Raw genomic sequence first — 55,810 nt, 5'->3', positions numbered from 1 at the left:
TCACGAAACCGAAGCGTTTACGCGCCTCCGCCTCGATCTGCGCGGGGTCGCTCAGCTCGGCCTTGCGACCTTCCAGCTGGGCGACGCTCCGCTGCAGCTCGGACTGCAGCTGCTGCTGCTCGGTCACCTCGGACTTCTGACTGAGGTACGTGCGCAGCGGGACGGCGATGGTGAACGCGAGCGCGCACACCACGATCGCCACCACCGCGGCCCGGCGGGTGGTGGACATGCCGAGCACCTTCGCGGCACCCGATGCCCGTTTCGCCGCCAGGCTGCGGCGCAGCCGGGTTCGGGCGCGGACCTCCGTCGTCGTCGTACGGCGGGCGCGCTCCGGACGGCGGCCCCTGCCGGAGCCACCGCCTTCCGCGCGCCCGTTACGACGGGTCCGCGCCCTCCCCCGGTCCGCCATAGCTCGTTATCCCTCGGCGCTGAACCGGGGAAATGCCAGGTCGCCGGCGTAGCGCGCCGCGTCGGCGAGGGTTTCCTCGATCCGGAGCAGCTGGTTGTACTTGGCGATCCGCTCGCCGCGCGCCGGGGCGCCGGTCTTGATCTGGCCGACACCGGTCGCGACGGCGAGGTCCGCGATGAAGGTGTCCTCGGTCTCGCCGGACCGGTGGCTCATCATCGACTTGTAGCCGTACGAGGTGGCCAGCGAGATCGCGTCGAGGGTCTCCGACAGCGTGCCGATCTGGTTGACCTTCACCAGCAGCGCGTTGGCGGCGCGGCGGGTGATGCCCTCTTCGAGGCGGTCCGGGTTGGTGACGAACAGGTCGTCGCCGACGATCTGGACCTTCTCGCCGACCTCGGCGGTCAGCTGGACCCAGCCGTCCCAGTCGTCCTCGCTCAGCGGGTCCTCGATGGACACGAGCGGGTAGTCGCGCAGCAGTTCGGCGTAGTAGGCCGACATCTGCTCGGCGCTCTTCTTCGCGCCTTCGAAGGTGTACGCGCCGTCGGAGTAGAACTCCGTCGCGGCGACGTCGAGCGCGAGCGCCACGTCGCGGCCCGGGGCGTAACCGGCCTTCTCGATCGCCTGAAGGATCAGGTCGAGCGCCTCGCGGTTGTTCTTCAGGCTGGGCGCGAAGCCGCCTTCGTCGCCGAGGCCGGTCGCCAGGCCGCGGCCCTTCAGGACCGACTTCAGCGAGTGGTAGACCTCGGTGCCCCAGCGCAGGGCCTCGCGGAACGACTCGGCGCCGATCGGCGCGATCATGAACTCCTGGATGTCCACATCGGTGTCGGCATGCGCGCCACCGTTGAGGATGTTCAGCATCGGCACCGGCAGAACGTGCGCGTTCGGCCCGCCGAGGTAGCGGAACAGTTCCAATTCGGCCGAATCGGCGGCGGCCTTCGCGACGGCGAGCGAAACGCCGAGGATGGCGTTCGCGCCGAGGCGGCCCTTGTCCGGGGTGCCGTCGAGATCGACCAGCTTCTGGTCGACGATGCGCTGGTCCACGGCGTCGGTGCCGACCAGGTCCGGGCCGATTTCGTCCAGGACGGCCGCGACCGCGCGCTCGACACCCTTGCCGTTGTACCGGCCGGTGTCGCCGTCACGCAGCTCGACGGCTTCGTGTTCGCCGGTGGACGCACCCGAGGGGACCGCGGCCCGCGCCAGCGTGCCGTCGTCGAGAGCCACCTCCACTTCGACCGTCGGGTTGCCTCGCGAGTCAAGAATCTCGCGAGCGCCTACCTGCTCGATGAGCGCCACGCCATGCTCCTCATGTGGGTTGTGCCTGCGGTGACCGGCCCCAGCCTAGCCGTCGGCGTCGTTCACCCGTTGGAGGCACGCGCCACACAGGACCTACTCGGCGACTGGTTCACCTGCGCGGACTTCCCGCCAGCCCGACGGGAGCTCGACGGTGTCGGAGAACTGCTGCCAGAACGTCCAGCTGTTGCCGCCGATGTCGGAGACGGTGAACACGCGGGCGCCGTAGGGCTGATCCTGCGGCGCGTCGAGGTCGGCGTCGTCGCCGAGGGCGGCGCGAATCCGCTCGTACTGCGCGTCGGCGTCGGCGACGTAGATGATGTTCAGCTGGCCGACCGGGCCGTCGACACCCTTGCCGTCCCAGTATTCGGGTCCGACCCCGGCCAGCTGGATCTTCGCCGGACCGGCGCACAGGGTGGCCTGGAACACCTCGCCGGAGGCGTCGGCGAAGCGCACCTCCTCGGTGAACCCGAACACTCTGACCAGCCACGCGACAGCTTCGGTCGCGTCGGCGTAGTAGAGGTACGGCGCGAGACCGAGGTATTCGGGCCTGTCCTCTTCGGCACTGCTCATGGCAAGACAGTCCACCATGACCGTTTCAGCTCCTCGTGAACGGCCCTGCCCAGGGGTATCGTGGAGCGGACCATGATGGATGCCGAACCCGCCCCAGAACCTGGTCCGGACTCGTCCGGCGAATCGCGGTTCCGCGCCTTCCGACAGGCGGAGGCCCTGGTCGAAAGCCGCAGGCCGCTCGATGCCCTCAAGGCCCTCCAACCGTTGCTGGAGGAGGAAACCGACAAACCGAGCGTGCAACTGCTGGCGGGCCGCGCGTACTTCCACTCCGCACAGTTGCGGCGGGCCGAGCGCGCCTTCAACCGGGTGCTGGAGCTGGACCCCACCGATCATTACGCCCGGTTCGTGCTGGGGCGGACCCTCCAGCGCCTCGGCCGGTTGACCGAGGCGCTCGCGCAGATGCGGATCGCGTCGGCGATGCACCCGATCCCGGAGTACCTGGAGGCGATCAGCGAGGTCAGCGCGCGGATCGCGTTGCGCGACTGACGCCGGTTCTCAGGTGGACTTGGCCCGCAGGTGGGCCCGCTCACCCTGCTTGCCGAACAGCACCAGCAGTTCCACCGGCCCCGGCCCCGCGCTTCCGAACCAATGCGGCACCCGCGTGTCGAATTCGGCGGCCTCGCCCGGCCCCATCGTGAAGTCACGGTCACCGAGCACCGCCCGCAACCGTCCACTGAGGACGTACATCCACTCGTAGCCCTCGTGTGTCCGTTGCACCGGTTCGATGTTCTCGACCGGGATCAGCAGTTTGAACGCCTGCGGCTGACCGGGCTGCGCACTCAGCGACCAGGCGGTGAACCTGCCGAACTTCTGCGGTTTCATCCGGACCCGCGGATCGGACGGCTCGGGTTCGCCGACGAGTTCGTCGAGCGGGACCTTGTGTGCCTCCGACAACGTCAGCAGCAGCTCCAGGGTGGCCTTCCGGGTGCCCGATTCGAGCCGCGAAAGCGTACTGGCGGAGATCCCCGTCGCCTCCGAGAGCGCGGAGAGGGTGGTGCCGCGTTCCTTGCGGAGCCGCTTGAGCTTCGGGCCGACCTCGGCGAGCCGCCGTTCGATGTCCTGCATGCCCCCAGTTTGCCAAACCGGCAATGAACTTTGCCAGATCTCGACGGAAGTCGGATGCTCGGGACCATGAGCAACGAATTCGACGTGGTGATCATCGGCGGTGGTGTCGCGGGCCTCAGCGCGGCCTTGGTACTGGGCAGGGCGCGGCGGAAGGTCGCCGTGATCGACGGCGGGACGCCGCGCAACGCGCCCGCCGCGCACGCGCAAGGTTTCCTGACCAGGGACGGCATCCCGCCCAAAGAACTCCTGGCGATAGGCCGTGACGAAGTGCGCGGATACGGCGTGGAGCTCATCGACGACGTCGTCCACCGGCTGCGGCACGACAAAGCGGTGGAACTGGCGAGCGGCCGGGTCGTCAGCGGGCGCCGGATCGTGATGACCACCGGGCTGGCCGACGAACTGCCGGACGTCCCCGGTGTCGCGGAGCGGTTCGGCACCGACGTGCTGCACTGCCCGTACTGCCACGGCTGGGAGGTGCGCGATCAGCGCTTCGGCGTGCTCGCCACCTCCGAGAAGTCGGTCCACCAGGCGCTGATCGTCTGGCAGTGGAGCAAGGACCTGACGTTCTTCACCCATACCCAGGAGATCTCGGCGGACGACCGGGTGAAGCTGACCGGGCTGGGCATCCGGATCGTCGACGGGAAGGTCTCCGAGCTCGCCGTCGAAAACGACCGGCTGGCCGGGGTCCGGCTGGTGGACGGCGAACTCGTCGAACGCGACGTCGTGTTCGTCGGCCCGAAGTTCGTCCCGCACGACCGGCTGCTCGCCCAGCTCGGCTGCGCGCGCACCGAAGACGGTTTCGTCGCCGTGGACGCGCAGGGCCGAACGAACGTGGACGGCGTCTGGGCGGCGGGGAACGTCGTCGATCCGATGGCGCAGCTGGTCGTCGCGGCGGGCGACGCCTACCGGATGGCGGCCGCGCTCAACTTCGACCTGGTGCTCGAGGATCAGGGCGCGACGCTGGCGTCCGCGTAGGCGTCGGCCGCGCTGAAGACCTCCTGGGCGTACGGAACGGCGGGGTTGAACATCCGCATCGACTTCCACCATCCCTCCGGGGTGGCGACGTCGTCGCCGGCGGCGCACAGGTAGCGGGCGGTGGCGAAGGCGGCGTCATCGAGGTTCTTCGGATCCGGCGGCTTCCCGTCACTGGTGGCCCGGACAGCGTGCTTGGCCCAGATGTCGGGCGTGAGCGTGATCGGGCCGGGCCTGCCCTGCGCCGTCTCGACGTGGGAAACACCGGCGAGGGTCGCCCAAGAGAGGTGACAGCCCGGTTTCTGCCGCCGAAGCCACATCTCCGCCCGGCCGTAAGCGGACAGGTCGGTGGCGGACAGCCGCGTCTTCGCGGCCACCCGGTTCGCCCAGATTTCGAGTTCGGCCGCGTCGGAAACGGTGGGCCGGTCGGGCGGCGCGGCGAGCCCGGCTCGCGGCGTCGCCACCCCAGGCTGCGGTTTCTGGTCGGGAACCGCGAGCGCGGGCTGCGGCTCCGCCGGCGGGGGCGGCTCGTCCCCACCCGGCCGGTTCATCCCGACGGTCATGATCAGCACCACACCGGTCAGCACGAGCCCGCCCGCGAAAGCGAGCCTGGGGACGTACGGCGGCAGAGGGCGCGCTGGGTGCTCCGGGGCGTCGATGCTCGACTGGGTGGTTTCGGCCACCCGGTCAGGTTACTTCGCCACACTGCCGGGGGATGACCCATTCGGAGGAGCAGGTCAGCGGACGGTAAACCGGCGGTCGTGGTGCCGATTCGTTATGTGATCCGCGCGGTGCACGCTGACCTGCGGATGCTTTCCGAGCGCCCGTCCGATCAAGGCCCGTTCAAGCGGTTCGTCCACATTCGCCACCGCCCGGCTGAGCTGGACTTTCAGGCAAGGCTTACCTAAAACCTGGAGGTTCAGTCAGACGACCAGGGAGAACGACGTGTGGTTCGCGAGTGCGCTCATCGGCCTGCGTGAAGGCCTGGAAGCCGCCCTCGTCGTCAGCATCCTCGTCGCGTTCCTGGTCAAGACCGGCCGGAAGCACGCGCTGCGCTGGGTGTGGCTCGGTGTCGGCGTCGCCGTCCTGCTGTCGGTCGGGATCGGCGCGATCCTTACCTACTCCACCGCTCAGCTGTCCTTCGAGCAGCAGGAACTGCTCGGCGGCACCCTGTCGATCGTCGCGGTCGGTTTCGTGACGGCGATGATCTTCTGGATGCGCAAGGCGTCGAGGACGATCGCCGCCGAGCTGCGCGGGAAGCTGGACGAAGCGCTCGACGTGGGCCCGGTCGCCGTCCTCGTCCTGTCGTTCTTCGCCGTCGGCCGCGAAGGCCTGGAAACGGCGGTGTTCTTCTACTCGACCGTGCAGACCGCCCAAGGCGGGACGACCGAACCACTGATCGGTTTCACCGCGGGCATCCTCACCGCGGTCGTGCTGGCGTATCTGATCTACCGCGGCGCCGTCCGGTTCGACCTCGGCAGGTTCTTCACGATCACCGGTGTGCTCTTGGTGTTCGTCGCGGCGGGCGTGCTCGGCTACGGCCTGCACGACCTGCAGGAGGCCGCCTTCCTGCCCGGTCTGAACACACTCGCGTTCGACGCGTCGAACGTGCTGCCGGAGACCAGCTGGTACGGCGCGCTGCTCAAGGGGATCTTCAACTATTCGCAGCAGACGACGGTCCTGCAGGCCGTCGCGTGGGTCGCGTACGTGGCGATCGTGCTGCCGCTTTTCCTCAGACCCAAGAAGATGGCCGCGACGGTTCCCGTCGCGGCCGCGGTTAAGGAGTGACCACCGTGTCCCGTCGATTCCCGCTCGCCGCTCTCGCCGGCGTCGGCGCCCTGGTGCTCACCGCCTGCGGTGGTGGCGAGGAAACCCCCGCTGCGGCTGGCGGCCCGATCAAGGTCGAGGCCTCGGACAGCGCGTGCGCCGTCTCGGTGAACACCGCGAGCGCGGGCAACGTGACCTTCGAAATCACCAACAAGGGCAGCAAGGTCACCGAGTTCTACCTCTACGCCGAGGGTGACCGGATCATGGGCGAGGTCGAGAACATCGCGCCCGGGCTGAACCGGCGGCTCATCGTCGAGGTCGCCGAAGCGGGCAAGTACCAGACAGCGTGCAAGCCGGGGATGACCGGCAACGGCCTCCGCGGCGACTTCACCGTCACGGGCGGCGGCGCTAAACAGACCGACCCGAACTCGCAGAAGGCGCAGGCGGTCAAGAGCTACGCGGAGTACGTCGCGAACAACACCAAGGCGCTCGACGAGGAGACCACCAAGTTCGTCGCGCTCGTGAAGGCGAACAAGGTCGACGAAGCGAAGGCCGCGTACGCCCGCACCCGCGTCTACTTCGAGCGGGTCGAGCCGGTGGCCGAGAAGTTCGGCGACCTCGACCCGAAGATCGACGCGCGCGAGGCCGACCTCGAACCGGGCCAGAAGTTCACCGGGTTCCATCGGCTGGAGAAGGACCTTTGGGTGACCGGGCTGCAGCCCGACGCGCCCCAGGTCGCCGACCAGCTGCTCGCCGACGTCAAGGAACTCGTCACCAAGTCGGCCGCGCTCGAACTGAACGCGCTCGACCTGGCCAACGGCGCCAAGGAACTGCTCGACGAGATCGCCACCGGCAAGATCACCGGCGAAGAGGAGGCGTTCTCGCACACCGACCTCTCGGACTTCCAGGGCAACCTCGACGGTTCGAAGGCCGCGATCGCCTCGCTGCGCCCGCTCCTGCAGGCGAAAGACCCGGCCCTGGTGTCCACTTTGGACAAGGAGTTCGGCAGCGTGCAGGCGTTGCTGGACAAGCAGCGCGAAGGCGACGGCTTCAAGCTGTACACCGCGCTGAGCCAGGACCAGATCAAGGAATTCGCGTCGGCGGTCGACGCGCTGAGCGAACCCCTGAGCAAGGTCGCGGAGGTCGCGGCGCAATGACCGGGACGGAGGACACCCAGGTCTCCCGCCGGAAGCTGTTCGGCATGGCGGGAGCGGGTGCCGCTCTCGTCGGAACGGGCGCGGCCGCCGGATTCGGGGCGAACCGGCTGCTCGGCGGGGACAGCCCGGCACAGGCCGCGCAGAGCGTCGTCGAGTTCCATGGCGAGCACCAGGCCGGGATCGTGACGCCGGTCCAGGAGAACCTGCATTTCGTCGCGCTGGACGTGACGACGAAGGATCGCGAAAAGCTGGTCAAGCTGCTGCGCACGTGGACGGACGCGGCCCGGCGGATGACCGCGGGCCGGGAGGTCGGAACGGGCGGCGCCGTCGGTGGCGCCCCCGCCGCCCCTCCGAGTGACACCGGCGAGGCCCTCGATCTCGCGGCGTCGTCGCTGACGCTGACGATCGGTTTCGGCCCTTCGCTGTTCGACGACCGGTTCGGGCTCGCCTCGAAACGGCCCGCCGCGCTGATCGATCTCCCCCTGTTCCCGGCGGACAAACTCGACCCCGCCCGCAGCGGCGGTGACGTCTGTATCCAGGCGTGCGCGGACGATCCGCAGGTCGCGGTGCACGCGATCCGGAACCTGGTGCGGCTGGGCTTCGGCGTCACCGCGGTGCGCTGGTCGCAACTCGGATTCGGCCGCAGTTCGTCGACGTCGCGGGCACAGTCCACGCCGCGGAACCTGTTCGGGTTCAAGGATGGGACGCGCAACGTCAAGGCCGAGGAGGCCGACGTCCTGCGTGACCAGGTGTGGGCGACGGCCGAAGACGGGCAGCCGTGGATGGCGGGCGGGTCGTTCCTGGTGGCCCGCCGGATCCGGATGCACATCGAGACCTGGGACCGGGAATCGTTGCGGGGGCAGGAAGGCATCGTCGGCCGGTCGAAGGGCGCGGGTGCGCCGCTGGGACAGGCCGCCGAGTTCGACGAGCCCGACTTCAACGTCGGCGGCGCGGGCGGCGAGAAACTGATCCCGGAGGATTCGCACGTCCGGCTCGCCTCGCACGAGAACCTGAACGGGGCGCGGATCCTGCGGCGTGGCTACAACTTCGTCGACGGTTCCGACGGTGTCGGGCACCTCGACGCGGGGCTGTTCTTCCTCGCTTTCAACCGGGACACCCGCAAGCAGTTCGTGCCGATGCAGCAAGCGCTGTCTTCGAAGGACGCGATGATGGAGTACCTCCAGCACACCGGATCCGCTCATTTCGCCGTGCCACCGGGCGTACGTGAAGGCGGTTTCTGGGGCGAGGGCCTGTTCTCTTGACCTCCAGTTAAGTAGAGGTCGCACACTGGGATCCATGTTCAGTGAAGCGGAACTCGACTATCTCGCCACCCAGGGACTCGGACGACTCGCGACGGCTCAGCCGGACGGGACGCTGCAGGTCAGCCCGGTCGGCTATGCCTACAACACCGAGACCAGGACGATCGACATCACCGGCTACGAACTGGCGAAGAGCAAGAAGTTCCGGAACGTGGCCGCCAACGGGCAGGCCGCGTTCGTGGTGGACGACATGCCGTCGCAGGACCCGCCGAGGATCCGCTGCCTCGAGATCCGCGGCCGGGCCGAGGCACTGACGGGCGCCCGCACGGCCGACGGCCATTTCGACGGCGCGGTGATCCGGATCCACCCCTCGCGGATCATCAGCCTCGGCGTCGACGACCCGGACCACGACCCGCTCGATCTCGTCCCGCACAACCGGAACGTCTGACCAGCGGATGTCATGAAAGGGGCTTTCCTGACGGAATTCGTCAGGAAAGCCCCTTTCATGACACTTCAGCGGCGATTACCGAAGACCGCGTAGGTCCCCAGGCCCGCCACACCGAGCACCACGGCGGTCCACGTGGCCGCGGCCACGTCGCTGGGCTGGAAAAGCCAGGTGATCACCACGTTCGCGGTGTCCGTGCCCGACGTGGTGGCCCAGACCACGAGCGAGACGGCGAACACGAACAGCGGCAACGTCCACCCGAAGGCCCCGCCGAACAGCACCGCGGAGATCCCCGCGAGGCCGAGAAGTCCGCCCGCGTTCCGCGTGACGATCTCCACCGGCACCTGCTCCGCCTCCCACAGCCGGGGCAGGAGCGCGGCGCCGGAACCGAGGCCACCGATCAGGAGGAGATGCAGGCCTCGACGAGGAATCCACCGGATCGCGGCGGTCCGGTCGAGATCGGCGTCCTGTCCGCTCAGCCCGGTGGCCATCACCGCGACCGCGGCCGTGAGCGCCAGGGATACCGGGATCATCGACCAGTGGTCACGGGCCAGGAACCAGATCACGGCCATGGTCACCACCAGCGCCGCGAACGACGCGGGCAGGCTTCGCGACCGCGCGTACAGCACCGCCCACCTCATCGGGCGCCTCCGAGCAGGATGTCGAGCTGGTTACCCTGGCAGGTCAGGCCCGCCTGTCGCACCGCGATGATCCGCTCTCGCTGCACGTCGGCCGGGAGGGCACGGAAGGTCTCCTGCTTCTGGAGGACCTCGTTCTTCGCCTCGTCGCTCCAGTAACCGCTCAGCATCTTCCACTCGCCGAGGAACCAGTTCGAGGTGATCGATCGCGCGGCGAGTTCGTCCATAAAGGACTTATCGATGTCACGTGGGGAGTAGCAGGTCGGCGTCCCGGCGCCGGCGACCAGCGCCCGCGTCACGTCGTCCGGGACCAAGAGCGAACGAACGGACCAATCAAGCAGGTCCATGTAGACGGTGTCGGCGGCACGCGGCGGCACCTCGTCGTAGCCCAGCCGCCGGTCCTGTACCGCGACCTTGACCGGCGCGTCCGGCAGTGTTCCCAGCAGCCGCAACGCCTCCTTGCCCGGCCCGGAGAGACGAGGTAGCTGGGACTCGAGCATGCGGGGGGCGCAGACCGGGCCGTCGCAGACCATTGCCGTCGCGTGCGGGTCGACGATCTTGCCTTCGGCCGTGCTGCCGGGAAGAACGGGCAAGGCGATCCCGGCCGCCACCAGCGCGGGGACGACGGCGAGTGCCTTCGCCCGGTTGGAGCGAACCGCCAGCAGGAGGAACCCTGTCGCGGCCAGTCCGGCGAGCCAGATCACCTGCCCGAGATCCATCCGGCCCGAGGTGGTGTTGAACGGATCGTCGATGACGTCCATCGCGGGAGAGAGCAGCGAGACCCGGAACGGCACCAACCCGGACAGCGCGCTGCCCTCCCCCGCGGCGATCTGGAACAGGATCGCGGCCGCGAACGCGGCGACGGCCACCGCGGGCGCGGTCAGCGGATGCGGCAGCAACCGGCCGATCCCGAGCCCGATCCAGGCGCCCGCGAGCATCCCGAGTACACCGACCACGACGATCGGCAGCCAGCCGAAGGTGAAGAACCCGCCGTTGAAGATCGCCTGGACGGCGCCGACGGCGAAGATCAGCAGGTAGCCCAGCACCAGCAGGCCACCCAGCGCGCCGGCGAGTTTCGCGGCCCGCTGCCAGCCGGGCCGCGGCATGGTGGTCATGAGTTCGGCCGTGCCGGACCGGCCGTCCCGCATCCCCTGGATGACACCGGCGCCGATCGCGATCGGCCACAGGAACACCAGCAGGAACCGGCTCCATTCCGCGGCGGGCACCCAGTGTTCGTTCCAGGCGGTCGGTGTTCTCGTCCACGGGCCGGAGAACGAGTACAGGAATCCGAGCGCGACGACGAGGATCGCGAGCGTGGCCCAGGGGGCGATGGAACGGCGGAGTTCGATCCGCAGAATCCGCGTGTTCACCAGTTCCCCCTCCCCTGCTCGTGCCCGAGCAGCGCCGAATAGCCGCGCTCGATCGGGCTGTCGCCGACGTACTCCGCGGTCCCGGCGGCGGCCATTTCGTCCGGCGTCCCCTGGAAGACGAGTTTGCCGTTTTCGAACAGGACGACGTCGGTGCACGCCGTGGCGACGTCCTCGACAAGGTGCGTCGAGATGACCACGCAGGCGTCACGCCCCATTTCCTGCATGAGTTCCCGGAACCGCACGCGCTGCGCAGGGTCGAGTCCGGCGGTCGGCTCGTCCAGCAGGAGGACGTCGGGGTCGTTCACGATCGCCTGGGCGATCCCGACCCGCCGCACCATGCCGCCGGAGAGCGTCTTCATCTTGTCGTCGGCGCGATCGGCGAGGCCGACCCGTTCGATCGAACGCTGCACCGCTCCCGGAATGTCCTCTTTGGACATTTCCTTGAGCCACGCGATGTACTCGACGAACTCGCGGACGGTAAAGCGCTTGTAGTAGCCGAAATTCTGCGGCAGATAGCCGATCCGGCGGCGCAGGCGGCGCTGATCGGTGAGCCCCCCGACGGATTCACCGAGCAGCGCCAGCCCTCCCTCCGCCGGCCGGAGCACCGTCGCCAGCGCCCGGATCAGCGTGGTCTTCCCCGCCCCGTTCGGGCCGAGCAGACCGTGCACCCCCGTGCCCAGTTCCAGGTCGAGCCCGTTCACGGCGAACTTGCGTTTGCCGACCCGGACCTTCAGTTCCTCCGCCTTGATCTGCCACGCGTAGGTCGTGGGTGCGACCTCCGCGGCCCCGACAGCACGCATCATGTTCTCCCCTTCGTTCATCGTTCGGATCCGCTGAGCTGGCCGAAGGTGCTCCGGCGGAGCACCACGACGGCCATGGTCAGCGCGAAGATCACGGCCCAGACCGGAAGCAGGTCGGGTTCAAGCACGCTGGATCGCCCTTGCGAAGCCACCGCGGGCGCCAAGACCACCACCACCCAGACCCCGGCCAGGACATACGCCGCACGGGTCACCCCGATCAGCCCGCCGAGCGCGAGTGTCCCGGTGGTGAAGGCCAGGCTCGGCAGGAGAGCGAGCCCCCCGAAGCCACCACCGCCGAGCCAGCTCGCGAGAGCCTGCATCGGCAGCACCACGGCGAGGACAGCCGTCGTCCGGCGCAGCAGCAGGTAGAACCCGCCCCTCGGCGCGGAAGTGACGAGTTCGTAAGCGGGATCGAGGCCCTTGGACCACGACACCGCGACCCCGAGCACCGGCAGCACCGGTGAGAAGAGCTGGACGAACGAGTAGTTCCGGCTCCACGTGAAGCCGGCCCAGTCCAAGAGGAATCCCGTCGCCGGGAGCAGGATGATCATCACCAGCCACGGCAGCATCACCGGTGTCACCCAGGTGTGCAGCCGCCCGGCCCACCGGCTCCGTGACCGCCCCGGCCCCGTTTCGGCGAGTTTCGGGCCCAGCCCCGCCCAGACGTCGTCCACCAGCGCCGACACCGTGGGCAGGCTGACCGCGGTCAGCCTCCCCCGGCATTCCGCGCAGGATTCGAGATGGGCTTCGATCGCCCAGACCTCGTCACCGGCCAAGCCTTCGTCCCCGCGGACGTAACCGGCGAGGAGCTGTCCGGACACATGTTCCTTGTTCACGACAGCGCCTCCCGCATCGCGATCCGAGCCCGCCTGGCGCGGGTTTTGACGGTTCCTTCCGGCACGCCGAGCAGGACCGCGGTCTCCCGGACGGTCAGCCCGTCGAGCACCATGGCCTGCAGGACCTGCCGTAGTTCGGGAGCGAGCCTGCGCAGCGCGTCGCCGACGTGGTCGCCGACCGCACCGGCCAGCGCCTCGTCTTCCGCGGCGGGCGCCACGGCCGCCTCCGCGACCGGCAGCGGCAGCGCGTGCTTCGCCCGGCGGCGGAAAGCGTCGACGAGCCGTCTCGCGGCGATCGTCCACAACCAGCCGACGGCGCTCCCGCCGACGGCCGAACCGGCGAACGCGCCGGCCGCCCGCCAAACCGCCAGGTAGGTCTCCTGCATCACCTCGGCGACGATCTGCTCGTCGGCGCAGCGACGGCGCAGGCGTACGGCCAGCCACGGCGACGTGCGGCGGTAGAGCTCCTCGAACGCCGCGCGGTCACCTTTGGCCGTGCGGCGGACGAGCTGCTCTTCGTCCGGTTCCGTTCCCTTCACACCCGGCAAGACGCCGAGTCCGCCAAAACGGTTCTCACCCGATTGTGTTCCGCATCACAGCGGCCGTACCGCTTCGGACGCTTTTTCGTCGAAAGCGGAGCGTGCGGCGAAGATCTGGTCGACATTCTCGACGGCCCATTCGGCGACGGCGTTCGTCAATTTGCCGACATCGACGCCGAGCGGGGTGAGCCCGTACTCGACTCTCGGCGGGACGGTGGGATAGACGTCCCGCCGGATCAGCCCGTCCCGTTCCAGGGAGCGGAGGGTCTGGGTCAGCATCTTCTGCGTGATCCCGTCGAGCAAACGGCGAAGTTCGCTGAACCGCATCGGCCGCTCGTAGCGCCGGATCGCCCCGAGAACGTAGAGCGCCCACTTGTTCACGAGCACCTCGATGACCGTCCTGGACGGACAGTCACGGCCGTGCACCGCCACCCATTCTTCGAATATCCGCCGCTCATCGAAGGTACCCATGAGGTACCTAGATACCAGTGCGGTGCCTACTTCACAACGGGTACCTGGCAGCGACATGCTCGTTTCCATGCGAAAGATCCAGCAAGTCTCGTTCGGCGGGCCCGACGTTCTCCACCTCGCCGAATCGGAAAAGCCTGTTCCGGGTGAGGGCCAGGTCCTCGTGCGCGTCCACGCCGCCGGGGTGAATCCGGCGGATTGGAAGATCCGGAACGGGCTGGTCGTCGGTGATCTGCCGCTGACCGTGGGGCTCGACTTCTCGGGCGTGGTCGATTCCGCCGGAACGCGGTTCCAGCCCGGCGACGAGGTCTACGGCGTCACGTTCCCGCCGAACGGCTCGTACGCCGAATACGTCGCGGTCGGCGAGGACGCACTCGCGCTGAAACCGCGAAGTCTCGATCACGTCCACGCGGCCGCGCTCCCGATCGCGGCGCTGACCGCGTGGCAGCCGTTCATCAGGTTGTTCCCGGTCGGACCGGGTCACCGGGTGCTCGTCCACGCCGCGGCGGGCGGGGTCGGGCATCTCGCCGTGCAGATCGCCAAGGCCAAGGGCGCGTACGTCATCGGCACCGCGCGCGAGGCCAAGCACGACTTCCTGCGGGATCTCGGCGCGGACGAACTGATCGACTACACGACCAGCGATTTCGCGAAATCGCAGGACGTCGACGTCGTGCTGGACCCGATCTCCGGCGAGTACGGTCCCCGGTCGCTGGAGACGCTCAAACCGGGCGGTTCGCTGATCGACATCGTCGGGCACGGTCCGGACCGGACGGAGGTCCGGCGGAAGGCCGAGGACCTCGGTCTCCGATTCGCCGAGTTCTACGTCGCCCCGTCCGGAACGGATCTGGCGGAAATCGCGACTTTGGCCGACGCCGGTTCCCTGCGGGTCTCGATCGCCGACGTCCTCCCGCTCGAACAGGCGGCGAAGGCGCACGAACTGAGCGAATCGGGACGCGTCCAGGGCAAGCTGGTCCTGACGGTCTAGCTCGGCCAGAACTTGCGCCAGCCGTCGGCCTCGAGCGTCGTCGGTTCGAGACCGGCGTCTCGGGCGGCCTGTTCGGCATCACGGATGTCGCGCGCGAACCGCTTCGCGACGGCACGGAGTTCGCCTTCGGGGTCGATCCCGGCCCGGCGAGCGGTCGCGGCGACCCGGAACAACTGGGCCGCCGCTTCGGAACCTTCGGGGAACAGGTCGAGCGGGATCCCGGCCCGGCCGCTGCGCTGCCCGAGCTTCCCGGCCAGCGCCACGGCGGGCTGGCCGAGCGCGACGCCGTCCACAATGGACTGGCGACTCTTCTCGGCCTGCTTCAGTTCTTCCCACTTGAGGTTCTGGTGGTCGACGGTCTCGACCCGCGGGGCGTCGGTGAAGACGTGGGGGTGACGCCCGACGAGCTTCGCGACCAGATCGGACGCGACCTCGTCGATCCCGAACGGATCGGTCGCGTCCTCGATGGCGACGCGCGCGTGGAACAACACCTGGAGCAGGACGTCACCGAGTTCTTCGCGCAGGGCGGCCCGGTCGCCTTCCTCGATCGCGTCGAGCAGCTCGTAGGTCTCCTCGACCAGGTATTGACGCAGCGACTCGTGCGTCTGGACGGCGTCCCACGGGCATCCGCCCGGCGAGCGGAGCCGGTCCATCACCTCGGCGGCCTCGACCAGCGGCGGAACGGGCGCTTCCAGCACCCGGGCACCCGCCCTGATCAGCGCCGCGGCCTTCGGTTCCCGGCGCGAACCGGCGATGAGCACGAGGCCGCGCACCGGTGCGTCACCGAGCGCGGGCACACCGAAAACGCCGGGATCGACATCCGACGCCGCGTACACGGCATCGCTGTTTCGCAGGATCGGGAGTGCCTCGGCGGGCAGTGTCGCCCCGCGGGCGATCACGACGACGGCAGCGGTCACGGGTTTTGCGGGGTGGCGCCGTGCACCGGCAGCACGATGCCCTTTTTCGAAGCTTCGTTGGGCGCGAGATCCATGCCCACGACATCCCACACGCCGTAGCGCGGGTTGACCTTGAGGTCGACCTGGTCCAGGTACGGCTGGAGGAGCCGGATACCCACGTTGGCCAGCTGCTGGGCGGTGGGCTGCGCGGCCTGATCCGACGCGACGGGCTTGTCGGCGGCCCGCTCACGCACCACGACGACGACCCACAGCGGCTGCTGCGGCGTCGGCTGGAACGCGGCGACGGTGTTGGGCTCGAGCCCGAACAGGACGGTGGCCGCGGTCGCGGGCGACTGCATCGCCGGCAGCTTCTGACCGGTGCCTGCCTGCGTGTCGGACGTCTTCTGGTCCTGCGCGATCAGTTCCGCGGCCGCGTTCGGCGAGGCGGCGAACTTGCGGGCCTTCTCGATCGCCTGCTCGCGCAGCTTGTCCGCGTCGGAGCCGGTGGCGTCGGTCGAGGAGACCGAGCTGAAATCGAAACTGACGGTGAGCTTGTCCAGGTACTTCATCGCGAGCTGGGTCTGCTGCGCCGCGTCGACCAGGGCTTCGCGGTGATCCCGCACGCGCGCGACGAGCTGCTGCACGCTGATCGCGGGATCGTCCTGCTGCTTCGCCTCCATCGGCTTCGCCAGCGGATCGTTCTGCAACGCGGCCACGACGAGGGACTCGTCGACACGGACGCCTTCGCGCTGGGCGGCACGCTCGGTGAGGTCGTGGAGGATCTCCTGGCGCACGATCTCGCGGCCGACGAGGTCGAGCTTGTGCTCCTTGGCGAGCTGCTGCCCGTACGGATGCTCACGGACGGCCTTGTCGATCAGCTGCTGCACGCGATCGACCGAAACGGACTTGCCGTCGACGATCACCGCCGCACCGACCTGTCCCGGTCCGGCGTTGCATCCGGCGAGAAGGAGAGAACCGGCAAGAACCCCGACCAGCGCACGACGGCGCCTCATGATCCGCATCACAGCGCCTACCCTCTCATACCGGCCCCGGTGAGAGAACCTGGTCGTAAGTCGCGATTCGGGTTCGCTCACGCGACGGGTGCCGGTGACTTCATCAGGTTCGTCAACAGCTTCGCGCACCAATCCAGCAATTCCTCGTCCCGCAACGCCGGGGCACCGATGCGGCCGCCGGCCGCGCCCTCGGTCGGCTTCGGCACGGAGACCGTGTTCGTCACCGCTTTGAAGAGAGCCTTGGGATACAGGCGCTTCAGCCGCACCATCTGCGAATCCGCCAGCGGCAACGGCGCGAACCGGATCGACGAACCCTGGACGGCGACCTCGGTGACCCCCGCCGCGCGGCAGGTGTGCCGGAACGCGGCGACGGCGAGCAGCCGTCGCACGGCGGCGGGCGGCTGGCCGTAGCGGTCGACCAGTTCCTCGCGCACGGCGTCGAGCCCGGCCTGATCGGGCGCGGCCGCGATCTTGCGGTACGCCTCCAGCCGCAACCGCTCACCCGGGACGTAGTCGTGCGGGATGTGCGCGTCCACCGGGAGGTCGACCCGGACGTCGGCGAGTTCTTCTTCCTCCGCCGTGTCCGCGCCCGCGTGCCGCCGGAACGCGTCGACCGCTTCGCCGACGAGCCGCACGTACAGATCGAAACCGACACCGGCGATGTGCCCGGACTGCTCCGCGCCGAGGATGTTGCCCGCGCCGCGGATCTCCAGGTCCTTCATCGCCACGGCCATCCCCGCGCCCAGTTCGGTGTTCTGCGCGATGGTCGCCAGCCGGTCGTGCGCCGTTTCGGTGAGCGGCGCTTCCGGCGGGTACAGGAAGTACGCGTACCCGCGCTCGCGACCGCGCCCGACCCGGCCGCGCAGCTGGTGCAGCTGCGCCAGGCCCAGCAGGTCCCCTCGTTCCACCAGCAGCGTGTTGGCGTTCGAGATGTCCAGCCCGGTTTCGACGATCGTGGTGCAGACGAGCACGTCGTACTCGTTCTCCCAGAAACCCTGGATGATCTTCTCGAGTTTGTCCTCGTTCATCTGCCCGTGCGCGGTGACGACACGCGCTTCAGGCACCATCTCGCGAATACGCTTCGCGGCCTTTTCGATCGAGGAAACCCTGTTGTGCACGTAGAAGACCTGGCCGTCGCGCAGCAGTTCACGCCGGATCGCGGCGCCCACCTGCTTGTCGTCGTACGCGCCGACGTAGGTCAGGATCGGGTGCCTGTCCTCGGGCGGGGTCAGGATCGTGGACATCTCGCGGATCCCGGCGAGCGACATCTCCAGCGTCCGCGGGATCGGCGTCGCCGACATCGTCAGGACGTCGACGTGTGTCCGCAGCGCCTTGATGTGTTCCTTGTGCTCGACGCCGAACCGCTGCTCTTCGTCGACGATCACCAGGCCGAGGTCCTTGTACCGGATCCCGGTCTGCAGCAGGCGATGCGTGCCGATCACGATGTCGACGTCACCCGAGGACAGCTGTTCGAGGATCGCGTCGGACTCGACCTTGTTCGTGAACCGCGAGAGTCCCCTGATCTTCACCGGGAACGAACTCATCCGTTCGGTGAAGGTGTTGAGATGCTGCTGCGCGAGCAGTGTCGTGGGCACCAGCACCGCGACCTGCTTGCCGTCCTGCACCGCCTTGAACGCCGCGCGCACCGCGATCTCGGTCTTGCCGTAGCCGACGTCGCCGCAGATGACGCGGTCCATCGGGACACCGCGTTCCATATCCGACTTGACCTCGTCGATCGCGGCGAGCTGGTCGTTGGTCTCGGTGAACGGGAAGGCGTCTTCGAGTTCGCCCTGCCACGGGGTGTCCTGTCCGAACGCGTGCCCGGGCGCGGCCTGCCGCGCGGCATAGAGCTGCACCAGTTCGGCGGCGATCTCCTTGACCGCCTTCTTCGCCTTGGCCTTGGTGTTCTTCCAGTCGGACCCGCCGAGCTTGTTCAGCGTCGGCAGCTCGCCGCCGACGTAGCGGGAAACCTCGTCGAGCTGGTCTGTCGGGACGAAGAGCCGGTCTCCGGGGTGCCCGCGCTTGGAGGAGGCGTACTCCAGCAGCAGGTACTCGCGGGTCGCGCCGGCGACGGTGCGCTGCACCATCTCGACGAACCGCCCGATGCCGTGCTGGTCGTGCACGACGTAGTCACCCGTCTTGAGGGCGAGCGGGTCGACGGCGTTGCGCCGCCGCGACGGCATCTTGGTACTGAAGTCCTTTGTGGACGTTCCGGCGCCGGAACCCCGGCCGGTCAGGTCCGACTCGGACAGCACCACGAGAGCGCGCTCGGGCGACACGAAGCCGTCCGAAAGCCCGCCGCACGTCACCGTGACGACGCCCGCCGTCAGCGGCCCGGTGAGGCCTTCCGCCAGTGACGCGGGCACGTCTCCCGCCGACAGCTGCTCGACCGCGCGGGCCGCGGTGCCGTGCCCGGCGACCACGAGCACGGCCGTCCCGCCCGCGGCCGTGTGCGCGCGCAGGTCGGTGGTCGCGCGCTCGACCTCGCCGCGGTAGTTCGGCGCGGCCTCGATCGAGACGTTGTAGACATCGGGATCGTCGCTGGCCAGCTGCGTCAGCGTCCACCACGGGCGCTTCGTCTCCTGAGCGCGCTTCGCGATCTCCGCGAGGTCCCGGTACGCGGACGCGCCGAGGTCGATCGGCGCCTGACCGCCCGCGGCGGCCGTGGTCCAGGACGCCTCGAGGAACTCCTGCCCGGTGCGGACCAGGTCGGCCGCGCGGGCGCGGATCTTCTCCGGATCGGCCAGCAGCACGTGCGTGCCCTGCGGCATCGCGTCGGTCAGCAGGTCCAGCTCGCCCTCGCACAGCACGGGGATGAGCGCCTCCATGCCCTCGACGGGGATCCCGCCGGACAGCTTGGTGAGCATCTCGGTGAGCTGCGCGTCCGCCTCGTACGTCGTCGCCAGCTCGGCGGCCTTCGACCGCACCGACTCGGTGAGCAGCAGCTCACGGCACGGCGGCGCGCTGACGTGCTGGATATCCCCCGGCAGCGATCGCTGGTCGGACACCGCGAACGCGCGGATCTCGCTGACCTCGTCGCCCCAGAACTCGACCCGCACCGGATGCTGCGCCGTCGGCCCGAACAGGTCGAGGATGCCGCCGCGCACGGCGAACTCGCCACGCTTCTCGACCATGTCCACGCGCGTGTACGCCAGCTCGACCAGCTGCTCCAGCAGCCCTTCGAAGCTCTGCTCCTCGCCGACGACCAGGTCGATCGGCGCGAGCGAACCGAGCCCGGGCGCCATCGGCTGGATGAGGCTGCGGACGGTCGCGACGACGACGCGCAGGGCGTCGGCGCCGGTCTTCAGGCGATGCAGCACCTCCAGCCGCCGTCCGACGGTGTCCGCCCGCGGGGACAGCCGCTCGTGCGGCAGCGTCTCCCAGGACGGGAAGTCGACGACGGCGTCTTCGCCGAGGAACGACTTCAGTGAGGCTGTCAGTTCTTCGGCCTCGCGGCCGGTGGCGGTCACCGCGAGCACGGGGCGGCCGGCGCCCTCGTCCGCGGCGAGGGCGCCGGCGACCAGCTGGCGGGTGGCGATCGCACCCTGCAGCTCGAGCACCGGGGCACCGGCCCGCTCGACGACCCCGCGAAGGGCCGGATCGGGAAGGATGGAATGAAGGAGTCCGGACAATGGAGCGTTTGTCACCGTCCCAGCCTACGTGGGGGCACCGACAGTCCGCCGCGCGATTACCTGGGCAAGGCCTCGACCACCTTCGGAAGCTGCTCGTCGAACTCCGCCGGTTCCTGCGTCGCGATCCGGATCAGCACGTGTTCGGCACCCGCGTCCCCGTATTCGCGAAGCCTCTCGGCGACCTCTTCGCGGCTGCCCGCGATCTGCACTTGGATCTTCTCGACGAAGTCCAGCGGAACGCCGTAATTGCGCTGCGCGTAGTCCTCCAGTCGCTCACGTGCCCGGATCGGGTCATCTTCGATGAGCACTGTCGCGAACAACGCGGGTGTCACGGGACGTACGGCTGCTTCGCGGATCTTCGCGAGGCCGTCGACGTAGTCCGTGACGTCGGGCGGATACGGCAACCAGCCGTCGTAAAGCCGCCCCGCTCGCTCCAGCGCCCCTGGGGTGAACGCGGCCAGCCACACCGGCGGACCACCCGGACGGTGCGGCTCCGGGTACTCCGGAAGGGTGTCGTAGTGCAGCACCTCGCCATGGAACGGACCGCTGTTCCCGCTCCAGACGTGCCGCCACAGCGCGACGATGTCGTCGAGCCGGGCGCGGCGGCGCTCCCAGGGAACGCGGGTGAAGGCGAATTCGGGTTCGCTGCGGCCGGCGAACCCTGCTCCGACGCCGAGCGTGATCCGGCCCTGGCTGAGCAGGTCCAGTGAAAGGATCGCGTTCGCGGAAAGAAGCGGATCCCGCAGTGCCGGAAGCAGCGCGGCCGTGCCGAGCGTGACCCGCTCGGTTCTGGCCGCGAACGCGCCGAGCAACGTCAACGGATCGATAGGGGCCTTCGCCAAGGTGTCGCCGACCCAGACCGAATCGAGGCCGAGGCGTTCGGCTTCGACCGCGACGGCGACCATTTCCGGCGCGGTGCGCCCGGCGTCGAGGATGGACCGATAAGTGGGGACGACCAGACCGAATTTCATGCCGGAAGCATCTCCGCGACGAGGAATCGTCTCAATTCCCTCGAGGGAATAGCGGCGCCGTCGGCGCTTCGGCCAAGATGGCGACCATGGTTTCCGGATTCGGCCCCGCGCTGCGGGGCTGGCGCGAACGGCGGCGGCTTTCCCAGCTGGAACTGGCATTACGGGCCGGAACCACCCAACGGCACGTGAGTTTCCTGGAGGGCGGCCGGTCGATCCCCGGCCGCGGTTTGGTGCTGCGCGTCGCCGAATCGCTCGAGCTCCCGCTCCGGGAGCGCAACGGCCTGCTGCTCGCGGCCGGCTTCGCCCCGGGCTTCCCCGAAACGGCGCTGGACGACCCCAGGCTCCTGCCGGTCCTCGACGGCATGCGGCGGCTGCTCGACGGGCACCGGCCGTACCCGGCCATCGTGGTCGACCGCTACGGCATCCTCGTCGCCCGCAACGACGCGCTCGACCTGCTCCTCGAGGACGTGGCACCGGAACTGCTGGAAGAACCGGTCAACACCCTGCGGCTCGCCCTGCATCCGAAGGGAATGGCGCCACGCGTGCGGAACCTCGCGGACTGGGCGCGGCACATCCTGGAACGGCTGACCCAGGAGATCGCGCACGCGCCCGACGAGCGGCTCACCGAACTGCTGGCCGAACTCGAAGGTTACGTTCCGGAGCCGGAGCCGCCCGGTCCCGATCACCTCGGGTTCGCCGTCCCGATGCGCCTGTCCACCTCGGCGGGCGAACTGCGGCTGATCACGGCCATCACGACGTTCGCGACCGCCGCCGACGTCACGGTGTCGGAACTGAAACTGGAGACGTTCCTTCCCGCCGACGCCGAAACGGCGAAGATCCTGACCGGATGACCGGTTCGTTCCTCGCGGGCGATTGGGCACGATGGCATGCTGATGCCATGCGCACTACCGCCGTCGTCGCGATCGCGTCCCTGTCTTTGCTGGTCACGGCCTGTTCCGGGGCGTCGAGCGAAACGGTGCAGAGCGCACCGCCGGTCACCTCGAAACCGTCCGTGACGAAACTGAAGGTCGAGCAGGTGACGGCCGGGCTCGAGCACGGCTGGGACGTCGGCTTCCTGCCGGACGGGAAGATCCTCGTCACCCAGCGCCCCGGGAAGCTGGCCCTGGTCGAGGGCGGCACGAAACGCGACGTCGCCGCCGACTTCTCCGACGTCCACGTGCGCGGCGAGGGCGGCCTGATGGGGATGGTGATCAGCAAGGACTTCGCGGCTTCGCGGGAGTTCATCACCTGCCAGACCCACAAGGAGGGTGACAAGGCCGTCGACATCCGGCTGGTCACCTGGCGGCTCTCCGAGGACGGCGCGAGCACCACGAAGGTCAAGGACCTGCTGACCGGGCTGCCGGTGAACTCCAGCGGCAGGCATTCGGGCTGCCGTCCCGCGTTCGGCGCGGACGGCGCGCTGCTCGTCGGCACCGGCGACACCGCGCGCCCGGCCTTCCCGCAGGACCGCACGAACCTCGGCGGCAAGGTGCTCCGCATCGACGCGAAGACCGGGAACCCGTTGCCGGACAACCCGTTCATCTCGTCGGCGAACCCGAACGAACAGCGTGTGTTCACCTTCGGGCACCGCAACGTCCAAGGCGTCACGGTCCGGCCGGGCAGCGGGCAGGTGTTCACCGCCGAGCACGGCCCGACCATCGACGACGAGGTCAACCTGGAACGCGCCGGCGCGAACTACGGCTGGGACCCGTCCAAGGGCGGCACCGAAACCAGCTACGACGAAGGCGTCCCGATGACCGACACGCAACGGTTCCCGGACGCAGTCAGTCCTTTGTGGACGACCGGGGAGATCACCGAGGCGATCTGTGGAGCCGAGTTCCTCACCGGATCGCAGTGGGGCGCGCTCGAAGGCTCCCTCGCCGTGACGGCACTGAAGGGGCAGAAGCTGCTCCTGTTCCGCCTCGACGACGCGGGCAAGGTCACCGAAGTGACGCTGCCGCCGGAGTTCGACGACAAGTTCGGCAGGCTGCGCGCCGTCCGCAGCGCCCCGGACGGCTCCCTCTACGTGACGACCTCGGAAGGCAAGGACGACAAACTGCTGCGCGTCACACCGGGCGCCTAACGGCCGAGGTGCGCGCCGCCGTTGACGTGGACGACCTGGCCGGTGACGTGCCGCGCGCCCGGACTGGCCAGGAAGGCCACCACGTCGGCGACGTCCGCGGGGTCACCGGCGCGTTTGGTCAGCGTGTTGCCGACGAGCCACTCCCGGCGCTCGTCGGACAGCTTGCCGTTGAAGAACTCGGTGTCCCCGACCAGTCCGGGCGCGACGATGTTCGCGGTGATCCCCCGCGGCCCGAATTCCCTTGCCACGTCGACGTTCCATGACTCCAGCGCGGCCTTGGCGGCGCCATAGGAACCGGCGCCGGTGTGCGCGGCGATGGAGCCGATCGTGACGATCCGCGCGCCGTCGGCGAGCCTTTCCCGCAAGGCGCGGGTGACCAGCACGGCACTGAAGACGTTCGCGTCCAGGTTGGCCTGCCAGTTCGCGGCGAACGCTTTCAGGTCCCCGGCGGGCCCGTTCCGGAAATCGGTGTTCCCGCCCGCGTTGTTGACCAGGACGTCGACGTGCGCCGGCAGTTCGGCCAGCGCCCTTTCCACCGCGTCCGGGTCGGCCGCGTCGAACGGGACCGGATTCGCCCCGAGCAACGTGGCGGCCTCGGTGACCACAACTTCTCTCCGCTGCCCCATGGGCTCCATGCATAGGGACACTAGGCTCCCGTCATGACGAAGATCGACCCGGCGACGACCGCGCTCGTCCTGATCGACCTCCAGACGCGGATCGTCGCGCTGGAGACTGTCCCGCTCGAAGGCACCGAAGTCGTGTCGAACGCCGTTCTGCTGCGTGACGTCTTCGGCGCGGCCGGTTCGCCGATCGTCCACGTGCAGGCGCACCGGCCGTACGTCAAGGAGCAGCCGCCCGGGAGCGAACTGGTCGCCGAACTGACGCCCCGCGAAGGCGAGCACCTGGTCACCAAGCACACGATCGGCGCGTTCTACGGCACCGGACTCGACGAACTCCTGCGCGGGTTCGGTGTGAAGACCCTGGTGCTCGGCGGGATCGCCACGGAGTACGGCGTCGAATCGACGTTGCGCGCCGCGGTCGACCACGGCTACGAGACCATCGCCGTTTCGGACGCGATGACCGGGATCGCCGCGATCTCCCACGAATCCGCGATCACCAAGGTGTTCCCGAGGCTGGGCGAAGTCCTGACGACCGCCGAGACCGCCGCGGCGCTGGGCTGAACCGTGATCGACAAAATCGCGTGGCTTCACCTGCGGGACGGCAAGGTCCTGTGCGCCCGTTCTCACGGCAAGTCCTTGTTCTACTTACCCGGAGGCAAGCGAGAACCCGGCGAAACCGACACGGAGACACTCGTCCGCGAGATTCGCGAAGAATTGGCCGTCGAGATCGACCCGGCGGGCGCCGAGCCCGCCGGGACCTTCGAAGCGCAGGCCGACGGGAAAACGCCGGGAGTCGTGGTCCGGACGGCCGCCTACACCGCCGAGTACACCGGGACGCTCACGGCCAGCAGCGAAATCGACGAGATCGCCTGGCTCGCCTACGCCGACAGGGACCGGGTCTCCGCCGCGGGCAAGGTCATCTTCGACCACCTGAGGGAGATCGGCCTCCTGCGCTGACGACCGCTACTTGAGCTTGTCCAGGCACAGCACCCTCGACTGAGGGAGCCCGCCACCCGATCGCTGCCACGCGATCTTCTCGTCGGTCGACGGCACCTGAGTGCAAACGGTGCTGTCGTCGACGAGGAATGCCGTGCTCTTCTCGATGGCGAGGACCTTGTAGCCGGCGGTCCCGCAGTCCACCCTCGTGAGCTTCTTCGCCTTGACCACGTCATCGGGGAGACAGTCACCGACAACCGGCGGCCGCTCACCCGGGTTCTTCAGGTCTTCCAGGCACAGCAGGATGCCGTCGCTGCCCGTCTTCTTTCCCTGGAAGAAGTACGCGTCGGTCGTGGGGTAATCGTCGCATTCCGACCCGCCCGAGAGCTTGAGCCCGATTTCCGACTTGTTCTCCTGTTTGCCGACGACCTTGAAGTTCGCGTCGGGCTGACCGCATTCGGTCTTTTCGACGCTCTCCGCGTTGTTGGTGTCACCCTTGAGGCAGGCGCCGACTTCGGTGCTCGACGCCGTGAACGGATTCGCGACGAGGAACGCGACCAGGGCGACGACGCCGAAGACGGCCAGGCGGATGACGGGCCTCAGCCACGTTTTCTTCCGCGGCACCATCTGTTCCACGGCGGGCGCAGGGTAGTTTTCCATGGTGTTCCCCCAGCTTGTTGATCTCTATGGGGGCCATAGCGCTCATCGGTCGGGAAACGTTACTACCAGGCGACGCAGATCTCAGCGCAGCCGCAGCTTCGGCTTGTGTTCCAAATTGGACAGACCGTTCCAGGCGAGGTTGACCAGATGCGCGGCGACCTCGTCACGCTTCGGTTTCCGGGCGTCGAGCCACCATTGCCCGGTCAAGGCGACCATCCCGACGAGCGCCTGCGCGTACAGCGCGGCCAGCTTCTCGTCGTAGCCCCGCGCGGCGAACTGCTGCGCGAGGATGTGCTCGACCTGGCTGGCGATGTCGTTCAGCACCGTGGAGAACGTGCCCGTCGAACTCGCGACCGGCGAATCCCGCACCAGGATGCGGAAGCCGTCGTGTGAGTCCTCGACGTAGGAGAGCAACGCGATCGCCGCCTGCTCCAGCATCACCCTCGGGTGTCCACCGTGGAGGGTGGAGACCATCCGGTCGAGCAGCGATTGCGTTTCGCGGTCCACGACGACGGCGTAGATGCCTTCCTTGCCGCCGAAGTGCTCGTACACCACCGGTTTGGAGACGTTCGCGCGATGCGCGATCTCCTCGATGGAAGTGCCCTCGAAACCCTTTTCCGCGAACAGGGCTCTGGCGACGTTGAGAAGTTGTTGCCTGCGCTCGGTCCCCGTCATCCGCACACGGGCCACCGGAGCGACAGGACGCGCTCCGGTGACCGCTTCACGTTTGGTTCGCCGTCTCCCCGCCATTGGAGAAGACTAACGTGACCTCGCTATTTGCTTTCGGCGGCGATGCGCGCGAGGCGCTGCGGGGTCGGCCAGCGCACGTCATAGGCCCAGCCGAACTTCTCGAAGATCCAAATGAGACGCGCGGAAATGTCGATCTGACCGCGCTGCACGCCGTGCCGGGCCGAAGTCGGGTCCGCGTGGTGCAGGTTGTGCCACGACTCGCCGAAGGAGAAGATCGCCAGCGGCCAGAAGTTCGCCGACTTGTCACGGGCGGCGAACGGACGCTCGCCGATCATGTGGCAGACCGAGTTGACCGACCAGGTCACGTGGTGCAGCACGCAGACGCGCACCAGACCGGCCCAGAAGAACGCGGTCACCGCGCCCCAGAACGACCAGGTGATCAGTCCGCCGAGCACCGCGGGCATGACCAGCGTGAGCAGGCTCCACAGCCAGAACAGGTCGTCGACCTTCTTGATGGCCGGGTCCTTCACCAGGTCCGGCGCGAACCGCTCCGCGTTGGTCTGGTCGCGCTCGAACAGCCAGCCCATGTGCGCGTGCCAGAAACCCTTGGCGATGGCGAGCGGCGTGGTGCCGAACAGCCACGGGGAGTGCGGGTCGCCGTCGCGGTCGGAGAACGCGTGGTGGCGACGGTGGTCGGCGACCCAGGTGATCACGGGGCCCTGGACGGCCATGCTGCCGGCGATCGCCATCGCGACGCGCAGCCACGGCTTGGCCTTGAACGAGCCGTGCGTGAAGTACCGGTGGTAGGACACGGTGATACCGAGGCCGCTGATCGCGTAGAAGACCACGAAGATGGCGACGTCGACCCAGGTCAATCCCCAGCCCCAGGCGAACGGGACGGCCACGAGCAACGCGGCGAGCGGGAAGATGACCCCGAGGTAGACCGAGAGCTGCACGCCGCCCGATCGCGTCCCGTCGAGAACGGGCTTGGGGCCCTTCGCGGGCTTCTGGGAACGGTCGAGGGTAGCCGTCATGCAGTCACTTCTTTTCTACGCGCGACCCTTGAGGGTTTACCTAAGGGTGACCTTACCTACGATGCCGTAAGTTACGGTACAGGAGGTTTCGTCCCCTGTGGAGTGCCCGCGACCGTGAGGCAACCCCCGGGCGCACGCGGGCGTCTCCGGCATGGCTATTCTGACCAGGATCGATCCGCCGTAGTGTAATCGGCAGCACTTCAGATTTTGGTTCTGACAGTTCAGGTTCGAATCCTGGCGGCGGAGCAGACGAACAGATGACCAGCGGCGTTTTCAACGGTGGGGGTGTGTGCGGCTGACCGAGGACGCGACGACCAGCAGCAGGCGGCCGGCGCTTGCGGAGATGTCCGACGCCTGGCTCCATGGTCGCGCGCGCGAACTCGGCGCGGCCATCCAGCGCGTCAGCTTCGCCGAACAGCTGGACATCGTCACCAGCCTCGACGAACTCCTCGACGAGACGCAGCGCCGTGGCGAACCTTTGCTGGTGGCCCAACTGCTGCGCTACTCCGCGATGGCGAGGCTGGTCACCCGCGGTCTCGCCGCCGAAGCCGAGCCCAGGCTCGACGAGATGCTCGCGCACACCCGGCGTCACGGCCTCGCCCTGATGCGCGCGGACGCGCACGCGATGCGCGGACGGCGCCTGGTGATCGCCAAACAAGAGGACGCCGCTCTCACCGAGATCGCCAGGGCGCTGGCCATCCTCGACGACTCCGCGGTCCCGGACCGCCAGGTCGGCAGGCGCAACTGGGACCGGATGCTGTCCACGACCCTGGTCGACTGCTGGCTGGTGCTGAACCAGCTGGGCGTCTACGAGGCGGCCGAGGAGGCCATCGCCCGCGCCGCGCAGGCGATCCGCGACAGCGCGAGCCCGCACGAGATCGCGCTCCAGCTGATCAACCGGGTCAAAATGCTGCTGGGCTGGGGCCTGCGGCTCGAACGCATCGAGCGGTACGACGAAGGAGCGGACAAGTTCCGCACCGCGGCTTCGATGGCGCAAGCCGCCGAGGGCCCGTTCACCGAGTCGCTGTTCCCGCGCAAGGCCGGGGTGCCCGCGATCGACCAGGTCGGAGTGCTCGCCGCGGCGGCCGCGCTGGCGTCACCCGATTCGTCCCACATCGAGCGGCTGAAGGCGCTGCTGCATCCGGAACTGGTGTTCCCGCACGAACGCGAGATCATCGCCATCGCGCTGGCCCGCTGCCTGGACAACGTCGCCCGCCGCGAGGACGCGCTGCAGGTGCTCAAAGAGGTTCGCGAGGACAACGAGGAGGGCTCGCTGCCCTCGATGCGGTTGAACCTCGCCCGCGAACTGGCCAGGCTCGACACCGCCCCGGACTACGCGTCCGGCGCGAGCCAGTCGCTGATCGACTACGCGACCATCCTGGAAACGGAGATGTGGTCGCTGCGGGAATCGCAGATCGCCACGCTCAACGCGCGCCGGGAGCACGAACGGCTGTCCGCCGAGCACGGCGCGATCACCCAGCAGGCCCTCCAGGACCCGCTCACCGGGCTGCCGAACCGGCGCGCGCTCGACGAAAAGCTGCGTTCGCTGGCGTCGTCCGCGGACGCCCAGCCGCTCGCGGTCGCGCTGGTGGACCTCGACGGATTCAAGGACGTCAACGACAAGCAGTCCCACGCCGAGGGCGACAACGTGCTCCGTGTCATCGCGAGCACGCTGCGCGACGCCCTGCGCGGCGACGACGTCGTCGCGCGATACGGCGGAGACGAGTTCATCGTGCTTCTACCTGGGGCTCCGGCGTCGGCGGCGAAGCAGGCGCTGGGTCGTTCTGTGAATGCCGTCGCATCTCTGCCGCACCACCTTTCGCACGGCGTCACCCTCTCCGTCGGCCTGGTTTCGCTCCGCCCGCAGGAGCGGGCCGAACAGGTCCTCGCCCGCGCCGACGCGGCCATGTACCAGGCGAAACGTGGCGGCGGGAACCAGGTTTCGTCGGTGAACTCGATGGCCATCGATCCGGTCACCGGATGGCCCGGCGAGGATGCTCCGACCGACCCCGCGTGGGACGCCGAGCAGCCCACGTAGGATCAATGCCCGACAACCACCGTTGGTGAAATGTTGGGAGTGCCGTGACCGGCCCGCTGAGCACGTTGATCCTCGCCGCGGGTGAGGGCACCCGTATGCGCTCGTCCACCCCGAAGGTGCTGCACCCGATCGCCGGCCGTCCTCTGGTCGAGCACGCGGTGCGGGCCGCCGCGGGACTGAGCCCCGAACACCTCGTCGTGGTCATCGGCCACGGTCGCGACTCGGTCGGCGCGCGGCTGGCGAAGGTCGGCGAGGCGCTCGGCCGCGAGGTCGTCACGGCCGTCCAGGAGGAGCAGAAGGGCACCGGGCACGCCGTCTCGTGCGCGCTCTCGGCGCTGCCGGGCGGGCTGACCGGCACCGTCGTCGTCAGCTACGGCGACGTCCCGCTGCTCGACACCGAAACACTCGCTTCCCTGGTCGCGGAGCACACCGCGACCGGAAACGCGGTCACCGTGCTGACCGCGGTCGTCGAGAACCCGGCCGGTTACGGCCGGATCATCCGCGACGGAAACGGCGTCGTCACCTCGATCGTCGAGCAGAAGGACGCCACCCCCGAACAGCACAAAATCGCCGAAATCAACTCCGGCGTCTACGCCTTCGACGCGTCGGTCCTGGTCGACGGGCTTTCGAAGCTTTCGACCGACAACGCGCAGGGCGAGCTCTACCTCACCGACGTCCTCGGCATCGCCCGCGGCGACGGTAAGGGTGTCGGCGCGCTGGTCATCGACGACCCGTGGGTGACCGAAGGCGTCAACGACCGCGTGCAGCTCTCCGTCCTCGGCGCCGAGCTGAACCGGCGCATCGTCCGCGGCTGGCAGCGGGCGGGCGTCACCGTCGTCGACCCGTCGAGCACCTGGATCGACGCGGGCGTGACCCTGTCGCGCGACGTCGTCATCGAGCCCGGCGTGCAGCTGAAGGGCTCGACCTCGGTCGGCGAGGGCGCGCAGATCGGCCCGGACAGCACCTTGGAGAACGTCTCCGTCGGCGCGGGCGCGTCGGTGGTGCGGACGCACGGTTCGGATTCGGAACTGGGCGACGGCGTCAAGGTCGGCCCGTTCACCTACCTCCGCCCCGGCACCAAGCTGGGGACCAAGGGCAAACTCGGCGCTTTCGTCGAAACGAAGAACGCGGACATCGGCGCCGGGACGAAGGTTCCGCACCTGACCTACGTCGGCGACGCGACGATCGGCGAGAACAGCAACATCGGGTGTTCCAGCGTTTTCGTGAATTACGACGGCGTGCACAAGCACCACACCACGATCGGCTCCCATGTCCGGCTCGGCGCGGACAACACGTTCGTCGCCCCGGTGACCATCGGCGATGGCGCCTACAGTGGGGCGGGCACCGTGATCAGGCAAGACGTACCCCCGGGCGCGCTCGCCGTGTCCACCGGGCCGCAGCGCAACATCGAAGACTGGGTGACCCGGCGCAGGCCGGGCACACCCGCGGCGGAAGCAGCTTCCGCCGCGAAGCAGGACACCACCGCCGTGTCCGATTCAAATAAGGGAAACGACGGGGAGTCGCCAGCATGAGTTCGAAGTCCGGCACACCGAAGAAGAACCTGATGCTCTTCTCCGGGCGCGCACACCCGGAGCTCGCCGAAGAGGTGGCCAAGCACCTCAACGTGACGGTCGTCCCGCAGACCGCGCACAACTTCGCCAACGGCGAGATCTTCGTCCGGTTCAACGAATCGGTGCGCGGGACCGACGCGTTCGTGATCCAGAGCCACCCGGCGCCCATCAACGAGTGGGTGATGGAGCAGCTGATCATGGTGGACGCCCTCAAGCGGGCGAGCGCCAAGCGGATCACCGTGATCATGCCGTTCTACCCGTACGCGCGGCAGGACAAGAAGCACAAGGGCCGCGAGCCGATCTCCGCGCGCCTGATCGCGGACCTGTTCAAGACCGCCGGCGCCGACCGGATCATGACGGTCGACCTGCACACCGCGCAGATCCAGGGCTTCTTCGACGGCCCGGTCGACCACCTGCTCGCGCAGAACGTGCTGGCCGCGCACATCAACAAGACCTACCAGGACGAGAACATCACCGTCGTCTCGCCGGACTCGGGCCGCGTGCGGCTGGCCGAGAAGTGGGCGGCTCAGCTGGGTGACCGGCCGATCGCCTTCATCCACAAGACCCGCGACCCGGACAAGCCGAACCAGGCCGTCGCCAACCGCGTCGTCGGCAAGGTCCGCGGTCAGCTGTGCGTGCTGATCGACGACATGATCGACACCGGCGGCACGATCGTGAAGGCCACCGAGGCCCTGCTCGACGAAGGCGCGTCCGACGTCGTCATCGCCTCGACCCACGGCATCCTGTCCGACCCCGCCACCGAGCGGCTGTCGAACTGCAAGGCGCGCGAGGTGATCGTCACGAACACGCTGCCGATCCCGGAGGAGAAGCGGTTCCCCGGCCTGACCGTGCTGTCCATCGCGCCGCTGCTGGCGCAGGCGATCCAGCAGGTCTTCGAGGACGGGTCGGTCACGTCCCTCTTCGACGGCAACGCCTGATCCCGAACGAAGCAAGGGACCTTTGCTCCCGCTGTCTTCCGGAGAGTGAGAGCAAAGGTCCCTTGCTTCGTTTTCGGCTCCTCGCGAAACAGGGCGCGCCGGGCCGTCGGGCGTGGCTAGGTTTCCGTTCATGGGGAAATTCAAGTTCGGTGTGAACCTGTGGGGCGCCGAGAACCGCGAAGACTGGGTCGCGAAGTGCCGGCGCGTCGAGGCCCTCGGCTACGACGTCATCTCCGTGCCCGATCATCTCGGCCCAGGACGGAACTCGCCTTTTCCGGCCCTGACCATGGCCGCCGCCGTGACCGAGCGGCCACGCGTCGGCACTCTCGTCTCCAACGTGCCCTTCTACAACCTCGCGCTCTTCGCGCGCGAAGTCGCCACGACGGTGAAGATGACGGGCGACCGGCTGGACCTCGGCCTCGGCTCCGGTCACATGAAATCGGAATTCGACGATGCCGGCCTGCCGTGGATTCCGGCCAAGGAGCGCATCGAGTACCTCGCCAAGGGCCTTGACCACCTGCGCGAACACTTCGCCGCCGAAGGGATCACGCCCCCGCCGTTGCTCCTCGCGGGCAACAGCGATGGCGTGCTCTCCCTCGCCGCCCGCGAAGCCGATATCGCCGGCTTCGCGGGCCTTCGCCAGGCACCGGGGAAACCGCCGGGCACCTTCCGGCTCGACGACGCCGAGCGCATGGACGAACGCGTCACCTTCTTCCGCTCGCACCTCGACGGCCGGGATCCCGAGCTGAACATGCTCGTCCAGCGGGTCGTCGTCACGGAAGACCGACGCGCGGCCGCGGAGTCCTGGCGCGAAGAGCTCAAGGACCAGGACGCCCTCGACGTGGATACCCTGCTCGAAACGCCACAATTGCTGTTCGGGACCGTCGACGAGATGGTCCGGCAGCTCCAGGAACGTCGCGAGCGGTACGGCTTCTCCTACATCACGGTGTTCGAACCGATGCTGGAAACGTTCGCTCCGGTCGTGAAGGAACTCTCCGGTCAGTAAGCGACGCAGAAACGCTGACGGCGGCGCTCCGGCTTGTCGATCTCGTCGACGAACGCGATCGCGTAGTCGGCGCCGCTGATCTTCGACCCACCGTTCTCGTCGGTCAGGAGCACGTCACCGCCGAGCCGGAAGTCACCGGTCCGCTCGCCCTCGGCCCACGCGCCGAACTCGGCGGCCGGGCTGACGTAGAACCAGTCGATGTCCTCGGGAAGCTTCCGGAACGCTTCCAGCACCTCCGCGTGCGCCCCCGCCTCGCCCTTGTACGCGTCCGGGAACTCGGGGGTGTCGATCAGCCGCGGCCCGCCCTCGGCCACGTGCAGGCTGCCCGCCCCGCCGACCACGCCGATCCGCGCGCCGTTGTCCTTCGCGACCCGAGCGATCGAGGGCACCGCGTCGAGCAGGCCGCCCTGACCGTGAACCGCGATCACCAGGACGTCGGCGCCCTTGGCGACGTCGGCGAGGAAGGCCTCGTCGTACAGCGACCCTGCCTTGGCCCCTTCGCCTTCAGCGTTCCTCGACACCACCAGGACCTCGTGGCCGCGGCCGCGTGCCTCCGCGGTGATCTTCCCGCCCGCGTACCCGGTTCCTCCGAACACAACCAACTTCGCCATCACGTTCTCCCTTTTCATCGGCGACAACGCCGATGCTAAGAACGCATGATCGACTACTTCAACGTATGTAACTCACCCGTGGGTGAGTGTGCAGGTCAGCCGCCCAGCGTGGCGAACTCGGACTTGAGCTTTTCGCGGACGCCGTTCACGTCGACCGGAACCCGGACCTCGCCGCGGGGCGACGGCTTCGCTTGTACCTGGTAGCTGGCGTTCCGATTCGGCAGCTTGAACTTGACCTCGCAGGACATGCTCGTCGTGGTGTCCGGTGCCGCGTTGGCGTCCGCGGTGCAGGTCTGCGCGCCGAGTGACTGGGCCGTGAACTCGACGGTCAGCGTCAGGTGCACGGGCGTCTTGCTCGCGCTGCCGATGACGGTGTTGGCCACGTCGATGGTCGCCCGGCAGGTTCCGACGAAATCGGTGCAGTCCAGTTTGTCGTTGACCACGCTGACACTGACCTGGACGAGCGCGTCGAACGGCTGCCCGACACCGCCGACAGCGCCATCCAGATCGGTCTGGAGCTTCTTCAGCGCGTCCCCGGTGAGTGGCTCGACCCGCATCTCGGCACCGAGCGTCTTGCCGCCCGCCGCGTCGACGAGGGACGGCGCGAAACTGACCACGCGATGCGGCGCCGCGGTGGTCACCCGCAGCGTCCCGAGCCCGCTCCCGACGTCGTAGACCTCGGTCCCGTCGGGCAACTTCGACCGCACCGGATCGGTCAGCCGGTTCATCGCGGACACCGCAGTCCGGAGTGTCGACGCGGCCTTGCGCGGGTTGAGCACCTCGACGGCGTTCACCGGCAGATCCGAACTGTCGGTGCGGACCCAGTTGGTGCCGTACTGGTCGCTGTTGCCGAGCCCGTGCGCCTTCCAGTACTCCGGCGTCGCCGAGAGGTACAGCTGCTTGTCGGCCGAGATGACCTGGATGCTCTGGCCGTCGACCGGCAACGCGCCTTGCGCGCTTCCGTTGCGGGTGATCCGGAACTGCAATTCGGCGGGTTTGCCCGAAGCGTCCTTGATTGTCGACTTGTAGACAACGGCAGGTGCCTGCTCGAGCGCCTTCAACGCGCTCTCGACAGCACCTCGCTGCTCCGTGCGCCGATCCACCCGCTGCTGCTCGGCGGGCGAGATCCCGGCCGCCCCGTCGATCGCGACGTCGCAACCGGCCACGAGGCAGCACAAGACGGCGACCGCGCCGATCCTCAACCGTCGTGCCGGCATTCCGCCCCCTGTGTCTCGCGTGCGCAGAGATCACACCTTAGAAAAGGGGTCACGCACCACCGCATTCGCGGGTTCCCGAAGCAGCTGTCACCGACTTGTCACCTGAACGAGCCACCCGGCGGGACCCCGGCACGACCGGTTGGTCTACACTTTCCCGGTCTCGGCGAGGCGGGTTCCGTGAGCACCTGGTGCCCGACGTGATCGACGCGGCGGCTTGAGTGGCCACACGCGATCGAGCACGCCCGTGGAACTCGCCGCCGAACACCAGAACCGCCCCGAACCATCCCCACCCTCAGCATGATTTCGCTGAACATGTTGGTGAATTGAAGGAGTGCTACACCGTGTCCGAGGTACGCCTGTCCGTCGAGCCCCGCACCGAATTCGGCAAGGGTGCCGCGCGCCGCACGCGTCGCGCCGGCAAGATCCCCGCGGTGCTGTACGGGCACGGCTCGGACCCGCGCCACTACGCCCTGCCCGCCCTCGAGTTCGCCCGCGTCGTGCGTGAGAACGGCAGCAACGCCGTCATCACCCTCGACCTCGAGGGCAAGAGCGAGCTGGCGCTGACGAAGACCATCGTCGTCCACCCGCTGAAGAACTACATCGAGCACGTCGACCTGCTGGTCGTCATCCGCGGCGAGAAGGTCACCGTCGACATCCCCGTCGTCGTCACCGGCACCCCCGGCCCGGGCACCCTGGTCACCACCGACCTCGACGCCATCCAGATCGAGGTCGAGGCGCTGCACATCCCCGAGCAGGTCGAGGTCTCGGTCGAGGGCGTCGTCGCCGGCACCCAGATCAACGCTTCGGACGTCGTCCTGCCGAAGGGCGCCTCCCTGGTCACCGACCCCGATGCCCTGGTCGTCGCCGTGAACGAGTCGCCGTCCGAATCCGCGCTCGAGGGCGAAGACGCCGCTGCCGAGGCGGAAGAGACCGCCACCGAGACCGCCGAATAAAGTCACTCGTGTGACCGAAGCAGTACTTCCCGGGGCCGGCGAGCAGATCCTGCTCGCCGGCCTTGGCAATCCCGGCCCCCAATACGCGGGCAACAGGCACAACGTCGGCTTCATGGTGCTCGACGAGCTCGCCGGCCGTGTCGGCGGCAAGTTCAAAGCCCACAAGAGCGGTGCCGAGATCCTCGAAGGCAGACTTTCCGGGCAGCGAGTGGTCCTGGCCAAGCCGCGCTCGTACATGAACCTCTCGGGCGGCCCCGTGGTCGGCGCGGCCCGGTTCTACAAGATCCCCCCGGCCGGTGTCGTGGTCGTCCACGACGAGCTGGACGTCGACTTCGGCGCCCTCAAGATGAAATTGGGCGGCGGTGACAACGGCCACAACGGTCTCCGCTCGATCACCAAATCTCTCGGCACCAAGGACTACTACCGCGTCCGTTTCGGCGTCGGACGTCCTCCGGGACGGCAGGATCCGGCCGATTTCGTGCTGAAAGACTTCTCAACGGTCGAACGCAAAGAGCTCGCTTTCGAGATCGATCGTTGCGCCGACGCCGTTGAAGCGCTTATCAGCACCGGCCTCACCGCGGCCCAGAACACCTTCCACGCTGGGTGAACCCGCTCACATGGCGGTGTGTTACATCTCGTCACTCGAAGGCGTTTCACCACGCCCCTGATCGAGTCGTGGAATAGCGCGGACTCTTCCGGGAAACTCTCAAACCCGTTAGGACGGGATGCGGAGATCGCATTCCCCACCGAAACCGGAGAGAGTTTCATGTCGTTTACGGCCGAAGACATCACCGGCGCCACTTTCCCGAACGCCCCGATCGGACGGCGCGGATACGCCAAGCACGAGGTCGACGCGTTCCTGGAGCGGATCGCGGACACGATCTCGGACCGGGACGACCTGACGGCAGCCGAGGTCCACCACGTCATGTTCTCGCGTCCGTTGATCGGGAAGCGCGGCTACGACGAGCGCGAAGTCGACGATTTCCTCGACAAGGTCGAAGGACAGCTCGCCCACCGGACCGGCCAGCACGTGCTCGGCGTACCCGGCGCGCGTGAAGAGGACCAGGCGACCGCCGAACGCGCCGTTCCGGACCGCGGTCCCGTCGAGTTCCTGCGGAAGCGCTAGTGCCCGTCACCGCGTTCGAGGCCAGGACCCGGCAGTTCGACCGGGCACCGATCGGCGCCCGCGGCTACTACGAACCCGCGGTCGATGCCTTCCTCGAACGGGTCGCCGCGACTCTCGACGGCGACGACGACCTGTCGGTTTCGGACGTCCACAACGTGGCGTTCGCCAAAGCGCCGCTCTCGAAGCGAGGCTACGACCCGACAGCCGTCGACGCGTTCCTCCGGGACGTCGAAGGCACGCTAGCCGGGCTTTCCCAGGCCGCCAGCTACTACATAGCGCCGGCCCTGGAGCACACCCACACCCGTAAGCCGCCCTGGCGACGCCGCTGACCCACGGAAGCTGCTGAAAGGGGGCCGGGATCGCGATCTTCGCGGTCCCGGCCCTCTCGTGTCAGCTGGTCGCCGCGTTCTTGGCGATCCTGTCCGCGAACTGGGTGGCGGTCGCGGCCCGCTTCACCTTGCCCGAAGGCGTCTTGGGCAAGCTCCCCGCCGGAAGCACCACGACCGCGAAGGGCCGCATGTCGACCGCGCCGCGCACCTTGGCCGCGACTTCCTTCGCCAGCGCTTTCTCCGTGTCCGGATCCCCGGCGAGCTTCGATTCGAGGACGACGGCGAACCGCTCCCGGCGGCTGCCCGCGTCGATCCGCACGGCCACGGCGTTCCCGGCCCGAACCCCCTCGACCGACGTCGCCGCCCGCTCGATATCGGTCGGGTACAGGTTCCGGCCGCCCATGATGATGACGTCCTTGCGACGGCCACAGATCACGATCATGCCGTCGACCAGGTAACCGAGGTCGCCGGTGAGCAGCCAGCCGTTCTCGTCCTGTGTCGCGAGAGGACCTTCCATGGTCAGGTACCCCGGCGTCACGGCCTCGCCGCGCAGGCGGATCTCCCCGACCTGGCGCTCGCCGAGCACGGTGCCCTCGTCATCGACGATCTCGGCCTCGAGCCCATCGAGCGGCGGCCCGAGTACCGCGAAGGAACGGACGTCGTCGGTCCCGCGCCGCGGGTCGCCCTCGGGCACCGGTACCGCACGGTTGTCCGCCTCGAGCGCGTCGGCTTCGACGATGTCCAGCGTCAGTCCGGTGAACAGCGGCGCGAACGAAACCGCGAGAGTCGCCTCCGCCATGCCGTAGGCCGGGAAGACGCACTCGGCGGGCATCTTGAATCGTGCCCCTGCCTCGACGAACGTCTGCACAGCAGTTTCGTCGATCGGCTCGGCGCCGTTCAGCGCGATCCGGAGCTTCGAGAGGTCGTATGCGTTGTCGTCGTCGACACGAGCCATCCGCCTGCCGACGATCGCGTACGCGAAGTTCGGCGCGGCCGTGGTCGTGCCGTTGTACTTGCTGATCAGCTGCGGCCAGATCAACGGCCCGGACAGGAACTCGAGCGGCGTGATCTTGACGAGTTCGACGCCGAACGTCATCGGAACCGTCAGGAAGCCGACCATGCCCATGTCGTGGAAGGTGGGCAGCCACGAGACCATCACGTCGACGTCGAAATCGAACTCGGCGCGATCGACCATCGCCTTGACGTTCGAATACAGGTTTCCGTAGGTGATCTGAACGGCCTTCGGATCGGCCGTCGACCCACTGGTCAGCTGCAGGAGCGCGGTATCGGACTCGGCCGTCGGCACGGGCTCGGCCAGTGGTTCGGCCTCGAGCAGCTCGGTGATCACCTGGAACGCGATGCCGTGCTCGGTGAGCACGGGCGCCAGCTGGTCGAACGGCTCACCGAGCAGAACCAGCCCGGATCCGATCATCCGCAGCACGCGAACGGTGTCCTCGGCCCACTCGGCGAGGTCGGTGCGCTGGGTGGGCTGGTGCAGCATCGTCACGCTGCCACCGGCGAGCCACACCGCCTGCACCGTCGGCGCGATCAGCGACGGCGCCGCGGCCAGCACCGCCACCGCCTTGCCCGGCTCGAGCCCTGCTGTGACCAGACCCCCGGCGACCCTTTTGGCCTGCTCGTGAATCTCGGCCCAGGTCCGCCGAACCGGCTCCTTGGGCTCCCCGGTGACCATTCCCCGCTGCTGACCTCGCCCCGCCGCGGTGGCGACGAGCGTGTCCACGAACCGACTCATGCGCGTCACAGTACTGTCCGCCCTGGACGACCCGCTCGCCGTCGAGTGAACTCACTCGATAGCTTCGGAGGTCTCGAGCCACTGGGCCTCGACCTCCTCCTTCTCCGTTTCGACAGCCTTCAGTTCAGTGTTGAGCTCGATGAGCTTCGACGGATCGGTCGCCGCGGAGAGCAGGGCCGTATGCAGCTTCTCTTCCTTCGCGTGGAGCTGGTCGAGCTTGCGCTCGAGGCGGGACAGTTCCTTCTGCGCCGCCCGCTGTTCCGCGGCGCTCTTCTTGGGCTCGGAGGCCTGCTTGTTGCCCGGCTTCCTGTCGCTCCCTGCCTTCTCCAGGCTCTTGGCGCGCCGGTCCAGGTACTCCTCGATCCCGCCCGGCAGATGGGTCACCTGCCCGTCCCCGAACAAGGCGACGATCGTGTCGCAAACACGTTCCACCAGGTACCGGTCGTGCGAGACGACGACGAGGCTGCCCGGCCAGGAATCGAGCAGATCTTCCAGCTGCTGCAAAGTGTCGATGTCGAGATCGTTCGTCGGTTCGTCGAGCAGCAGCACGTTGGGCTCGGCCATCAGAAGCCGGCACAGCTGCAGACGGCGCCGTTCACCACCGGAAAGGTCTTCGACCGGGGTCCATTGCCTCGCCGCGGGGAACCCCAGCTTTTCGGCCAGCTGCGAAGCGGAGAGCTCCTGCTTGCCGAACACGACCCTTCCTGAGATCTCTTCGATCGCCTGCAGGACGCGCAGGTCACCGGGCAGATCGTCGAGCTCCTGCCGAAGATGCGCGAGGCTGACCGTCTTCCCCTGGACGCGGCGCCCCGTCTCGGGCTCCTTGTCACCGCCGAGCAGCTTCAGCAGCGTCGTCTTGCCCGACCCGTTGACGCCGACCAGGCCGATCCGATCGCCGGGACCGATCCGCCACGTGACGTGATCGAGCAGGGTGCGGTCGCCGACGGTCAAAGTGGCGTCCTCGACCTCCAGGACGGTCTTTCCCAGCCGTCGCCGGGCGAACGCCTGCAGTTCGACCGAATCACGCGGCTCCGGCACGTCGGAGATCAGCGCCTCCGCCGCCTCGACCCGATAGCGCGGCTTCGAAGTCCTGGCCTGCGGACCACGGCGTAGCCACGCGAGCTCCTTGCGTGCCAGGTTCTGCCGTTTCTCCTCGGCCGTCGCCGCCAGCCTCGCCCGCTCGGCCCGCGCGAAGATCCAGTCCGCGTAACCGCCTTCGTACTGCTCGACGCGACCGTTGGTGACCTCCCAGGTCACACTCGCGACAGTGTCGAGGAACCACCGGTCGTGGGTCACGACCACGACCGCGATCCTCCGGTTGAGCAGATGATCCGCGAGCCAGCGCACACCTTCGACGTCAAGGTGGTTGGTCGGTTCGTCGAGGACCACGAGGTCCAGCTCACCCGTGAGGGCCGCCGCCAGCGCGACACGGCGGCGCTCGCCACCGGACAGATTCGTCGTCGATTTTTCGACACCGAGAGCGGTGATCCCCAGACCGTCCATAATGGACCGGACTCGCGCGTCAGCGGCCCACTCGTGCTCCGCACCGTAGCGCTCCAGCACGACGTCGCCGACCGTGCTGCCGACGGGGAGTTCGGTCCGCTGGGTGACCACGGCCATCCGCAGGCCGCGGACTTGGCTCACCCGCCCCGTGTCCGGCTCGCTGATCCCCGCGAGGACCTCCAGCAATGTCGTCTTCCCGCCCCCGTTGAGACCGACGACGCCAATGCGCTGCCCCTCCGCGACACCGAGCGAAACACCGTCGAGCAGCGGGCGCACCCCGAAGGACTTGCTCACCGACTCCAGGTTGACCAAGTTGGCCATGCCTCAGCCGATCCTTTCCAAAAAGCTTGCACCACAACGAATTAGTCGATGTCCATTTCGGACATCCTCATGCGTGCACCCGAGGCGGCGCCGGCCGCGGCGCGTCGTCCCCGCCCACCAGCCGGGCTCCGGGAACAGGCCCGTGCGCGACGCGCACCGTACGACAGACACCCGCGCCGGACAGCTCCGCGGCGACCTCGACGGCCGACTGCGCGTCCGCGCACAGAAAAGCGCAGGTCGGCCCGGACCCGGACACGGTGCCGGCGAGCGCACCCGCGTTGACCCCAGCCCGCAACGTCCGGCGAAGCCCGGGACGCAACGAGACCGCGGCCGCCTGCAGGTCATTACCAAGAAGCAACGCCAGCTGCCGCGGGTCACCGGACGCCAGTGCCTCGACCACCGGAGTGTGCGAACCGATCCGCGGCGGGCTGCCCTCTTCACGCAACCTGTCGAGTTCGCCGAACACCCGCGGGGTCGAAAGACCGCGCTGATCGAACGCCAGGACCCAGTGGAACGTGTGCCTCGACAACACCGGAACCAACTGCTCGCCCCTGCCGGTGCCCAACGCTGTCCCGCCGTAGAGCGCGAAGGGAACATCGCTGCCGAGCTTGGCGGCGATACCAGCGAGTTCATCTCGGGAGATCTCGAGCTTCCACAGCGACGCGAGCCCGACCAGGGTCGCGGCCGCGTCGGCACTGCCCCCGGCCATCCCGCCCGCTACCGGGATGCCCTTGCGAAGCACCACCCGGACCTTGGACTCGCCATCAGCCTTGCCGACGTGGGCCGCCAGGGCCTGCGCCGCCTTCCAGGCAAGGTTGTTGGCCCCTGTCGGTACGGAACCTTCACCTTCGCCATAGACCTCGATGCCGGGCTCCTCGGTGACCGCGACAGTCACCTCGTCGGTCAGGGAAAGTGCCTGGAAAACGGTCACCAGCTCGTGGTAGCCGTCCGGGCGTACGTCACCGACCGACAGGTGCAAGTTGACCTTGGCGGGAACCCTGACGGTAACTGGGGGCGGTACGACGGCGAGCACGAGACAAGCCTACGTGCCCGCTCCACTTGTACTGCCACCAGGAGAAAGAGAACAGGACGACGCGGACGCAAACGGGCCGCCCTGGACAGAGTTCGTCCTGAGCGGCCCGTTCGTCGGGGAATCAAGCAGCGACGCCCTGCGGCCCGCGGACCGGGTGGGTCACGTGGCCACCACGTTCGGCGATCCAGGCGAGTGCGGCATCCGCGCGCTCGCCACGCACACCGAGGCGGAACCGGCCGACGGGCGTGTCGCCGATCCGGGTGAGGCCGCCTCCGATGGTGGCGAGTTCGACGTCGAAGCGACCGGCCGCCTCAGGCAGCAGCGCACCGACCGACGCGAAGCCGACGAGCACGACGTCCACCGCGCGGTCGTACTTCGAAGCCTGCGCACGGCCGGTTTCGATCGAAGGCAGGAGCGCCTGCGCGGTCCGGCTGTTCGGGTCGGAGACCAAGTCGAGCACGGTTCCGCGTTCGATGATCGCCCCGGCTTCCAGGACCGCGACGTCGTCGCAGACACGGCGCACCACGCCGGCGTCAGGAGTGGTGAGCAGCACGGTGACCCCGAGCTCGGCACGCGCACGGTCGAGCACGGTCAGGACCGCGCCGGATTCCTCGGGCTGCACACCCGCGGTCGGGTCGTCGGCCAGGAGCACGGAAGGTCCGGCGGCCAATGCCTTGGCGATGGCCACCCGGCGCAGCTGCCCCTCGGTCAGTTCGCCCGGCCGCTGCCCCGCTCGCGGGGTGAGTCCGACCAGATCGAGCAGATTACCGACCCGGTTACGGCGCTGCGGCCCGTCGAGGCCGAGTTGTTCGAGCGGCGACGCGATGTTGCCGGCGATGGTGCGCTCGGCAAGCAACTCCGCCTTGGTGTTCACGACACCGACCTGACGGCGGATTTCCCGCAGACGGCGCCCGTCGAGGGTCCCGGTGTTGAGGCCGTCGAGGCGGACGACACCTCGGTCGGGGCGCTCCTGAAGCCCGATGCAACGAGCGAGGGTGGACTTGCCGGAGCCGGCCGGACCGACGACTCCGAACAGGGAGCCGGCTTGGATGTCCACGCTGACATCGCGCAGGGCGACGACGGGATTTCCGTTGAGGGGAAAGGACTTGGACAAGTTTTCGACAGTGATCACGAAGGGCTCCATGCAAATGGGGCGCTGCTTCTTTCGAGCGCGCCAACCGTCACCGAGTACCCGTCCGAACGGACGGGCTTCAGAGGTAAGGGAAAAGACTCAGGCAGTAACGGTTGAGCGTCGACACGCACTTACCGTGCGGCGACCTTCGTCGACTACGCGTCGCCTGGTCAGCAGGAGCGGGTGGGTGACCCTGTTCATTAGGCACAGCCTCCATCGGTCCTGGCGGTAGCACCTGCCCTGTGGAGGGTGGTTGCTGCGACTTCGGCGAGCCAGGTCTCTCAGTCGCTCGGGATGGCTCACTGAGTAAAACCGATCCCACTGGATGAAAGCAAGCACGTAGGCGCAGATCACACGTCTGGTCGCGTCCATCATACAGGATCGGCTATCCACATAATGGGAAGACTACGAGTATTCTAGTGCCACAAAAGGCCCCTGCCTGCTAAGACAGGCATGGATCATGCAGATCCAAAAGAGGATTTACGCAGTCGTGCTGACCTCGGCGAACTCGCCTCCGCGCGGTGCCGGTCACACCTGCGACAGGGGAAACACCGCTCCTTTGGACCGGGCGCCGTGTCAGCCTACGAGACGGTCTTGGCCCGCAGCGGTCAGTCGGCCGCCGCTGCGATCCGAGCGAACTGATGAACGTCCAACTGCTCGCCGCGGGTCTTGGGGTCGATACCCGCTTTCTCGAGCAACTCCCCCGCGCGTTCGGCAGATCCGGCCCAGGACGCCAACGCCGCACGCAAGGTTTTCCGCCGCTGCGAGAAGGCCGCATCGACCACCGCGAACAATCGCTCCCGGCTCACGGACGACACGACGTCGTCGCCTCGCTCGAAAGCGACCAGTGCGGAATCCACGTTCGGAACGGGCCAGAACACCGAGCGGGGAACCGCACCGACCTTGCGCGTCTTCCCGTACCACGCGAGCTTGACGCTGGGGACGCCGTAAGTCCTGCTCCCCGGGCCGGCCGCCATGCGGTCCGCGACCTCGGTCTGGACCATCACGAGACCGCTGGTCAGCGACGGCAACTCGGCGAGCAGGTGGAGCACGACGGGAACGGCGACGTTGTACGGCAGATTCGCGACGAGTGCCGTCGGCCGTTCAGGCAGGTCGTCCGCCTTGATCCGCAGAGCGTCCGCCCCGACGACCGTCAGCCTTTCGGCTCCGCCGCGTTCGGCCACTGTGTTCGGCAGCCGCCCGGCCAGCACGGGGTCGATCTCGACCGCGACGACCTCGGCGCCGGTCGCGAGCAGTCCCAGCGTCAGTGAGCCGAGGCCCGGCCCGACTTCCAGCACGACGTCACCTTCACCGACCCCGGAAAGGTCGACGATACGGCGCACCGTGTTGGGGTCGTGCACGAAGTTCTGGCCGAGCTTCTTGGTCGGCCGGACGTCCAGCTCGGCCGCCAACGCCCTGATCTCCGCGGGCCCGAGCAGTTCAGTCACCCGACGATCGTAGCCAGCCCTGGCGGGCGCCTCCGATCGCCCGACCCGCCCGCATCATCCATCCGCAGTTTCCGAACCGGCCCGCTTCCCACGCAAGAGTGATCGGCGCAAGTTGGCATCGCCGGAGCGTGATCATCATCTACCCGATCGATACCGTGCATTCGTTCGACTCTGGGCCGACAATCGAGGGATGACCAGCACAAACACTCCCAAGGCCTTCCCGCTCGATCTGCCGGAAGGTGACCCCGAGCTGCTTCTCGACGAGTTGCAGACACGGCTGCGCGAAGGGCGACGTCTGTTCGCCGAAGTCGGCCAGATCCTGGCCGAAATAGAGTCACGAGGTGTCCGAGAGCTCTACGGATACAACTCGATCGCCGTCTTCTACGAGCATGTAGCCCGGGTCCCCCGGGCCGAGGCGCAGAAGGTGACCGGCCGGGCACTCGCGCTCAACTCGAGACGCGCGCGCGACGGGACTTCCACTCCGCCCGTCGCGCCTTTGACCGGAGCCGCGGCCGCCACCGGCGTACTGGCCGATGGCAGCATCGATCGGATCGTCAAAGTGATGCGGAGGCTGCCGGAGCACGTCCCCGTAGACACCCGGCTCGACGCCGAGAAGGTCCTGGTCGATCTTGCCGGCGTCGCGAGACCACGCGACGTCACGACCGCCGGGACAGACCTGCTCGCGCGTCTCGATCCGGACGGGGGTGACACCAAGGACCCCGGCTCGAAAAACCCCCGAAGCGAATTCTGGTTGCGTCAGAAACGCACCGGCCGGTGGGACCTGCGCGGCAACCTCGATCCCGAGACCGGTGCCCGCTTGAACGCGCTTCTGGTGCCACTGGCACATCCGGCTCCGAACGGAGAACCCGACGACCGCACTCCGGCGGAGAGACGTGGTGATGCTTTCGCAGAGATCGTGGATCTCGCGGCAGACGGCCCGGAGATCCCCTTGCCTCGGCGAAGCTCGGAGCAGGCCGCCGAGCAGCCTCCGCACGCGGAGCCTGTCGAGAAACCTGAACGAGTAGGGGATCTGGCCCACATAAGGCCTCCGCGCTGGTGGGCACGGCTGTCGAGACCCGGCGCACGAACCTCATCCGCATCGGAGCCCAAAGCGGCCTGAGGGCCACCTTGCGGGCGGAACCCACACGATGACCCTCAGGAAGGAGAATTTTCTGGCTGTCAGGCCTTCTTGCCGCAGTGCGGCCAAGCGCTGTAGCCACCGCGGTCGTCGCGGACCTTCTCGGCGACGGCGATCTGCTGGGCCTTGCTGGCCTGATGCGGGTACGCGGCGTACTGCGAGCCGCCGTAGGCGTCCCAGGTGCTCTTGTTGAACTGCAGGCCACCGTAATAACTGTTGCCGGTGTTGGCGGCCCAGTTACCGGTCGACTCGCACTGCGCGATGCGGTCCCAAGCGCCGGCGTCGCCGATGACCGGGTCCGCGGGCTTCTTCGTTCCGACCTTGACGATCTTGGGCTTGGCCTCGGTGATGACCTCTTCCGAGACCTTCTCGCGGCCGACCTCTTTACCGTTGCGCTTGGTGACCTTGTAGGTCACGGTCTTCTGGCCCGGGGTGCCCGGGTCTTCGACCTTGGTCTTGCCCTTTTCGAGCTCCGGGTCGTCGACCTTCTGCTCGGGCGGCGCGATTTCCTCGTTCTGCTTGACCATGGTGACGCCGGTCCGGCTGACGTGGACCTCTGCACCGTCGACCAGCTTGACGTCGAGGCCGCCGACGGCCTCGTCGTCCGGGCCGAGGGTCATCCGCAGCTCACCGAGGAATTCCTTGGTGGTGACCGAGTTGGTCTGAACCTTACGCGGTTCGTTCGCGCCGTCGTAGACGGTGACGTTCTTGAGGGTCTTGACCTCGACGGTGGCGCCCTCGAGCGGGAGTTCACCGTTCTGCGGGAGCGAAGTCCAGGTGCCGGCCTTCGCGAGGTCAGCGCGACCAAGCTGGTTCAGCGCTTCGCCGAGGTTGGCCGCGCGGACCCAGGACTCCTGCTGCGGCGCGCCGTCGACGATCAGGTTCAGCTTGCGGCCACGCTCAAGCTTGATGACGCCGCCGTCGCCGACCTCGGCCTGGGGCGAGGGCGAGAGGGAGTCGTGCGCGCCGACCGAAAGGCCGGCGTCTTCGAGGACTTCGCCGACCGTGTCGCCGAAGCTGTGCACGGTCTGCTGCTTGCCGTCGATGTCGAGCGTGACGCTCTTGTTCATCGCCATCGCGGCCGCGCCGCCACCGCCGAGGGTGAGCAGCACCGCCATGACGGTTCCCTTGAGGAAACGCTTCTTCCAGACGCGGGTCGCGCTCGAGATGACCTCGTCCTTGGTCGCGGCCTTCATCGCCGCGTCCGCGGTGCGGTCCTCGGCCATCTCGTCCGGAATGACGATCGGCGGGAGCATGGTGGTCTCGGCGCTGATGAGGCGGATCAGCTCGTCGACATCGACGTCGATCTCGGCCATCAGGGTTTCGGCGTCGGAGCCGAGCGCGGCCAGGACGTCCTGGTGCGTGATGCGCGGATCGTCGGAGTAGTCCAGCTCGCCGTAGTGAGTGTCGCGGTCGAGCACGGCAACCGAACCGGCGGAAGCGAAGGTGTTCGTCTCTGCGCCGAGGCGCGAGCCATCCTGCCTACTGCTACCAGTCACTGGGTCGTTCCCTTTCCCAAGACGTGAAGGAGCTCGACAACCGCTCCACAACGTCCTTCGTCTCGATGCGCACTTCGGCACACCTCTAGAAGTCCGACACCCGCAGTCAGCGCCATCGTCACGGTTCCAGGCCGTACCGCTCCTGGGTCCGCTTCCCCGACGTGCACTGACGTGACTGTGGGCGTAACAGCCGGAAACCGCATGAGCGGATACCGACCGGCACGATCACGGGACAGTAACGAACCTCGCCGGGTTGCGCAAACACCCCCCGGAGTGTCGTGACGTTGGTCACTCATCAGAGTGGGCCATTGATGATCACTAATGTCGCAATCCGTTCAACTGGGGGTGACTGTCGGCAAACGAAAGACCCGCTCAGCGGTCACTCGCACTGATTCGGCCACCTCGTGCACCGCCTCGCCCCTGAACGTGGCGAGGTGGCGAACGGTGTAGGCGGCGCAGTAGGGCTCGTTCGGTCGCCCACGGAACGGATGAGGGGTCAGGAACGGTGCGTCCGTTTCGACGAGGTACTGGCCCGACGGAACGATGCGTGCCGCCTCGTGCAGCCCGCGCGCGTTGCGGAAACTGACCGTTCCCGCGAAAGAAAGGACATAACCCGCGTCGACGCACCGGCGTGCGATGTGCTCGTCCCCCGAGAAACAGTGGAAGACGACCTGCTCGGGCGCTCCCTCTTCCTCGAGGATCCGGAGGACGTCTTCGTGCGCGTCCCGATCGTGGATCATCAAGGGCTTGCCGATCCGCTTGGCGAGATCGATGTGCCACCGGAAGGCGTCCTGCTGCGCATCGTGGGGCGAGTAATCCCAGTAGTAGTCGAGGCCGGTCTCGCCGACCGCGACCACTCTGGGCTCCTTCGCGAGACTCTCCACTTCGGATTTCTCGGCCTCGCCGAATTCCTTGGTACGCGTGGGATGGATCGCGACGGCGGCCCAGACCCGGGAGTCCCAAGTGGACGCTTGCGCGGCCCATCGGGCGGCCGCGAGATCGTCCGCGACGGTGATCACCCGCGAAACGCCGGCGCGTTCGGCGCGATCGACCATGGCTGTCACGTCAGCCGCGGTGACCGCGCCGCACGCGTCGAGGTGGGTATGCGCGTCCACCACCGAAACCGGCAACCGGTCCGGGATCGGCGGCAGTTCCTTCTTCTCCGCACCCATCAGCTGATCACTTCGAGATCGGTGCCCATTCGGGACCGGTCTCGCCTAGTTCCGGGTCCAGCTTGGCGAACAACGGGGTCGGCTTCTCCAGCGGCTTGCCGACCTCGATCGGCACGGACTTCCAGCGTGCCTGCTCGGTCTTGTAGTCCCCGGTGATGATGGGGTTGATCCGGCCGGGGATGTCGAGGTCCTCGACTTCCTGGAGTTCCGGCTGCGCCGCCCAGACACCGGAGCCACCGAGTGCCTCGTGCACCTTCTGAGCCGAGTGCGGCAGGAAGGGGGTCAGCAGCGTGTTGGCGTCCGAGACGACCTGCAGAGCGGTGTGCAGGACGCTGTCGCGGCGGGCGGGGTCGTCCTTGAGTTTCCACGGCTCCTGGTCCGACAGGTACCGGTTCGCGGCGGTGACGACGCGCATGGCCTCACTCGCCGCCGCCTTGAACCGGGACCGCTGGAGGTGGGCGCCCGCGGTGTCGAACGCCTTGCGGGAGAGCTCCTTGAGCTCCTCGTCGGCGGCCGTGGGGGCGTCCGGACGCGGAATGGCGCCGACGTTCTTGTGGGCCATGGAAATGGACCGGTTGACGAGGTTGCCCCACTCGTTGGCCAGTTCGAAGTTGGTCCGGCGGACGAACTCGTCCCAGGTGAAGTCGGTGTCCTGGGTCTCGGGGCCCGCGACCGAAATGAAGTACCGAAGGGCGTCCGGGCCGAACTCACGCAGGAAGTCGTGGACGTAGATGACCGTGCCGCGCGAGGTCGAGAACTTCGAGCCGCTCATCGTGAGGAACTCGCTGGAGACGATCTCGTCGGGCAGGTGCAGCTTGCCGTATTTGCCGGGCACACCACCGCGATCGCCCTCGCCGTTGTGGCCGAACAGCAGGGCGGGCCAGATCTGGGCGTGGAAGGTGATGTTGTCCTTGCCCATGAAGTAATAGGAGCGGGCGTCCGGGTTGCTCCACCACTCCTGCCAGGCGTCCGGGTTGCCGGAACGGCGCGCCCATTCGACGCTCGCGGAGAAGTAGCCGATGACCGCGTCGAACCAGACGTAGAAACGCTTCATCGGCTGGTCACGCCAGCCGTCGAGCGGGATCTTCACACCCCAGTCGAGATCGCGGGTGATCGGCCGCGGGCGCATGTCGTCGATCAGGTTCTTGGTGAAGTTGAGGACGTTCGGGCGCCAGTCGGTCTTGCTGGACAGCCATTTGCCCAAGGTCTCGACGAACGCGGACAGGTCGAGGAAGTAGTGCTCGGTCTCGACGAACTTCGGCGTTTCACCGTTGATCCGGGACTTCGGGTTGATCAGCTCCGCGGCGTCGAGCTGGTTGCCGCAGTTGTCGCACTGGTCACCGCGCGCGCCGTCGTAGCCACAGATCGGGCAGGTGCCCTCGATGTAGCGGTCGGGCAGGGTGCGGCCGGTCGAAGGGCTGATCGCGCCCCGCGTGGTCTTGGGAACGACGTAGCCGTTGCGGTGCAGCGCGAGGAAGATCTGCTGCGTGACGTCGGCGTGGTTGCCCGTGGTGGTGCGGGTGAACAGGTCGTAGGTGAGACCGAGTCCCTGCAGGTCCTGGCCGATCTGACGGGTGTACTTGTCCGCCGTCTGCTGGGAGGTCAGGCCTTCGTTGTCCGCCTGGACGGTGATCGGGGTGCCGTGTTCGTCGGTGCCGGACACCATGAGCACCCGGTTGCCGGCCATTCGCTGGTAGCGGGAGAAGACGTCGGACGGGACGCCGAATCCGGACACGTGGCCGATGTGGCGGGGGCCGTTGGCGTAGGGCCAGGCCACCGCAGTCAACACTGGGGTGCTCATGCTTGTTTAGCCTACGGACGTCGTCTAAGGCATTGTTGTCCGGGAGAGGATCGGAGGCCTCGGTGTCCGCCACGCGTCTGCTGGTGCTGGGTGTCGTGCGCATGTACGGGAAGGCACACGGCTACCAGGTCCGGCGCGAACTTCTCTCGTGGGCGGCCGACAAGTGGGGAAATGTCCAGCCGGGGTCGATCTATCACGCGCTGAAGAAGATGACCGCCGAAGGTCTCCTGGAACAGGTCGACGACATCGAAGCGGGCAGCGGGCCCGACCGTGTCGCGTACAGGCTGACCGAAGACGGGGAGACCGAGTTCCTCGTGCAGCTCGGCAGGGCCTTGTCGAGCGACGACGCGACCGGGTACTCGTTGTCGGCGGCGGTCACGTTCATGCCGACCCTGCCCCGCGCGCAGGTGCTGGCGCTGTTGAAACAGCAGCTGGCGAATATGGAAGCGCACGCTCAGTCGACCCACTACGCCCGTGAGCACGCCATCGACCTGGGGAAGCCGCCGCACGTCAGCGAGCTGTACCGCCTGTGGAGCGTGCACGCGGAAGCGAACGTGACCTGGATGCGAGACCTGATCGGCCGCCTCGAAGCGGGCGCGTACGTGATGGCGGGCGAAGGCGACGAAGCCGTGTTCGGCGCGCCGCCCAAGTAATCAAATTTGACCAAGGAACGACTACTAGGGCACAGTGCGTCCTTCAGCTAGTCAAATTTGACTAGCCAGACACCGGAAAGGGGTAGACATGATCAAGGCACGCGGCCTTGAGCGGCGTTTCCGCCGCAAGGGCCGCAATGGGGGCGAGGTCCACGCGGTCAAGGGCGTCGATCTCGACGTGTCGGCCGGGGAACTGGTCGGCTTCCTCGGACCGAACGGCGCGGGGAAGACCACCACCCTGCGCATGCTGACGACGCTTCTCAAGCCCACCGCCGGTGAAGCCACGGTCGGCGGCTGTGACCTGCTCGCCGACCCACTGGGGGTGCGCCGGCGAATCGGCTACGTCGCACAGGGCGGCGGCACGGCACCGGCGAGCAAGGTCGTCGAGGAGATCGAGTTCCAGGGGCGGCTGTACCGGATGAGCAAGGCGGACGCGCTCGCGCGCGGGGCCACCCTCGCCGACCAGCTGGACCTCGCCGGACTCGACCAGAGGCAGACCGCGACCTTGTCGGGCGGGCAGCGCCGCCGTCTCGACATCGCGCTCGGGCTGATCCACTCGCCCGGTCTCGTCTTCCTCGACGAGCCGTCGACGGGACTCGACCCGCAGAGCCGCGCGAACCTGTGGGAGCACATCCGCAGGCTGCGCGACGAACAGGGCGTCACGGTCTTCTTGACCACGCACTACCTCGACGAGGCCGACGCGCTCTCCGACCGGCTGATCGTCATCGACGACGGGAAGATCGTCGCCGAGGGCACGCCGGATTCGCTGAAGGCGAGGGTTTCCGGCGACAGTGTCGTCATCGGGGTCGCACCGGAGTCGGCGGCGGAGACCGCGGAGATCGCCGGCCGCCTCGAAGGGGCACACGAAATGACCGTCACCGACGGCACGGTGCGTTTCCGGGTACCGCGCGGGGACACCGCGATGCCTGAACTGCTGCGGGCCTTGGACTCGCGTGGCATCGCGATGATGTCCATGCAGGTGCACCGGCCGACGCTCGACGACGTCTTCCTGACCCTGACGGGCCGAAGCCTGCGCGACGCCGAAGAGGGCTCGTCGGTCGAAGACGCTCCGGAAAAGGAGGCCACGCATGTTGCATGACACCTGGTTGATCTTCCGCCGGGACATGCTCGCGGCGTTGCGCAACCCGACCTGGCTGGTGATCGGCATCATGCAGCCGCTCCTCTATTTGTTCTTCTTCGGGCCGCTTCTGGTGAAGGCACTCAACGTGCAAGGCCTGTCCGATGTGGACGGCTGGATGATCTTCACCCCGGCGATCATCGCGCAGCTCGCGCTGTTCGGCAGTTCCTTCGTCGGGTTCGGTCTCCTCGCGGAATACCGCTCGGGCGTGGTCGAGCGGATGCGGGTCACGCCGGTGAGCCGGGTGGCGTTGTTGCTGGGCAAGGTGCTCGCCAACGCGCTGCAGACGGTCGTCCAGGCGTTGATCATCATCGCGTTGGCGTACCTGGTCTTCGATCTGAACGCACCGTTCGGCGGCGTCGTGCTCAGCCTGGTGATCGTTTTCCTTCTGTCGATCACATTGGCGTCGTGTTCGTACGCGCTGGCGCTGACCCTGAAGAGCGAAGACTCCTTCCCTGCTTTGCTCAACGCGGTTCTCATGCCGTTGCTGCTGCTGTCCGGAATCCTGATCCCGATCACCGCGGGCTCGGCGCCGGATTGGCTGTACACGATTTCCCGCTTCAATCCGTTCCGGCACGTGGTGGATGTCGAGCGCAACAGTTTCCGCGGTGACTTCTCGATGGACGCGCTGTTCACCGGGAGCGTGGTGGTGCTGGTCATGGCCGTTCTGGCCATTTGGTGGGGCTCGCGGACGTTCCAACGCGAAAACGCCTGAGACACGCTGTAGCGAAAGGTCACCTTGCGGCCGCTCCGCGGACGTAAGGTGACCTTTCGCGCGTACTGGGGCAAAATTCGAGGACAGGTGACTTTGATCGATCCGGAAGGTGAGCACGGAGTCACCCTGTCCCACCGGGAGACGGTGACGGACTGGGCGGCGGTACGTGGCGCCGACATCCGGTTCGCTTCGGTCACCGTCAGCGAGAACACCAACTGGCGGGACGTCGCGGCGGAACGCAATCTGGCGGGCGCGCAGCACGCCGGGATCCACACGGGCGCACGGCATTACGCGCGCCCCGGCGCGGTCCACGACCAGGCCGACCATTTCGTGCGGACGGCGAGCGCGCTCGGCGCCTTCGCGCCCGGTTCGCTCGCGCCGGCGCTCGAAGTGGAGGCGCCCAGTGTCGACGATCGGTTCATCAAGGCGTGGATCAAACACGTCAGGCACGCGGCGCGCGTCGAACGCGTCCTGGTGTACGCGGGGCTCGAGTGCTGGACGAACCGCCTGCATCCGGACAAGTGGGCGGACAGCGAAGTGGTGTTGTGGCTGGTCAGGCACAACGAGATCCCGGGAAGGCCGGGCTGGTTCCACTCACGGCTGGGATTGCACCAGCACGGTTTCGGCACCGGGCTGCCCGGTGTGAACGGGCCGATCGCCCAAGACGCCGTGGTCTATCCCTTCGCGCTCTCGGACCTGCTTTTGTAAGGCCGCTGTGACGGCGGGTATGCGTGACGTCACCGAGGCCTGCCCGCGTGGTCGCGGATCTCACTTTCCGGCCGAGGCGGGTTGCGTTTCCGGCCACCCGGGCGGAGACAATGTCGCGTGCGGTTGATGTGCCGGAGGCTGCGGACGGACGTCGCGCCCGAGCGGGCGCTGGCGGCTCTTGGGGTACGTGCCGCGGCCCTCGGTCTCGCATCCCCGGCCGCGCTTTGCGGAGACTGGTTTTCTTCGCGCGCGGTCATCGCGCTGAGCGCTCCCCTCGCTCCTGTCCAGGACGTGGCCGAGGCGTTCGCGATTCCCACCCGGATGCCTTCCGTTCGTGACGCGGTGCCCGGCGCGGTCGGCGGCGGCTGGTTCGGCTACCTGGGGTACGACCTGACCGATCCCTCCGGCCGTTCCGGCGGCCTGCCCCCGGCCGTCTGGGGTTGGGTCGACCGGGTGCTGCGGCTGGACACCGACGGTTCGTGGTGGTTCGAAGCGTTGGTTCCCGAGGATGCCCCGGATCCGATCGGTGAGGTTTCCGCGGTGGAATCCTTGCTCTCTGACCTTCCCGAAACGACGTCTTGGAGTTCCGGCCCGCTGTCCCGGCCGCTTCCGTCGGAGCACTACGACGCGGTGAAGGCCTGCGTACACGCGATCGAAGCCGGCGAACTGTTCCAGGCGAACATCTGCGCTCGCTTCAGCGGAGGATTCGACGGGGATCCGATCGCGTTGTTCGCCGAAGGTACGCGCCGCCTGGGGGCCCGCAGGGCGGCGTTCCTCACTGGCGACTGGGGCTCGGTCGTATCGTTCTCACCTGAGCTTTTCCTTGCCAGGCAAGGGCGACATGTCCGGTCGACGCCGATCAAGGGCACCATGCCGCGGCGGAACGCCGCCGACGAGCATCTCGCCCGGCGACTGCGGGAATCCACCAAGGACGTCGCCGAGAACGTGATGATCACCGATCTCGTCCGCAACGACCTCGGCCGGGTGTGCGCCACCGGCAGCGTGCGCGTCCCCGAACTGCTCAAGGTCCGGCCCGCACCCGGGGTTTGGCATCTTGAGTCCACAGTGGAGGGATTACTCGCCGACGGGGTCGACGACGCGGCCCTGCTCGCGGCCACCTTCCCGCCGGGTTCGGTGACGGGCGCGCCGAAGATCCGCGCGCTGGACCTGATCGCCGAGCTGGAGCCCGCGGCGCGCGGTGTCTACACGGGCGCCGTCGGCCTTGCTTCACCGATCGCCGGGCTGGAACTGAACGTCGCGATCAGGACCTTCGAAATCCACGACGGCACGATCGCGCTGGGAGTCGGCGGCGGGATCACCGCCGACTCCGACAGCGAAGCGGAATGGCAGGAATGCCTGCACAAATCCGCTCCGCTCGAGCGCCTGCTCGGCTGAACTACTTCGTGGGGTCCAGGAGGAGCTTGCCCGCGGTGCCGCGCGAGCGCAGGGCCTCGTGGGCGGCGCGCGCGTCGGAAAGCGCGTACTCGCCGCCGGCGACGGCGCGGATCCGACCGTCCAGTGCCAGCGAGAAGAGCTCGTCGAGCGTGCGGCCGAAGACGTTTCCGGGAAGTTTGAAAGCGTGCGGCAGCCACATCCCGGACACGGTGGTGCTGTGCCCGAGAAGGTTGCGGGCTTCGATCGGCTTCGGCTGCTCGCGGCTGGCCATCCCGTAGAACGCGAGGCGGCCGAACGGCGCGAGGGCGGCGATGCTCTGGTCCGTGACGGTGCCGCCGGTCATGTCGAGAACGATGTCGACACGCTTGCCGCCGTTCGCCTCGCGGAGCGCTTCGGTCATGTTCTCGGCGCGCGAATCGATGGCGACGTCGGCGCCGAGTTCGAGGGCGAGGCCACGCTTCTCGTCACTGCTGGCGGTCGCGATGACGCGGCTCGCGCCCCATGCCTTCGCGAGCTGGACGGCGATAGAGCCGACCCCGCCCGCCGCCGCGTGCACGACGACGGATTCGCCGGGCTCGAGATGGGCGCTCTTGCGCAACAGGAGCGAGGCGGTGGTGCCTTGGACGATGAAGGAGAGCGCGGTCAAGTCGTCGATGCCGTCGGGCACGCCGAAAGCGGTGACCTCGTCGGCCACCGCGCGCTCGGCGTAGCCGCCACCGCCGTTGAGCAACGCGACAACACGCTTGCCCTCCGCGGTGCGGCCGACGACCTCGCCACCGGGCACGAGCGGGAGCTTGCTCGGCGCGAGGTAGGAGTTCTCGGCTTGATGCGTATCGGCGTAATTGACGCCGATGCGGTCGACGTCGACGAGCAGCTGACCTGGGCCGGGAACGGGATCGGGCAGGTCGACGAGGTTGAGCACCTCGGGTCCGCCGAATTCGGTCACCTGTACTGCGCGCATCCGCTTCCTCCTCATCGAGATGAGACATTCTTGCATATGTCTCATCCGCGAGACATAGCGTGATATGTTTCACTCATCGAAACCGCACTCGAACGCCAGCTGACCTCGCCGCGCCCGGACGCCCTGCGCGCGTTCACGATCGCGCGCGCCTGGTTCCTCGACGGGCGCCGGGTGGACATGGGTGAGCTCGCGGGTGAGCTGGGGATCAGCCGGGCCACGTTGCATCGCTGGGTCGGCGGCCGGGATCAGCTGCTCGGCGAGATCCTGTGGTCGATGACCGTGGAGGTTTTCGAAGCGCGGGCTTCCGGCAAGCTCGGACGCGGCGCGGAGGGCATCGCGGAGCTCGTCGGCACCTTCGTCCGGACGGTGAACGACTCGAAACCGTTCAGGGAGTTCTTGCGCGCCGAACCGGAACGGGCGCTGCGGATTCTGACGACGAAGGCCAGCGTGGTCCAGAGCCGGGCGATCGCGAAGATGTGCGAGTTCCTGGGCGAGGAGGTCGCGGCCGGACGGCTCTCCCCGCCACTGCCGGTCGAGGACCTT

General features: G+C 68.0%; 56 protein-coding genes, 1 tRNA gene and 1 riboswitch (2 of these 58 running past the window's edge). Of the genes, 27 read left to right on the top strand and 30 right to left on the bottom strand.

Annotated features, from left to right (window positions below; genetic code table 11):
- The 3 genes from ACZ5IK_RS03760 to ACZ5IK_RS03750 form a co-directional block, all read right to left on the bottom strand.
- Positions 1-229, bottom strand: partial view of an FtsB family cell division protein gene (locus ACZ5IK_RS03760; protein ID WP_101610591.1) — the 5' portion only. Its footprint begins 134 nt before the window's first position; only the first 229 of its 363 coding nucleotides appear in the window; its start codon is at positions 227-229; its stop codon lies beyond the left edge, outside the window.
- Between the two features lie 186 nt (positions 230-415).
- Positions 416-1,702 (bottom strand): phosphopyruvate hydratase, encoded by a 1,287-nt coding sequence (gene eno / locus ACZ5IK_RS03755; RefSeq protein WP_184895621.1) that lies wholly within the window; start codon positions 1,700-1,702, stop codon positions 416-418.
- A gap of 93 nt (positions 1,703-1,795) precedes the next feature.
- A complete protein-coding gene (locus ACZ5IK_RS03750) occupies positions 1,796-2,272 on the bottom strand; it encodes a VOC family protein (protein ID WP_410664631.1) in 477 nt (158 codons plus the stop codon).
- Positions 2,273-2,344: 72 nt separating this feature from the next.
- On the opposite strand from ACZ5IK_RS03750, the gene ACZ5IK_RS03745 reads away from it, so the two are divergent.
- Entirely contained in the window at positions 2,345-2,758 is a 414-nt protein-coding gene (locus ACZ5IK_RS03745; protein ID WP_101613510.1) for a tetratricopeptide repeat protein, read from the top strand.
- 9 nt (positions 2,759-2,767) lie between these two features.
- Here ACZ5IK_RS03745 and ACZ5IK_RS03740 read toward each other — a convergent pair whose 3' ends face one another.
- Positions 2,768-3,337, bottom strand: coding sequence for a helix-turn-helix domain-containing protein (locus tag ACZ5IK_RS03740; protein WP_465486414.1), 570 nt, complete (start codon positions 3,335-3,337; stop codon positions 2,768-2,770).
- 54 nt (positions 3,338-3,391) lie between these two features.
- On the opposite strand from ACZ5IK_RS03740, the gene ACZ5IK_RS03735 reads away from it, so the two are divergent.
- On the top strand, positions 3,392-4,312 hold the full coding sequence (locus ACZ5IK_RS03735) for an NAD(P)/FAD-dependent oxidoreductase (protein ID WP_465486413.1): 921 nt from the start codon (positions 3,392-3,394) through the stop codon (positions 4,310-4,312).
- Here ACZ5IK_RS03735 and ACZ5IK_RS03730 read toward each other — a convergent pair.
- Positions 4,285-4,992, bottom strand: a complete 708-nt coding sequence (locus ACZ5IK_RS03730) for a lysozyme family protein (protein ID WP_465486412.1) — start codon at positions 4,990-4,992, stop codon at positions 4,285-4,287. The two genes, ACZ5IK_RS03735 and ACZ5IK_RS03730, sit on opposite strands and share 28 nt — an antisense overlap.
- Positions 4,993-5,254: 262 nt before the next feature.
- On the opposite strand from ACZ5IK_RS03730, the gene efeU reads away from it, so the two are divergent.
- The 4 genes from efeU to ACZ5IK_RS03710 are packed head-to-tail and all read left to right on the top strand — an operon-like array spanning position 5,255 to position 8,940.
- Positions 5,255-6,097: an iron uptake transporter permease EfeU gene (gene efeU / locus ACZ5IK_RS03725; protein ID WP_465486411.1), complete on the top strand. Its 843-nt coding sequence runs from the start codon at positions 5,255-5,257 to the stop codon at positions 6,095-6,097.
- A gap of 5 nt (positions 6,098-6,102) precedes the next feature.
- Positions 6,103-7,233 carry an iron uptake system protein EfeO gene (gene efeO / locus ACZ5IK_RS03720; protein ID WP_465486410.1) on the top strand — a complete coding sequence of 377 codons (1,131 nt, stop codon included), beginning with the start codon at positions 6,103-6,105 and terminating at the stop codon, positions 7,231-7,233.
- Entirely contained in the window at positions 7,230-8,495 is a 1,266-nt protein-coding gene (gene efeB / locus ACZ5IK_RS03715) for an iron uptake transporter deferrochelatase/peroxidase subunit (protein WP_465486409.1), read from the top strand. Before efeO ends, efeB begins: the two co-directional genes overlap by 4 nt.
- A gap of 34 nt (positions 8,496-8,529) precedes the next feature.
- Positions 8,530-8,940, top strand: a complete 411-nt coding sequence (locus tag ACZ5IK_RS03710; protein ID WP_101610599.1) for a PPOX class F420-dependent oxidoreductase — start codon at positions 8,530-8,532, stop codon at positions 8,938-8,940.
- Positions 8,941-9,005: 65 nt separating this feature from the next.
- Here ACZ5IK_RS03710 and ACZ5IK_RS03705 read toward each other — a convergent pair whose 3' ends face one another.
- From ACZ5IK_RS03705 to ACZ5IK_RS03680, 6 genes are read right to left on the bottom strand one after another with little or no spacing between them, the layout of a single operon-like run.
- Entirely contained in the window at positions 9,006-9,578 is a 573-nt protein-coding gene (locus ACZ5IK_RS03705) for a hypothetical protein (protein WP_465486408.1), read from the bottom strand.
- Complete coding sequence (locus ACZ5IK_RS03700; RefSeq protein WP_465486407.1) at positions 9,575-10,945, bottom strand: hypothetical protein; 1,371 nt, start codon at positions 10,943-10,945, stop codon at positions 9,575-9,577. Before ACZ5IK_RS03700 ends, ACZ5IK_RS03705 begins: the two co-directional genes overlap by 4 nt.
- Positions 10,942-11,745 (bottom strand): ABC transporter ATP-binding protein, encoded by an 804-nt coding sequence (locus tag ACZ5IK_RS03695; protein ID WP_465486406.1) that lies wholly within the window; start codon positions 11,743-11,745, stop codon positions 10,942-10,944. The genes ACZ5IK_RS03700 and ACZ5IK_RS03695 overlap by 4 nt, the downstream gene beginning before the upstream one ends.
- A 17-nt stretch (positions 11,746-11,762) precedes the next feature.
- Positions 11,763-12,581 (bottom strand): zf-HC2 domain-containing protein, encoded by an 819-nt coding sequence (locus ACZ5IK_RS03690; protein ID WP_465486405.1) that lies wholly within the window; start codon positions 12,579-12,581, stop codon positions 11,763-11,765.
- Positions 12,578-13,120 (bottom strand): sigma-70 family RNA polymerase sigma factor, encoded by a 543-nt coding sequence (locus tag ACZ5IK_RS03685; RefSeq protein ID WP_184895647.1) that lies wholly within the window; start codon positions 13,118-13,120, stop codon positions 12,578-12,580. The genes ACZ5IK_RS03690 and ACZ5IK_RS03685 overlap by 4 nt, the downstream gene beginning before the upstream one ends.
- Positions 13,121-13,174: 54 nt before the next feature.
- The gene (locus ACZ5IK_RS03680; RefSeq protein WP_465486404.1) at positions 13,175-13,591 is read right to left on the bottom strand and encodes a winged helix-turn-helix transcriptional regulator; all 417 of its coding nucleotides are present in this window, start codon (positions 13,589-13,591) and stop codon (positions 13,175-13,177) included.
- A 67-nt stretch (positions 13,592-13,658) separates the two neighbouring features.
- On the opposite strand from ACZ5IK_RS03680, the gene ACZ5IK_RS03675 reads away from it, so the two are divergent.
- Positions 13,659-14,573 carry an NADP-dependent oxidoreductase gene (locus ACZ5IK_RS03675; RefSeq protein WP_465486403.1) on the top strand — a complete coding sequence of 305 codons (915 nt, stop codon included), beginning with the start codon at positions 13,659-13,661 and terminating at the stop codon, positions 14,571-14,573.
- Here the strand turns inward: ACZ5IK_RS03675 and ACZ5IK_RS03670 are convergent.
- From ACZ5IK_RS03670 to ACZ5IK_RS03655, 4 genes are all read right to left on the bottom strand, one after another.
- Positions 14,570-15,490, bottom strand: coding sequence for a nucleoside triphosphate pyrophosphohydrolase (locus ACZ5IK_RS03670; protein WP_465486402.1), 921 nt, complete (start codon positions 15,488-15,490; stop codon positions 14,570-14,572). The two genes, ACZ5IK_RS03675 and ACZ5IK_RS03670, sit on opposite strands and share 4 nt — an antisense overlap.
- Positions 15,487-16,491: a hypothetical protein gene (locus ACZ5IK_RS03665; protein WP_465486401.1), complete on the bottom strand. Its 1,005-nt coding sequence runs from the start codon at positions 16,489-16,491 to the stop codon at positions 15,487-15,489. The genes ACZ5IK_RS03670 and ACZ5IK_RS03665 overlap by 4 nt, the downstream gene beginning before the upstream one ends.
- A 68-nt stretch (positions 16,492-16,559) precedes the next feature.
- The gene (mfd, locus tag ACZ5IK_RS03660; RefSeq protein ID WP_465486695.1) at positions 16,560-20,114 is read right to left on the bottom strand and encodes a transcription-repair coupling factor; all 3,555 of its coding nucleotides are present in this window, start codon (positions 20,112-20,114) and stop codon (positions 16,560-16,562) included.
- Positions 20,115-20,170: 56 nt separating this feature from the next.
- The gene (locus tag ACZ5IK_RS03655; protein ID WP_465486400.1) at positions 20,171-21,085 is read right to left on the bottom strand and encodes an LLM class flavin-dependent oxidoreductase; all 915 of its coding nucleotides are present in this window, start codon (positions 21,083-21,085) and stop codon (positions 20,171-20,173) included.
- A gap of 86 nt (positions 21,086-21,171) precedes the next feature.
- Here ACZ5IK_RS03655 and ACZ5IK_RS03650 point away from each other — a divergent pair, with 86 nt between their 5' ends.
- A complete protein-coding gene (locus ACZ5IK_RS03650) occupies positions 21,172-21,936 on the top strand; it encodes an MmyB family transcriptional regulator (protein WP_465486399.1) in 765 nt (254 codons plus the stop codon).
- A 47-nt stretch (positions 21,937-21,983) separates the two neighbouring features.
- Entirely contained in the window at positions 21,984-23,168 is a 1,185-nt protein-coding gene (locus ACZ5IK_RS03645; RefSeq protein WP_465486398.1) for a PQQ-dependent sugar dehydrogenase, read from the top strand.
- Here ACZ5IK_RS03645 and ACZ5IK_RS03640 read toward each other — a convergent pair.
- Positions 23,165-23,794 (bottom strand): SDR family NAD(P)-dependent oxidoreductase, encoded by a 630-nt coding sequence (locus ACZ5IK_RS03640; protein ID WP_465486397.1) that lies wholly within the window; start codon positions 23,792-23,794, stop codon positions 23,165-23,167. The genes ACZ5IK_RS03645 and ACZ5IK_RS03640 overlap by 4 nt on opposite strands.
- A 33-nt stretch (positions 23,795-23,827) precedes the next feature.
- On the opposite strand from ACZ5IK_RS03640, the gene ACZ5IK_RS03635 reads away from it, so the two are divergent.
- Entirely contained in the window at positions 23,828-24,349 is a 522-nt protein-coding gene (locus ACZ5IK_RS03635) for an isochorismatase family protein (protein WP_465486396.1), read from the top strand.
- A 3-nt stretch (positions 24,350-24,352) separates the two neighbouring features.
- Positions 24,353-24,745, top strand: coding sequence for an NUDIX hydrolase (locus ACZ5IK_RS03630; RefSeq protein ID WP_465486395.1), 393 nt, complete (start codon positions 24,353-24,355; stop codon positions 24,743-24,745).
- Positions 24,746-24,751: 6 nt separating this feature from the next.
- Here ACZ5IK_RS03630 and ACZ5IK_RS03625 read toward each other — a convergent pair whose 3' ends face one another.
- From ACZ5IK_RS03625 to ACZ5IK_RS03615, 3 genes are all read right to left on the bottom strand, one after another.
- Positions 24,752-25,384, bottom strand: coding sequence for an LppU/SCO3897 family protein (locus ACZ5IK_RS03625; protein ID WP_465486394.1), 633 nt, complete (start codon positions 25,382-25,384; stop codon positions 24,752-24,754).
- 81 nt (positions 25,385-25,465) lie between these two features.
- Positions 25,466-26,059 carry a TetR/AcrR family transcriptional regulator gene (locus ACZ5IK_RS03620; RefSeq protein WP_146044282.1) on the bottom strand — a complete coding sequence of 198 codons (594 nt, stop codon included), beginning with the start codon at positions 26,057-26,059 and terminating at the stop codon, positions 25,466-25,468.
- A 98-nt stretch (positions 26,060-26,157) separates the two neighbouring features.
- Positions 26,158-27,108 (bottom strand): acyl-CoA desaturase, encoded by a 951-nt coding sequence (locus ACZ5IK_RS03615; RefSeq protein WP_101610615.1) that lies wholly within the window; start codon positions 27,106-27,108, stop codon positions 26,158-26,160.
- A 174-nt stretch (positions 27,109-27,282) separates the two neighbouring features.
- On the opposite strand from ACZ5IK_RS03615, the gene ACZ5IK_RS03610 reads away from it, so the two are divergent.
- The 5 genes from ACZ5IK_RS03610 (at position 27,283) to ACZ5IK_RS03590 (ending at position 32,661) form a co-directional block, all read left to right on the top strand.
- A tRNA-Gln gene (locus ACZ5IK_RS03610) sits at positions 27,283-27,354 on the top strand.
- A 43-nt stretch (positions 27,355-27,397) separates the two neighbouring features.
- Positions 27,398-29,146 (top strand): GGDEF domain-containing protein, encoded by a 1,749-nt coding sequence (locus ACZ5IK_RS03605; protein ID WP_465486393.1) that lies wholly within the window; start codon positions 27,398-27,400, stop codon positions 29,144-29,146.
- Positions 29,147-29,190: 44 nt separating this feature from the next.
- Positions 29,191-30,678, top strand: coding sequence for a bifunctional UDP-N-acetylglucosamine diphosphorylase/glucosamine-1-phosphate N-acetyltransferase GlmU (gene glmU, locus ACZ5IK_RS03600; RefSeq protein WP_465486392.1), 1,488 nt, complete (start codon positions 29,191-29,193; stop codon positions 30,676-30,678).
- Positions 30,675-31,655 (top strand): ribose-phosphate diphosphokinase, encoded by a 981-nt coding sequence (locus ACZ5IK_RS03595; RefSeq protein WP_101610618.1) that lies wholly within the window; start codon positions 30,675-30,677, stop codon positions 31,653-31,655. The genes glmU and ACZ5IK_RS03595 overlap by 4 nt, the downstream gene beginning before the upstream one ends.
- Before the next feature lie 130 nt (positions 31,656-31,785).
- A complete protein-coding gene (locus ACZ5IK_RS03590) occupies positions 31,786-32,661 on the top strand; it encodes a TIGR03621 family F420-dependent LLM class oxidoreductase (RefSeq protein ID WP_465486391.1) in 876 nt (291 codons plus the stop codon).
- Here the strand turns inward: ACZ5IK_RS03590 and ACZ5IK_RS03585 are convergent.
- Together ACZ5IK_RS03585 and ACZ5IK_RS03580 are read right to left on the bottom strand one after the other, a co-directional pair.
- Entirely contained in the window at positions 32,655-33,272 is a 618-nt protein-coding gene (locus ACZ5IK_RS03585) for an NAD(P)-dependent oxidoreductase (RefSeq protein ID WP_101610620.1), read from the bottom strand. The genes ACZ5IK_RS03590 and ACZ5IK_RS03585 overlap by 7 nt on opposite strands.
- A 95-nt stretch (positions 33,273-33,367) precedes the next feature.
- A complete protein-coding gene (locus tag ACZ5IK_RS03580) occupies positions 33,368-34,489 on the bottom strand; it encodes a hypothetical protein (protein ID WP_465486390.1) in 1,122 nt (373 codons plus the stop codon).
- 341 nt (positions 34,490-34,830) lie between these two features.
- Here ACZ5IK_RS03580 and ACZ5IK_RS03575 point away from each other — a divergent pair, with 341 nt between their 5' ends.
- From ACZ5IK_RS03575 to ACZ5IK_RS03560, 4 genes are all read left to right on the top strand, one after another.
- Complete coding sequence (locus ACZ5IK_RS03575; protein ID WP_465486389.1) at positions 34,831-35,442, top strand: 50S ribosomal protein L25/general stress protein Ctc; 612 nt, start codon at positions 34,831-34,833, stop codon at positions 35,440-35,442.
- Positions 35,443-35,452: 10 nt separating this feature from the next.
- Positions 35,453-36,049 (top strand): aminoacyl-tRNA hydrolase, encoded by a 597-nt coding sequence (gene pth / locus ACZ5IK_RS03570; protein WP_465486388.1) that lies wholly within the window; start codon positions 35,453-35,455, stop codon positions 36,047-36,049.
- Between the two features lie 159 nt (positions 36,050-36,208).
- Positions 36,209-36,568 carry a DivIVA domain-containing protein gene (locus ACZ5IK_RS03565; RefSeq protein ID WP_465486387.1) on the top strand — a complete coding sequence of 120 codons (360 nt, stop codon included), beginning with the start codon at positions 36,209-36,211 and terminating at the stop codon, positions 36,566-36,568.
- On the top strand, positions 36,568-36,897 hold the full coding sequence (locus tag ACZ5IK_RS03560) for a DivIVA domain-containing protein (RefSeq protein WP_101610624.1): 330 nt from the start codon (positions 36,568-36,570) through the stop codon (positions 36,895-36,897). The genes ACZ5IK_RS03565 and ACZ5IK_RS03560 overlap by 1 nt, the downstream gene beginning before the upstream one ends.
- A 61-nt stretch (positions 36,898-36,958) precedes the next feature.
- Here the strand turns inward: ACZ5IK_RS03560 and ACZ5IK_RS03555 are convergent, their stop codons facing one another.
- The 5 genes from ACZ5IK_RS03555 to rsmA form a co-directional block, all read right to left on the bottom strand.
- Positions 36,959-38,650 carry a fatty acyl-AMP ligase gene (locus tag ACZ5IK_RS03555; RefSeq protein WP_101610625.1) on the bottom strand — a complete coding sequence of 564 codons (1,692 nt, stop codon included), beginning with the start codon at positions 38,648-38,650 and terminating at the stop codon, positions 36,959-36,961.
- A gap of 51 nt (positions 38,651-38,701) precedes the next feature.
- Positions 38,702-40,474, bottom strand: coding sequence for an ABC-F family ATP-binding cassette domain-containing protein (locus tag ACZ5IK_RS03550; RefSeq protein ID WP_465486386.1), 1,773 nt, complete (start codon positions 40,472-40,474; stop codon positions 38,702-38,704).
- Positions 40,475-40,541: 67 nt separating this feature from the next.
- Complete coding sequence (locus ACZ5IK_RS03545) at positions 40,542-41,507, bottom strand: 4-(cytidine 5'-diphospho)-2-C-methyl-D-erythritol kinase (RefSeq protein WP_101610627.1); 966 nt, start codon at positions 41,505-41,507, stop codon at positions 40,542-40,544.
- Positions 41,508-41,628: 121 nt separating this feature from the next.
- The gene (locus ACZ5IK_RS03540) at positions 41,629-42,639 is read right to left on the bottom strand and encodes a methionine ABC transporter ATP-binding protein (protein WP_101613516.1); all 1,011 of its coding nucleotides are present in this window, start codon (positions 42,637-42,639) and stop codon (positions 41,629-41,631) included.
- 210 nt (positions 42,640-42,849) lie between these two features.
- A riboswitch (SAM riboswitch) is annotated at positions 42,850-42,940 on the bottom strand.
- 307 nt (positions 42,941-43,247) lie between these two features.
- Positions 43,248-44,087, bottom strand: coding sequence for a 16S rRNA (adenine(1518)-N(6)/adenine(1519)-N(6))-dimethyltransferase RsmA (rsmA, locus tag ACZ5IK_RS03535; RefSeq protein WP_465486385.1), 840 nt, complete (start codon positions 44,085-44,087; stop codon positions 43,248-43,250).
- A 190-nt stretch (positions 44,088-44,277) separates the two neighbouring features.
- On the opposite strand from rsmA, the gene ACZ5IK_RS03530 reads away from it, so the two are divergent.
- The gene (locus tag ACZ5IK_RS03530; RefSeq protein WP_465486384.1) at positions 44,278-45,207 is read left to right on the top strand and encodes a DUF222 domain-containing protein; all 930 of its coding nucleotides are present in this window, start codon (positions 44,278-44,280) and stop codon (positions 45,205-45,207) included.
- Between the two features lie 59 nt (positions 45,208-45,266).
- Here ACZ5IK_RS03530 and ACZ5IK_RS03525 read toward each other — a convergent pair whose 3' ends face one another.
- The 3 genes from ACZ5IK_RS03525 to metG all read right to left on the bottom strand — a co-directional run bounded on the left by ACZ5IK_RS03525 (position 45,267) and on the right by metG (position 49,697).
- The gene (locus tag ACZ5IK_RS03525) at positions 45,267-46,646 is read right to left on the bottom strand and encodes a transglycosylase family protein (protein ID WP_465486694.1); all 1,380 of its coding nucleotides are present in this window, start codon (positions 46,644-46,646) and stop codon (positions 45,267-45,269) included.
- Positions 46,647-47,059: 413 nt separating this feature from the next.
- The gene (locus ACZ5IK_RS03520; protein WP_465486383.1) at positions 47,060-47,896 is read right to left on the bottom strand and encodes a TatD family hydrolase; all 837 of its coding nucleotides are present in this window, start codon (positions 47,894-47,896) and stop codon (positions 47,060-47,062) included.
- Between the two features lie 7 nt (positions 47,897-47,903).
- Positions 47,904-49,697, bottom strand: coding sequence for a methionine--tRNA ligase (gene metG / locus ACZ5IK_RS03515; RefSeq protein ID WP_168214412.1), 1,794 nt, complete (start codon positions 49,695-49,697; stop codon positions 47,904-47,906).
- 62 nt (positions 49,698-49,759) lie between these two features.
- Between metG and ACZ5IK_RS03510 the strand changes: the two genes are divergently transcribed.
- The 5 genes from ACZ5IK_RS03510 to ACZ5IK_RS03490 all read left to right on the top strand — a co-directional run bounded on the left by ACZ5IK_RS03510 (position 49,760) and on the right by ACZ5IK_RS03490 (position 54,306).
- On the top strand, positions 49,760-50,350 hold the full coding sequence (locus ACZ5IK_RS03510) for a PadR family transcriptional regulator (protein WP_465486382.1): 591 nt from the start codon (positions 49,760-49,762) through the stop codon (positions 50,348-50,350).
- 88 nt (positions 50,351-50,438) lie between these two features.
- Positions 50,439-51,449, top strand: coding sequence for an ATP-binding cassette domain-containing protein (locus ACZ5IK_RS03505; RefSeq protein WP_465486381.1), 1,011 nt, complete (start codon positions 50,439-50,441; stop codon positions 51,447-51,449).
- On the top strand, positions 51,439-52,203 hold the full coding sequence (locus tag ACZ5IK_RS03500) for an ABC transporter permease (RefSeq protein ID WP_465486380.1): 765 nt from the start codon (positions 51,439-51,441) through the stop codon (positions 52,201-52,203). Before ACZ5IK_RS03505 ends, ACZ5IK_RS03500 begins: the two co-directional genes overlap by 11 nt.
- Before the next feature lie 93 nt (positions 52,204-52,296).
- Positions 52,297-52,911: a glycoside hydrolase family 25 protein gene (locus tag ACZ5IK_RS03495; RefSeq protein ID WP_465486693.1), complete on the top strand. Its 615-nt coding sequence runs from the start codon at positions 52,297-52,299 to the stop codon at positions 52,909-52,911.
- Positions 52,912-53,028: 117 nt separating this feature from the next.
- Positions 53,029-54,306 carry an aminodeoxychorismate synthase component I gene (locus ACZ5IK_RS03490; RefSeq protein ID WP_465486379.1) on the top strand — a complete coding sequence of 426 codons (1,278 nt, stop codon included), beginning with the start codon at positions 53,029-53,031 and terminating at the stop codon, positions 54,304-54,306.
- Between the two features lies 1 nt (position 54,307).
- Here ACZ5IK_RS03490 and ACZ5IK_RS03485 read toward each other — a convergent pair whose 3' ends face one another.
- The gene (locus tag ACZ5IK_RS03485) at positions 54,308-55,267 is read right to left on the bottom strand and encodes a quinone oxidoreductase family protein (protein WP_465486378.1); all 960 of its coding nucleotides are present in this window, start codon (positions 55,265-55,267) and stop codon (positions 54,308-54,310) included.
- Between the two features lie 177 nt (positions 55,268-55,444).
- Between ACZ5IK_RS03485 and ACZ5IK_RS03480 the strand changes: the two genes are divergently transcribed.
- On the top strand, positions 55,445-55,810 hold the 5' portion of the coding sequence (locus ACZ5IK_RS03480; RefSeq protein WP_465486377.1) for a QsdR family transcriptional regulator. Its footprint extends 111 nt past the window's final position; 366 of the gene's 477 nt are visible here — the first part of the coding sequence; the start codon lies at positions 55,445-55,447; its stop codon lies off the right edge, out of view.

The organism is Amycolatopsis sp. NPDC031561 (assembly GCF_055580625.1).
This window is presented reverse-complemented; position numbering and strand designations above follow the sequence as displayed.

What these genes read in the sequence shown, in the direction of transcription:
- ACZ5IK_RS03750 (WP_410664631.1), bottom strand. Translation starts at nt 2,272, where the DNA reads ATGAGCAGTGCCGAAGAGGACAGGCCCGAATACCTCGGTCTCGCGCCG.
- ACZ5IK_RS03745 (WP_101613510.1), top strand. Translation starts at nt 2,345, where the DNA reads ATGATGGATGCCGAACCCGCCCCAGAACCTGGTCCGGACTCGTCCGGC.
- ACZ5IK_RS03740 (WP_465486414.1), bottom strand. Translation starts at nt 3,337, where the DNA reads ATGCAGGACATCGAACGGCGGCTCGCCGAGGTCGGCCCGAAGCTCAAG.
- ACZ5IK_RS03735 (WP_465486413.1), top strand. Translation starts at nt 3,392, where the DNA reads ATGCTCGGGACCATGAGCAACGAATTCGACGTGGTGATCATCGGCGGT.
- efeB (WP_465486409.1), top strand. Translation starts at nt 7,230, where the DNA reads ATGACCGGGACGGAGGACACCCAGGTCTCCCGCCGGAAGCTGTTCGGC.
- ACZ5IK_RS03710 (WP_101610599.1), top strand. Translation starts at nt 8,530, where the DNA reads ATGTTCAGTGAAGCGGAACTCGACTATCTCGCCACCCAGGGACTCGGA.
- ACZ5IK_RS03705 (WP_465486408.1), bottom strand. Translation starts at nt 9,578, where the DNA reads ATGAGGTGGGCGGTGCTGTACGCGCGGTCGCGAAGCCTGCCCGCGTCG.
- ACZ5IK_RS03695 (WP_465486406.1), bottom strand. Translation starts at nt 11,745, where the DNA reads ATGCGTGCTGTCGGGGCCGCGGAGGTCGCACCCACGACCTACGCGTGG.
- ACZ5IK_RS03680 (WP_465486404.1), bottom strand. Translation starts at nt 13,591, where the DNA reads ATGGGTACCTTCGATGAGCGGCGGATATTCGAAGAATGGGTGGCGGTG.
- ACZ5IK_RS03675 (WP_465486403.1), top strand. Translation starts at nt 13,659, where the DNA reads ATGCGAAAGATCCAGCAAGTCTCGTTCGGCGGGCCCGACGTTCTCCAC.
- ACZ5IK_RS03665 (WP_465486401.1), bottom strand. Translation starts at nt 16,491, where the DNA reads ATGCGGATCATGAGGCGCCGTCGTGCGCTGGTCGGGGTTCTTGCCGGT.
- ACZ5IK_RS03655 (WP_465486400.1), bottom strand. Translation starts at nt 21,085, where the DNA reads ATGAAATTCGGTCTGGTCGTCCCCACTTATCGGTCCATCCTCGACGCC.
- ACZ5IK_RS03650 (WP_465486399.1), top strand. Translation starts at nt 21,172, where the DNA reads ATGGTTTCCGGATTCGGCCCCGCGCTGCGGGGCTGGCGCGAACGGCGG.
- ACZ5IK_RS03645 (WP_465486398.1), top strand. Translation starts at nt 21,984, where the DNA reads ATGCGCACTACCGCCGTCGTCGCGATCGCGTCCCTGTCTTTGCTGGTC.
- ACZ5IK_RS03640 (WP_465486397.1), bottom strand. Translation starts at nt 23,794, where the DNA reads ATGGGGCAGCGGAGAGAAGTTGTGGTCACCGAGGCCGCCACGTTGCTC.
- ACZ5IK_RS03635 (WP_465486396.1), top strand. Translation starts at nt 23,828, where the DNA reads ATGACGAAGATCGACCCGGCGACGACCGCGCTCGTCCTGATCGACCTC.
- ACZ5IK_RS03625 (WP_465486394.1), bottom strand. Translation starts at nt 25,384, where the DNA reads ATGGAAAACTACCCTGCGCCCGCCGTGGAACAGATGGTGCCGCGGAAG.
- ACZ5IK_RS03620 (WP_146044282.1), bottom strand. Translation starts at nt 26,059, where the DNA reads ATGACGGGGACCGAGCGCAGGCAACAACTTCTCAACGTCGCCAGAGCC.
- ACZ5IK_RS03615 (WP_101610615.1), bottom strand. Translation starts at nt 27,108, where the DNA reads ATGACGGCTACCCTCGACCGTTCCCAGAAGCCCGCGAAGGGCCCCAAG.
- ACZ5IK_RS03595 (WP_101610618.1), top strand. Translation starts at nt 30,675, where the DNA reads ATGAGTTCGAAGTCCGGCACACCGAAGAAGAACCTGATGCTCTTCTCC.
- ACZ5IK_RS03590 (WP_465486391.1), top strand. Translation starts at nt 31,786, where the DNA reads ATGGGGAAATTCAAGTTCGGTGTGAACCTGTGGGGCGCCGAGAACCGC.
- ACZ5IK_RS03585 (WP_101610620.1), bottom strand. Translation starts at nt 33,272, where the DNA reads ATGGCGAAGTTGGTTGTGTTCGGAGGAACCGGGTACGCGGGCGGGAAG.
- ACZ5IK_RS03580 (WP_465486390.1), bottom strand. Translation starts at nt 34,489, where the DNA reads ATGCCGGCACGACGGTTGAGGATCGGCGCGGTCGCCGTCTTGTGCTGC.
- ACZ5IK_RS03565 (WP_465486387.1), top strand. Translation starts at nt 36,209, where the DNA reads ATGTCGTTTACGGCCGAAGACATCACCGGCGCCACTTTCCCGAACGCC.
- ACZ5IK_RS03555 (WP_101610625.1), bottom strand. Translation starts at nt 38,650, where the DNA reads ATGAGTCGGTTCGTGGACACGCTCGTCGCCACCGCGGCGGGGCGAGGT.
- ACZ5IK_RS03550 (WP_465486386.1), bottom strand. Translation starts at nt 40,474, where the DNA reads ATGGCCAACTTGGTCAACCTGGAGTCGGTGAGCAAGTCCTTCGGGGTG.
- ACZ5IK_RS03530 (WP_465486384.1), top strand. Translation starts at nt 44,278, where the DNA reads ATGACCAGCACAAACACTCCCAAGGCCTTCCCGCTCGATCTGCCGGAA.
- ACZ5IK_RS03520 (WP_465486383.1), bottom strand. Translation starts at nt 47,896, where the DNA reads ATGGGTGCGGAGAAGAAGGAACTGCCGCCGATCCCGGACCGGTTGCCG.
- metG (WP_168214412.1), bottom strand. Translation starts at nt 49,697, where the DNA reads ATGAGCACCCCAGTGTTGACTGCGGTGGCCTGGCCCTACGCCAACGGC.
- ACZ5IK_RS03505 (WP_465486381.1), top strand. Translation starts at nt 50,439, where the DNA reads ATGATCAAGGCACGCGGCCTTGAGCGGCGTTTCCGCCGCAAGGGCCGC.
- ACZ5IK_RS03500 (WP_465486380.1), top strand. Translation starts at nt 51,439, where the DNA reads ATGTTGCATGACACCTGGTTGATCTTCCGCCGGGACATGCTCGCGGCG.
- ACZ5IK_RS03485 (WP_465486378.1), bottom strand. Translation starts at nt 55,267, where the DNA reads ATGCGCGCAGTACAGGTGACCGAATTCGGCGGACCCGAGGTGCTCAAC.